This is a genomic window from Enterobacter sp. KB-221C9, from assembly GCF_041320715.1.
In the GTDB taxonomy this organism is placed as follows: Bacteria; Pseudomonadota; Gammaproteobacteria; order Enterobacterales; family Enterobacteriaceae; genus Enterobacter; species Enterobacter asburiae_D.
Genome location: NZ_JBGIWG010000002.1, coordinates 1 through 57,671 on the forward strand (window position 1 = coordinate 1; position 57,671 = coordinate 57,671).

At 57.6% G+C, this 57,671-nt stretch carries 49 protein-coding genes and 1 pseudogene (1 of these 50 running past the window's edge); 40 read left to right on the forward strand and 10 right to left on the reverse strand.

The genetic code is table 11. The features are described from left to right. Nucleotides 1-432: 432 nt before the first annotated feature. Together gap and AB8846_RS02115 are read right to left on the reverse strand one after the other, a co-directional pair. The gene (gap, locus tag AB8846_RS02110) at nt 433-1,443 is read right to left on the reverse strand and encodes a type I glyceraldehyde-3-phosphate dehydrogenase (RefSeq protein ID WP_063143848.1); all 1,011 of its coding nucleotides are present in this window, start codon (nt 1,441-1,443) and stop codon (nt 433-435) included. Between the two features lie 78 nt (nt 1,444-1,521). After that, nucleotides 1,522-2,502 carry a GlxA family transcriptional regulator gene (locus AB8846_RS02115; protein ID WP_370731907.1) on the reverse strand — a complete coding sequence of 327 codons (981 nt, stop codon included), beginning with the start codon at nt 2,500-2,502 and terminating at the stop codon, nt 1,522-1,524. Nucleotides 2,503-2,651: 149 nt separating this feature from the next. Between AB8846_RS02115 and AB8846_RS02120 the strand changes: the two genes are divergently transcribed. Together AB8846_RS02120 and AB8846_RS02125 are read left to right on the forward strand one after the other, a co-directional pair. Continuing rightward, on the forward strand, nt 2,652-3,623 hold the full coding sequence (locus AB8846_RS02120; protein ID WP_370731908.1) for a fatty acid desaturase: 972 nt from the start codon (nt 2,652-2,654) through the stop codon (nt 3,621-3,623). Beyond that, a complete protein-coding gene (locus AB8846_RS02125; RefSeq protein ID WP_370731909.1) occupies nt 3,616-4,374 on the forward strand; it encodes a phosphate/phosphite/phosphonate ABC transporter substrate-binding protein in 759 nt (252 codons plus the stop codon). Before AB8846_RS02120 ends, AB8846_RS02125 begins: the two co-directional genes overlap by 8 nt. Here the strand turns inward: AB8846_RS02125 and AB8846_RS02130 are convergent. Together AB8846_RS02130 and AB8846_RS02135 are read right to left on the reverse strand one after the other, a co-directional pair. Then, nucleotides 4,353-5,249 carry a LysR family transcriptional regulator gene (locus tag AB8846_RS02130; protein WP_370731910.1) on the reverse strand — a complete coding sequence of 299 codons (897 nt, stop codon included), beginning with the start codon at nt 5,247-5,249 and terminating at the stop codon, nt 4,353-4,355. The two genes, AB8846_RS02125 and AB8846_RS02130, sit on opposite strands and share 22 nt — an antisense overlap. Before the next feature lie 22 nt (nt 5,250-5,271). Next, nucleotides 5,272-7,560 (reverse strand): FdhF/YdeP family oxidoreductase, encoded by a 2,289-nt coding sequence (locus AB8846_RS02135; RefSeq protein ID WP_370731911.1) that lies wholly within the window; start codon nt 7,558-7,560, stop codon nt 5,272-5,274. A 1,002-nt stretch (nt 7,561-8,562) separates the two neighbouring features. Here AB8846_RS02135 and AB8846_RS02140 point away from each other — a divergent pair. The 30 genes from AB8846_RS02140 to AB8846_RS02285 all read left to right on the forward strand — a co-directional run bounded on the left by AB8846_RS02140 (nt 8,563) and on the right by AB8846_RS02285 (nt 45,037). Beyond that, a complete protein-coding gene (locus AB8846_RS02140) occupies nt 8,563-9,057 on the forward strand; it encodes a hypothetical protein (RefSeq protein WP_063143853.1) in 495 nt (164 codons plus the stop codon). Nucleotides 9,058-9,080: 23 nt separating this feature from the next. Then, complete coding sequence (gene tssJ / locus AB8846_RS02145; RefSeq protein ID WP_047652274.1) at nt 9,081-9,584, forward strand: type VI secretion system lipoprotein TssJ; 504 nt, start codon at nt 9,081-9,083, stop codon at nt 9,582-9,584. Nucleotides 9,585-9,612: 28 nt separating this feature from the next. Further along, complete coding sequence (gene tssK, locus AB8846_RS02150) at nt 9,613-10,956, forward strand: type VI secretion system baseplate subunit TssK (protein WP_370731912.1); 1,344 nt, start codon at nt 9,613-9,615, stop codon at nt 10,954-10,956. Nucleotides 10,957-10,973: 17 nt separating this feature from the next. Continuing rightward, nucleotides 10,974-12,212 (forward strand): DotU family type VI secretion system protein, encoded by a 1,239-nt coding sequence (locus AB8846_RS02155; RefSeq protein WP_063143855.1) that lies wholly within the window; start codon nt 10,974-10,976, stop codon nt 12,210-12,212. Nucleotides 12,213-12,214: 2 nt separating this feature from the next. Continuing rightward, nucleotides 12,215-15,835, forward strand: coding sequence for a type VI secretion system membrane subunit TssM (tssM, locus tag AB8846_RS02160; RefSeq protein WP_370731913.1), 3,621 nt, complete (start codon nt 12,215-12,217; stop codon nt 15,833-15,835). Between the two features lie 16 nt (nt 15,836-15,851). Further along, a complete protein-coding gene (tagF, locus tag AB8846_RS02165; RefSeq protein ID WP_370731914.1) occupies nt 15,852-16,568 on the forward strand; it encodes a type VI secretion system-associated protein TagF in 717 nt (238 codons plus the stop codon). 11 nt (nt 16,569-16,579) lie between these two features. Next, nucleotides 16,580-17,596, forward strand: a complete 1,017-nt coding sequence (gene tssA / locus AB8846_RS02170; protein ID WP_063143857.1) for a type VI secretion system protein TssA — start codon at nt 16,580-16,582, stop codon at nt 17,594-17,596. A gap of 75 nt (nt 17,597-17,671) precedes the next feature. After that, nucleotides 17,672-18,196 carry a type VI secretion system contractile sheath small subunit gene (tssB, locus tag AB8846_RS02175; protein WP_008502644.1) on the forward strand — a complete coding sequence of 175 codons (525 nt, stop codon included), beginning with the start codon at nt 17,672-17,674 and terminating at the stop codon, nt 18,194-18,196. A gap of 3 nt (nt 18,197-18,199) precedes the next feature. Next, nucleotides 18,200-19,699, forward strand: a complete 1,500-nt coding sequence (gene tssC, locus AB8846_RS02180) for a type VI secretion system contractile sheath large subunit (RefSeq protein ID WP_023336028.1) — start codon at nt 18,200-18,202, stop codon at nt 19,697-19,699. Nucleotides 19,700-20,065: 366 nt separating this feature from the next. Beyond that, on the forward strand, nt 20,066-20,548 hold the full coding sequence (locus AB8846_RS02185; RefSeq protein ID WP_063143858.1) for a type VI secretion system tube protein Hcp: 483 nt from the start codon (nt 20,066-20,068) through the stop codon (nt 20,546-20,548). Between the two features lie 58 nt (nt 20,549-20,606). After that, nucleotides 20,607-21,098, forward strand: coding sequence for a type VI secretion system amidase effector protein Tae4 (locus AB8846_RS02190; RefSeq protein WP_063143859.1), 492 nt, complete (start codon nt 20,607-20,609; stop codon nt 21,096-21,098). Further along, complete coding sequence (locus AB8846_RS02195) at nt 21,095-21,448, forward strand: T6SS amidase immunity protein Tai4 family protein (RefSeq protein ID WP_063143860.1); 354 nt, start codon at nt 21,095-21,097, stop codon at nt 21,446-21,448. Before AB8846_RS02190 ends, AB8846_RS02195 begins: the two co-directional genes overlap by 4 nt. Before the next feature lie 86 nt (nt 21,449-21,534). After that, nucleotides 21,535-23,298 carry a type VI secretion system-associated FHA domain protein TagH gene (gene tagH / locus AB8846_RS02200; protein WP_370731915.1) on the forward strand — a complete coding sequence of 588 codons (1,764 nt, stop codon included), beginning with the start codon at nt 21,535-21,537 and terminating at the stop codon, nt 23,296-23,298. Beyond that, nucleotides 23,295-24,092: a PP2C family serine/threonine-protein phosphatase gene (locus AB8846_RS02205; RefSeq protein ID WP_014884226.1), complete on the forward strand. Its 798-nt coding sequence runs from the start codon at nt 23,295-23,297 to the stop codon at nt 24,090-24,092. Before tagH ends, AB8846_RS02205 begins: the two co-directional genes overlap by 4 nt. A 16-nt stretch (nt 24,093-24,108) precedes the next feature. Continuing rightward, nucleotides 24,109-25,107 (forward strand): hypothetical protein, encoded by a 999-nt coding sequence (locus AB8846_RS02210; protein ID WP_370731916.1) that lies wholly within the window; start codon nt 24,109-24,111, stop codon nt 25,105-25,107. A 9-nt stretch (nt 25,108-25,116) separates the two neighbouring features. After that, nucleotides 25,117-25,929 carry a type VI secretion system accessory protein TagJ gene (locus AB8846_RS02215; protein ID WP_370731917.1) on the forward strand — a complete coding sequence of 271 codons (813 nt, stop codon included), beginning with the start codon at nt 25,117-25,119 and terminating at the stop codon, nt 25,927-25,929. Then, a complete protein-coding gene (gene tssE, locus AB8846_RS02220) occupies nt 25,922-26,485 on the forward strand; it encodes a type VI secretion system baseplate subunit TssE (RefSeq protein ID WP_063143864.1) in 564 nt (187 codons plus the stop codon). The genes AB8846_RS02215 and tssE overlap by 8 nt, the downstream gene beginning before the upstream one ends. Before the next feature lie 2 nt (nt 26,486-26,487). Further along, nucleotides 26,488-28,359, forward strand: coding sequence for a type VI secretion system baseplate subunit TssF (gene tssF / locus AB8846_RS02225; protein WP_370731919.1), 1,872 nt, complete (start codon nt 26,488-26,490; stop codon nt 28,357-28,359). Further along, on the forward strand, nt 28,356-29,399 hold the full coding sequence (tssG, locus tag AB8846_RS02230; protein WP_370731920.1) for a type VI secretion system baseplate subunit TssG: 1,044 nt from the start codon (nt 28,356-28,358) through the stop codon (nt 29,397-29,399). The genes tssF and tssG overlap by 4 nt, the downstream gene beginning before the upstream one ends. A gap of 38 nt (nt 29,400-29,437) precedes the next feature. Then, entirely contained in the window at nt 29,438-32,053 is a 2,616-nt protein-coding gene (tssH, locus tag AB8846_RS02235) for a type VI secretion system ATPase TssH (RefSeq protein WP_370731921.1), read from the forward strand. Nucleotides 32,054-32,077: 24 nt separating this feature from the next. Beyond that, nucleotides 32,078-33,496 (forward strand): serine/threonine protein kinase, encoded by a 1,419-nt coding sequence (locus AB8846_RS02240; protein WP_370731922.1) that lies wholly within the window; start codon nt 32,078-32,080, stop codon nt 33,494-33,496. Between the two features lie 20 nt (nt 33,497-33,516). After that, nucleotides 33,517-34,320 (forward strand): hypothetical protein, encoded by an 804-nt coding sequence (locus AB8846_RS02245; protein ID WP_370731923.1) that lies wholly within the window; start codon nt 33,517-33,519, stop codon nt 34,318-34,320. Beyond that, nucleotides 34,304-34,756 (forward strand): hypothetical protein, encoded by a 453-nt coding sequence (locus AB8846_RS02250; protein ID WP_370731924.1) that lies wholly within the window; start codon nt 34,304-34,306, stop codon nt 34,754-34,756. Before AB8846_RS02245 ends, AB8846_RS02250 begins: the two co-directional genes overlap by 17 nt. 71 nt (nt 34,757-34,827) lie before the next feature. Beyond that, nucleotides 34,828-37,413, forward strand: a complete 2,586-nt coding sequence (locus AB8846_RS02255; RefSeq protein WP_370731926.1) for a type VI secretion system Vgr family protein — start codon at nt 34,828-34,830, stop codon at nt 37,411-37,413. A gap of 70 nt (nt 37,414-37,483) precedes the next feature. After that, the gene (locus AB8846_RS02260) at nt 37,484-37,921 is read left to right on the forward strand and encodes a hypothetical protein (RefSeq protein WP_370731927.1); all 438 of its coding nucleotides are present in this window, start codon (nt 37,484-37,486) and stop codon (nt 37,919-37,921) included. Nucleotides 37,922-38,015: 94 nt separating this feature from the next. Then, the gene (locus AB8846_RS02265) at nt 38,016-38,570 is read left to right on the forward strand and encodes a hypothetical protein (protein ID WP_370731928.1); all 555 of its coding nucleotides are present in this window, start codon (nt 38,016-38,018) and stop codon (nt 38,568-38,570) included. Between the two features lie 3 nt (nt 38,571-38,573). Continuing rightward, nucleotides 38,574-39,650: a hypothetical protein gene (locus tag AB8846_RS02270; protein ID WP_370731929.1), complete on the forward strand. Its 1,077-nt coding sequence runs from the start codon at nt 38,574-38,576 to the stop codon at nt 39,648-39,650. Between the two features lie 75 nt (nt 39,651-39,725). Beyond that, nucleotides 39,726-40,166, forward strand: a complete 441-nt coding sequence (locus AB8846_RS02275; RefSeq protein WP_370731930.1) for a DcrB-related protein — start codon at nt 39,726-39,728, stop codon at nt 40,164-40,166. Nucleotides 40,167-40,169: 3 nt separating this feature from the next. Further along, entirely contained in the window at nt 40,170-44,585 is a 4,416-nt protein-coding gene (locus tag AB8846_RS02280) for an RHS repeat-associated core domain-containing protein (RefSeq protein WP_370731931.1), read from the forward strand. An 8-nt stretch (nt 44,586-44,593) separates the two neighbouring features. Then, the gene (locus AB8846_RS02285) at nt 44,594-45,037 is read left to right on the forward strand and encodes a DUF6386 family protein (RefSeq protein WP_370731932.1); all 444 of its coding nucleotides are present in this window, start codon (nt 44,594-44,596) and stop codon (nt 45,035-45,037) included. Between the two features lie 45 nt (nt 45,038-45,082). On the opposite strand, the gene ychF is transcribed toward AB8846_RS02285, so the two are convergent. Beyond that, on the reverse strand, nt 45,083-46,177 hold the full coding sequence (gene ychF, locus AB8846_RS02290) for a redox-regulated ATPase YchF (protein WP_010432886.1): 1,095 nt from the start codon (nt 46,175-46,177) through the stop codon (nt 45,083-45,085). 126 nt (nt 46,178-46,303) lie between these two features. Further along, nucleotides 46,304-46,888 carry an aminoacyl-tRNA hydrolase gene (gene pth, locus AB8846_RS02295; RefSeq protein ID WP_023336005.1) on the reverse strand — a complete coding sequence of 195 codons (585 nt, stop codon included), beginning with the start codon at nt 46,886-46,888 and terminating at the stop codon, nt 46,304-46,306. A gap of 274 nt (nt 46,889-47,162) precedes the next feature. Between pth and ychH the strand changes: the two genes are divergently transcribed. Continuing rightward, nucleotides 47,163-47,438 (forward strand): stress-induced protein YchH, encoded by a 276-nt coding sequence (gene ychH / locus AB8846_RS02300; RefSeq protein WP_032656663.1) that lies wholly within the window; start codon nt 47,163-47,165, stop codon nt 47,436-47,438. Between the two features lie 121 nt (nt 47,439-47,559). Next, nucleotides 47,560-48,618, forward strand: coding sequence for a MerR family transcriptional regulator (locus AB8846_RS02305; protein ID WP_370731933.1), 1,059 nt, complete (start codon nt 47,560-47,562; stop codon nt 48,616-48,618). On the opposite strand, the gene dauA is transcribed toward AB8846_RS02305, so the two are convergent. The 4 genes from dauA to lolB form a co-directional block, all read right to left on the reverse strand. After that, nucleotides 48,604-50,283, reverse strand: coding sequence for a C4-dicarboxylic acid transporter DauA (gene dauA / locus AB8846_RS02310; protein ID WP_331412104.1), 1,680 nt, complete (start codon nt 50,281-50,283; stop codon nt 48,604-48,606). The two genes, AB8846_RS02305 and dauA, sit on opposite strands and share 15 nt — an antisense overlap. Before the next feature lie 124 nt (nt 50,284-50,407). Continuing rightward, nucleotides 50,408-51,355, reverse strand: a complete 948-nt coding sequence (prs, locus tag AB8846_RS02315) for a ribose-phosphate diphosphokinase (RefSeq protein ID WP_003856663.1) — start codon at nt 51,353-51,355, stop codon at nt 50,408-50,410. Nucleotides 51,356-51,480: 125 nt separating this feature from the next. Further along, entirely contained in the window at nt 51,481-52,350 is an 870-nt protein-coding gene (ispE, locus tag AB8846_RS02320) for a 4-(cytidine 5'-diphospho)-2-C-methyl-D-erythritol kinase (RefSeq protein ID WP_219322994.1), read from the reverse strand. After that, nucleotides 52,347-52,958, reverse strand: a complete 612-nt coding sequence (gene lolB, locus AB8846_RS02325; RefSeq protein ID WP_023336000.1) for a lipoprotein insertase outer membrane protein LolB — start codon at nt 52,956-52,958, stop codon at nt 52,347-52,349. Before lolB ends, ispE begins: the two co-directional genes overlap by 4 nt. 326 nt (nt 52,959-53,284) lie before the next feature. Here lolB and hemA point away from each other — a divergent pair, with 326 nt between their 5' ends. From hemA to kdsA, 6 genes and pseudogenes are all read left to right on the forward strand, one after another. Next, nucleotides 53,285-54,541: a glutamyl-tRNA reductase gene (gene hemA, locus AB8846_RS02330; RefSeq protein WP_023335999.1), complete on the forward strand. Its 1,257-nt coding sequence runs from the start codon at nt 53,285-53,287 to the stop codon at nt 54,539-54,541. Between the two features lie 41 nt (nt 54,542-54,582). Beyond that, nucleotides 54,583-55,665, forward strand: coding sequence for a peptide chain release factor 1 (gene prfA / locus AB8846_RS02335; RefSeq protein ID WP_023335998.1), 1,083 nt, complete (start codon nt 54,583-54,585; stop codon nt 55,663-55,665). Beyond that, complete coding sequence (prmC, locus tag AB8846_RS02340) at nt 55,665-56,495, forward strand: peptide chain release factor N(5)-glutamine methyltransferase (protein ID WP_331412106.1); 831 nt, start codon at nt 55,665-55,667, stop codon at nt 56,493-56,495. The genes prfA and prmC overlap by 1 nt, the downstream gene beginning before the upstream one ends. Nucleotides 56,496-56,503: 8 nt before the next feature. Further along, a pseudogene (locus tag AB8846_RS02345) lies at nt 56,504-56,587 on the forward strand (siroheme synthase); the annotation flags it as partial. 41 nt (nt 56,588-56,628) lie between these two features. Then, nucleotides 56,629-57,438 (forward strand): invasion regulator SirB1, encoded by an 810-nt coding sequence (gene sirB1 / locus AB8846_RS02350; RefSeq protein ID WP_023312124.1) that lies wholly within the window; start codon nt 56,629-56,631, stop codon nt 57,436-57,438. A gap of 37 nt (nt 57,439-57,475) precedes the next feature. Beyond that, nucleotides 57,476-57,671: the 5' portion of a 3-deoxy-8-phosphooctulonate synthase gene (kdsA, locus tag AB8846_RS02355; protein WP_029741601.1), read on the forward strand. It continues 659 nt past the right edge of the window; the window shows 196 of its 855 coding nt (coding positions 1-196); the start codon lies at nt 57,476-57,478; its stop codon lies beyond the right edge, outside the window.

The window sequence follows — 57,671 nt, forward strand, 5'->3', positions numbered from 1 at the left end:
ATGTATAATAAAGCAAGCGCGTGGTAGCATCACCAAGATTGTTTAAATATTCTCTGGCACCATCCTTTACCCCCGCGACGGCGCGATCGAGCCTTACTGCGAGATCTTTATCGGATCCAATTCTTTCTATAATTTCCTTACTGTAATACATAATAAGTCCCTGTTGTGTACAGGGTTTATCATGGTCTACGTTATCGTCTAAGGACAGTGATCTCACTCGCATTTTTATAAGTAAAATAAAGAATAACCACTAACCGATTATCTAAGTTAATCGGTGCTTTTTTATAATTGATACGATGAATTGGAAAGTGTTGAATAAACGTAAGATTATTTTGAATTATATATTCTGCGAGGAGTGGGGAGATATTACTGAATGATGACATAATTTGTAGGCCGGGTAAGCGCAAGCGCCACCCGGCATCAAGGTAAGGCTTATAGCCCTTTCTTATCCATCAGCACCGCCAAATCTACCAGGCGGTTAGAGAAGCCCCACTCGTTGTCGTACCACGCCAGGATCTTCACCATGTTCCCGCCAATTACCAGCGTGGAAAGCCCGTCGATAATTGAGGAGCGTGGGTCGCCCTGGTAATCGCTGGAGACCAGCGGTTCATCGCTATAGCCCAGAATGCCTTTCAGGGGCCCGCTGGCGGCAGCATTGCGGAACGCGTTATTTACCTCGTCGGCGGTCACGTTCCGGCTCAGCGTTACCGTCAAATCCACAATCGACACCACCGGCACCGGCACGCGCAGGGAGTACCCGGTCAGTTTGCCGTCAAGAGAGGGGATCACTTTCCCCAGCGCTTTCGCCGCGCCGCTGGAGTAAGGCACAATCGACAGCGCCGCCGCGCGCGCGCCGCGCAGATCTTTCTCCGGCTGGTCGTGCAGCGCCTGGCTATTGGTGTAGGCATGGGTGGTATTCATCAGGCCATGCTCAATCCCGAACTGCTGATGCAGCACCTGAGCGGCGGGTGCCAGACCGTTGGTAGTGCAACTCCCGTTACTCACCACAGCGTGTCGGGCGGGATCGTACTGCTCATGATTAACCCCCATCACAATCGTCAGGTCGTCGTTCTTCCCGGGAGCGGAAATGATGACGCGCTTAGCGCCGCCGTGGGTAATATGCACCGCCGCTTTTTCCCGCTCGGTAAAGAAGCCGGTGGCCTCAATCACCACGTCAGCGCCGACATCACGCCACGGGATATTCGCCGGATCGCGTTCGCTAAATACGGCGATCCGCTGCCCGTCTACCTGCAGCGCGCCGTCTGCCGCTTCAACGGGCGCGGGCAGTTTGCCCAGAAGGGAATCATGCTTCAGCAGGTGGGCGAGGGTTTTACTGTCCGTCAGATCGTTAATGGCCACAATCTGCAGATCCGGGTTACCCAGCGCCGCGCGCAGGAAATTACGTCCGATACGGCCGAAACCGTTAATACCGACCTTAACCATGGTGCACTCCTTATCTCTGTTGTCTGGAGTCACTGTAGGCGTCGGTCCGATTGGCGTAAACGACAAAAAAGGATCAAATTACGCCATCTTGCGGCAGTGGAATCGCTGGCGGTACTCGCCGGGCGTGAGGTGAAGCTGTTTCTCAAACACGCGGCGCAAATTAAGGCTGGTGCCAAACCCGCTTTGCTCGGCTATGCGCTCAAGGGAATCGCTGGTCTGCTCAAGCAGCTGGCGAGCGGCGGCCAGACGCGCCTCTGTCACGTAGCGGGCCGGAGAGACGCCCGCGTCGCGGGTAAACACGCGGGTGAAGTTACGCGGGCTCATCGCCGCTTTCTCGGCGAGATTTTCCACGCACAGGTCGGCGGTGAGGTTCTGCAGGATCCAGGTTTGCAGTTCGCTTATCGGGCCCGATGTGCCGGGCTGCTGCAGGCTGTAACGGCTGAACTGCAGCTGGCCGCCGGGACGGCGCAGATACATCACCATGTCCTGCGCCACGTCGCGGGCGAGGGTGAATCCGTAGTCGTCTTCCACCAGCGCCAGGGTCAGATCGAACCCGGAACTCACGCCACCGGAGGTCCAGATGGGGCCATCCTGAATATACAGCGGACCGGCTTCGACGTGGATAGCCGGATACTGGGTTTGCATCGTCTCCAGCAGCCGCCAGTGGGTGGTCGCGCGCCGACCGTCCAGCAAGCCGGTCTGGGCCAGCAGCATCGCGCCGCCGCAGATAGAGGCGACCCGGCGGGCATGCGGCGCAGCGAGGTGAAGCCAGTCCACCACCGCCGTGCTCTCCTGCTCGTTCATGCCGCGTCCGGTAATGATAATGGTATCCAGCGGTTCACGCGGATCCAGCTCCGGCAGACGATAGTCCGCCAGCAGATTCAGGCCGGACTGGCCGTGGATCACCTGGTGAGGCTGCGTGGTGGCGATGATAATCCGGTAGCGGGGGTGGGAAAGCCCTTCCGGATGCAGCCGGTTGGCCTGCATCAGAATGTCGGCGATACCGGCGGCTTCAAACAGCATGCCGCCGTCGGGAACGATAATCAGGATCTTCTTCATGTCCTGAAAAGTACCTTTATCACGGAATAAGTCAAGCGACGCGTGCGCCAAACGTTTCTGGCAAAGCAAAGCGATTTAAGTTCTTTGTTATTTCAGGCGTTATCCCCGATCGTCAGGGCACTGTCTCTGGCGAAACGGCGTCTGAAGGAATGAGTCAACGAAGCTCCCTCTATTTACATCCGCAACAACGCGAACAAATCCGCCATCTTGCATCGGGTTTTTTATGGCGAAGCGAACTGCCCACGTGGCTGTTGATCGTCACTATTTATGCCGGCTGGTTTGCCACGCTGACGTTCTGGCAAACGCTCGGCCTGCTGCCCGCCACGCTGCTGCTGATTGTGTTTACCGCCTGGTACATGTCCCTGCAGCATGAGCTGATCCACGGACACCCCACGCGTTTTGCCTGGCTTAACCAGCTGTTTGGCACGCTCCCGCTGGCGGTCTGGTATCCGTATGGCCTGTATCGGGACTCCCATCTTGCCCATCATCGGTACCATAGCCTGACCCATCCGGTGGATGACCCGGAGTCGTACTATTTCACCGACGAGAGCTGGGCGCGCTTTTCGCCGTGGCAGAAACGCGCGATCCGCGCCCGGAATACCTTTGCCGGGCGGCTGATGCTGGCACCTCTGCTGGATATCCTTCAGACGCTGGGCAGCGCCGCGGCGGCGTTTCGTCACCTTCAGCTGCGGGCAATGACGATGTGGCTGGTTCACGTTTTGCTGCTGGTGGCGCTCTTCGCCTGGATGACGCATACCGGTTTTTCACCCGTCTGGTTCGTGCTGGCGGTCAGCTATCCGGCGCTGGCGCTGACCAAGATCCGTTCGTTTCTCGAACATCGCGCGGCGGACGACCCGCTCGCGCGCTCCGTTATTAACGAGGCCGGGCTGTTCTGGCGGGTGCTGTTTTTGAATCTGAACTACCATTCAGTCCATCACGATCTGCCGGGCGTTCCCTGGTACGGGCTGAAGGCGATCTACCAGCAAAACCGGGAGGCGTACCAGCAGCGAAACCACGGTTTTCTCGTCAGAGGCTATGGTGAATGGCTGCGTCAGTTCTGGGCCAGGCCCGTCGACGTCACCGTTCATCCAGGAAAACAACAGGGGGAAGGGTATGAGTAACCTGCTGGCGTTTCCCATGTACGCGGTGGATCGCGCCGACACCCGCGCGCTCTGGCTGGCGGTAAAGAAGCTGCTGGCTGCGCGCGGTGTGTCCGTCGATCGAGACCCCGGCTGGCCGGAGTCCGATCTGCTGACCCACTGGCAACAGCCTGCGCTTATCCTCAGCCAGGCCTGCGGTTATCCGCTGGTCACGCAGCTCCCGGACGTGCAGGTGGTCGGCTGTTTTCACTACGCGGCACCGGGCTGCGAAGGGATCCAGTACCGCAGCTTTCTGGCGGTGCGCGAGGAGGATCGGCACCTGACGCTGGCGGATTTTCGCGGACGTCGTGCGGTCTGTAATTCCCCGGACTCGCAGTCCGGCTACAATGCGCTGCGAAAAAAAGTGGCTCCCCTGCTGAGCGGCGGTCCGTTTTTCGCGCAAACGTCCTTTAGCGGCAGCCATCGCCAGTCGCTAATTGATGTGAAGCGCGGAGCAGGGGATATCGCGGCCATCGACTGCGTGACCTGGGCACTGCTGCAGCGCCATGAGCCGGAACGGCTTGCGGGGCTGGCGGTCATTGACCGTACCCCGCTGACGCCGGGACTGCCGCTGATTACCTCGCATAACACCTCACCTGATACGCTTAACGCCATTCGCGATGCGCTCCACGCGCTGGTCAGTTCACCGGAACATCGGGAGATTTGCGACGCGGTGCTAATCGGCGGTTTTAGCGTGGTGACGCGCGAGGCCTACGCCTCATTGTCTGCGTGATAAATCTCCTGCGCGTCGGTAAAACAGCGCAGCGCCAGCGAGGAGACGGGCTTCTGCCTGCGCATAATCAGGCCGACAGGCGCCTCAATGTTCGCATCGGCGATGGGGACAATCCTGAAGTTGCTGTTCAGTGCCTCCAGCCCGTTGTTCAGCGGCATGACGGCGCAGCACACGCCGCTCTGAACCGCCTGAATGATCTGGAACGTCGAGTCGCTCTCGAAAACGGACGTCGGTTCGATGCCGGCAGATTTAAAGCTGGCCTCCATATGCGCCCGGTAGTGCATCCCTTTGGTCAGGAACCCCAGCGGAAAATTCGTCAGATCGTGCCAGGTCAGCGTTGCCTGGCCGAGCTGGAAATGGCGGACGTCGTGCAGCAGGCCCATCTTCGTTGTTGGCAGCTGAATAATGTCAAACAGGCTGGTGTCGATGCTGTTGAGGTAGCAAATTCCCAGCTCAAGCTGGTTGCGGCTGACGCCATCGGCAATCTGCGCTGAGGACATGGAATAGAGGCTATAGGTCAGCTCCGGGTATTTTTGCGTCAGTTGACGAATAAAAATCATCGGATCCACGCTCGCCAGCGGCACCATCCCCAGACGTAATTCGCCCACCACCAGGCCTTTGCACAGCGCGGCTTCCGCCTGTAGCCCGTCGTGCGCGGCCAGCAGGGCGCGGGCCCACGCGAGGATGCGTTCACCCTCCGGCGTAAACCCTTCAAAGCGCTGTCCGCGCACAATCAGCACCAGCCCCAGCTCCTCTTCCAGGCCGCGGATGCGCATGGAGAGGGTCGGCTGGGTGACGTTGCACTGCGAGGCCGCTTTACCAAAGTGCCGGGTCTCGTCGAGTGCGATTAAATATTTTAACTGTTTAATATCCATTATTTTCTCTGCGCGAGCAGCCTTACAGCATGCGGATCTCTTTTGAGCGCAGGGTGATGCGAACCGGAACGGATTTATAAGACGGCGTACCGCTGTCCTTATCCAGATAATCAAGCGGCACCAGCACGTTGGCCTCCGGGTAATAGGCGCCGACGGTGCCCGGCGCGATGCTGTACGCCACCACGGTAATGTCTTTCAGACGCTGAACGCTGCCGGGGAGGGCGGTTTCGATATCCACGCGGTCGCCGTGTTCCAGACCTGACTGCGCCATATCGTCTTCGTTCATAAACAGCACGTCGCGGCGGCCAAATACGCCGCGGTAGCGGTCGTCCAGGGCGTAAATGGTAGTGTTGTACTGATCGTGGCTGCGCAGGGTGATCAGCCGCAGAACGTGCTCACCTTCACCGCTGGCGTTCTCGTGAACGCCGTCGAACACCGAGAACATCGCTTTTCCCGTCGCCGTTGGCCAGATGCGCTGCGTCGGCGGCAGCGGCATACGGAAGCCGCCGGGAACGCGGATCCGCGCGTTGTAGTCCTCAAAGCCCGGAATGGTCTGCTCGATCAGATCGCGGATCCGGTCGTAATCCTCAACCAGCGTCAGCCAGTCCACGCGGGTTGCCTGCAGGGTGGCTTTCGCCATGCCCGCGACGATAGCGGGTTCTGACCGAAGCAGCGGTGAGGCGGGCTTCAGCTTGCCGGATGAGGCATGCACCATCGACATGGAGTCTTCGACGGTGATGGACTGACGACCGGTGGCCTGGATATCCAGTTCGGTACGGCCGAGACACGGAAAGATGAAGGTCTCTTTGCCCACCAGCAGATGGGTGCGGTTGAGCTTGGTGCCGACGTGCACGCTCAAATCCAGGTTACCCATCGCCGGAAAGCCCCGTTCGTGATCGGGCATCGCGACGGCAAAATTACCGCCGAGGCAGATGAGCGCTTTCGCACGACCGTCGATCATCGCCTGCGTGGCCTGCACCGCATCGTGTCCGTGGTGAGACGGCGGCTCAAAGCCGAAAACGTCCTTCAGACGGTTCAGGAAGGCCGGCGTGGGCTTCTCGCTGATCCCGACGGTACGGTTCCCCTGAACGTTTGAATGGCCGCGCAGGGGGCAGATACCCGCGCCGGGCTTGCCGATATTCCCGCGCAGAAGCAGCAGGTCAGCGATCAGGCGGACGTTCGCCGTACCTTTATTGTGCTGGGTAATGCCCATCCCGTAGGTAATGATGGTGGCATTTGATTTCGCATAGGCGTCGGCCACCTTCTTGAGCGCCGCCCGGTTCAGGCCAGACTCGCGCTCGATCTCGTCCCAGCGGGTTTGCGCGATATCGGCGGCGAAGTCCTCTATGCCCTGGGTGTGTTCGGCAATAAATGCGCGATCCAGCACGTCACCGCGTTCGGCCTCCATTTCGAGAAGGTGTTTGGCAATGCCCTTCAGCGCGGCGGCATCGCCCCCGGCCTTCACCTGGAAATAGGTCGAGGCGATATCCGTAGAGCCGTAGGTCGCCATTTCAATCACGCTTTGCGGGTCGGCGAAACGCTCCAGAGCACGTTCGCGCAGCGGGTTAAAGACGATAATCGGCACGTTGCGACGGGCCAGCTCGTGAAGGGTACCCATCATTCGCGGATGGTTGGTGCCGGGGTTGTGGCCGATGGAGATCACCAGCTCGGTCTTGTCGAAGTCGTCCAGCGAGACGGTGCCTTTCCCGATGCCAATCGAGCGCGGTAAACCGACGCTGGTGGCCTCATGACACATATTCGAGCAGTCGGGGAAGTTATTGGTGCCGTATTCGCGAGCGAACAGCTGGAACAGATACGCCGCTTCGTTGGAGGCGCGTCCGGAGGTATAGAACTCGACCTGGTCCGGTTCGAGCCCGCGCAATACTTCGCCGATGCGTTCAAACGCCTCGTCCCAGTCGACGGGCCGGAAGGTATCGCTTGCCCGGTCATAGCGCAGGGGATGCGTGAGTCGACCGTAGCCTTCCAGTTCAAAGTCCGATTTTGCCAGCAGCGAGGCGACGCTGTTTTCGGCCAGAAACGCGGGGGTAACGCGTTTGCTGGTTGCTTCCCAGGTCACCGCTTTGGCGCCGTTCTCGCAGAACTGGAACGTCGATTTGTGTTCTTTATCGGGCCACGCGCAGCCCGGGCAGTCAAAACCGTCAGGCTGGTTGGTGCGCAGCAGCGTCGCGGGGGCATCAAGGGTATCCATTTGGGTACGTACCGCGATGGCCGTCGCTTTTAATGCTCCCCAGCCTCCGGCAGGACCGTCATAGTGTCGGATACCGGGCACTGAGCGTCTTTTATTGTTCATACCAACTCCTGGTTCGTTCGGTCTTTCGGCGACTGAGCCAATAATTTACTGAAGAAGACAATAAGCGACAGCAATGACGGCCGGGCGTCTGTGCGCATACGGTGCGTCAAAATACCTTATCTTAAATTCTATTTATTACAGTGATTTAAAAGCTATGCCGCATAAATATTTAAAGAAATTATAACGAATTTTTAGCATTTTAATAATAAATCTTATCTATCGCACGGTAGGCGAGATAGATGGCGGTGAGCAAGGAGGGATGTAGCAACGATAAAACTTCGAATGAAGCCTGCGATCGGTAAAAACAGACAATACTCGCGGCTGGCGGGCAATCCCGTGCATTTTTCGGTTGCGAGAATGACGGAAAGGTTAACTCTGGCTTAATGATTAAGGGACATAATTTATGTCCTGGCAGGTAATTATCACAACGTGAAATATAAAGTTATTTTGAGGCGTGAAATTAACGCCATGCTGCGTAAGTGAAATAATCCCATGTTGACCATTCATCACGGTGAATATTAAAGATACCCTTTTAGTGCAACAAATAATTCATCGTTGATATATTCTGCTGACATCACCAATACGCGAATTCTACTAATTATGGTAGTGGCGATAATAGCGTTATTGCGTTAATGAAAGCGATTCTCTTTTGTGTTTTTTGTTTATAAAACATTTGGTTACTGCATTACATGGCTGGAAAATAAGAAGGTGTAGGTCATGTCGGGTTTTTTCATAGGATTAATCCTATAATTTTCCGACTGCTTCAATTACCAACAGTTACGTAACGGTAAATATTGAATTGATGCAAAGCTCATGTAAACTTGTTTACCGTTTGTCAAAATATGTCAGGAAGACGCTGGGCCTTATTCTGAAGGGCTCGTGCGGTAGCTATGCCCTTAAAATAGTAACGCCCCGAAAATATCCTGGCTATTTTAACAATAGCACTTAAGTCAAACTTCACTCCCTTATCTTCATCATCGAAATATCGCTACGGAAAAGCATATGAAAATGCGCGTACTGTTTTCACTTCTGTTTGTAATGGCGGTGGCGGGCTGTAAAGCGCCGCAGAAACCTGTGATCAACGACGATACGATCGAGACCAGCCAGGTCAACGGCGTAACCTTAACCCACCGTCACGCCGTTACGCCGCCGGCGGAGTTCACGCCGGTCAACGAGCCGTATCGTGCCATGTATCCAGCCTCCCTGATGAGCCGTCCTGACTTCGGCGGCAAAGTTATCCGCAATCTCGAGACCGGAAAAACGTACGTGGTGCTGGGGCAGGTTGAACACTACTGGATGGCGCTTGCCGATGAAGGTAACGATCAGCTGATTGGTTACGTCCCGATGCGCGCCGTGATCAAGGCCGACCAGTACGATGCCGCCGTGCGTAAGCAGGCCATTCGTCCGAAGGCGCGTAAAAAAGCGACCTGTGTCGATGTCGATGGCAACAGCAAAGCCTGCAAAGACAGCGCTAACGGCACCTGGATCCTGAACTAAACGGCTTTCATGAGCGCATTTTTATGAATAATAAAAATTTTCATAAGCTGTGGTTATTCTTTTACGCGGTGATTTTCGCCCTGGTCAGTGGTTGTACGTCGTCTTCACACAGCGACCCCTCCCGCTACAATCTGCAGTTTCAGGCTCATCCACAAATCAATGAATCTGCGCCGCTTAAGGTCCGGGTGCTGCTGCTGAAATCCGATGCGGATTTCATGTCCAGCGACTTCTACTCTCTGCAGAACAACGCGTCAGCCACGCTTGGCGCGAATCTGCTGAACAGCGACGTGTTCTTCCTGATGCCGGGACAGCTGTCCAAAACCCTCAGCGGGCAAAGCTCTCCGGAGGCCCGCTACATCGGCGTGATGGCGGAGTATCAGGTGCTGGATGGCAAAAAATGGCGCGTTTCACTCCCTCTGCCCGTGCCTGGCGAAAATCATATCTACCAGTTCTGGAAATGGTCCGCGGATGAACTTCAGGCCAACGTTTTTCTCGACGTGAACGGCATTCGGGTCATCAGCCAGTAACGCGCTTCAAAACAGGAAACACATCATCATGACGAAAGCAGAAAAGGTCGTCTGGACCGAAGGCATGTTCCTGCGTCCACACCATTTTCAGCGGACTGAAAGTTATCTGCTCAACCATGTTCGTGAATGGGCCGCGCTACAGCGGTCGTATCTCTGGGGCTTTCTTGACGTTGAACTGGATGAAGCGATGCTTCGTCAGGGATGCATTGCCCTGAGCTACTGCAGCGGCCTGCTGCCGGACGGTACCTTTTTCCAGGTGCGTAACGGGCGCAACGGCCCTGCACCGCTGAAAATTCCTGACAATCTCACCAACGAAAAGGTGGTGCTCGCGCTTCCGGTCCGTCGTGGCGAGAGAGAAGAGGTGATTTTTAGCGAAGAGCCGGCCTCGCTGGCGCGCTTTATCGCTTTCGAGCAAGAGGTGGAAGACGACAACGCCATGTCGGTGGGGGATGCCACCGTCCAGTTTGGCCGTCTGCGTCTGACCCTGATGCTGGAAAAAGACCTCACGGCAGAATGGACCGCCATCGGCGTGGCGTTTGTGACGGAGAAACGTAACGACAACCACGTGCGGCTCGACAACAGCTACATCCCGCCGATGCTCAACGCCAACAACAGCCCGCAGATCTACAGCATGATCAACGATCTGCACGGTCTGCTGGTGCAGCGCAGCCAGCAGATTGGCGGCCGGTTGCGCCAGCCCGGCCGCTTTAATACCTCCGAACTGATTGAGTTCACGCTGCTGTCGCTGGTTAACCGTCATCTGGGCGAGGTTTCTCATTTAAAAACCCTCCCGCTGCTGCATCCGGAAACGCTCTGGCGCAGCTGGCTGCCGTTTGCGACCGAGCTCGCCACCTGGACGTCGCAGCGTACCGCCGAAAGCGTGCTGCCGATTTACGATCATGACGATCTGGCAAACTGCTTCAGCAAGCTGATGCTGATGCTGCGTCAGGGGCTGTCGCTGGTGATGGAAGACCACGCGATTCAGCTGCCGCTTAACGAACGCTCTCACGGCCTGAACATCGCCACGGTGCCTGAAACCAGCATGGTGCGTGAGTTCGGCTTCGTGCTGGCGGTAAAAGCCAATGTGCCAGGCGAACACCTGCAAACCCATTTCCCGGCGCAGATGAAGGTCGCGCCGGTCTCGAAAATCCGCGATCTGGTTCAGCTTCAGCTGCCGGGCATTATGCTGCGCGCCATGCCGGTCGCGCCGCCGCAGATCCCGTGGCATGCCGGCTACAGCTACTTTGAACTGGAGAAGGGCAGCGAGCTGTGGCATGAGATGGATAAGTCCGGTGCATTCGCCCTGCATCTTGCAGGGGAATTCCCGGGGCTGGATATGGAGTTTTGGGCCATCCGTAGCCCGACAGAATAATAAAGCGAGCGCTTAATATGCAGGAACGACAGGACACCGGCAGTGATGCCGCGTTTACCGGAGCCAGTAGCAACAATCAGCTGGTGGCGGCCGCCAATCCGCTGCTCAACGCGATTCCGCAGATCCGTCACTCGGTCTCCCATGACGATCAGGTGGCGTTACGCCAGCGTCTGATCGACGAGATTCGCCGTTTCGAAGTCCGCTGCCAGCAGGCGGGGCTGCCTTATGAAGTGATCGTCGGGGCACGTTACTGCCTGTGTACGGCGCTCGATGAGGCCGCCGCGCTCACCCCCTGGGGCAGCAGCGGCGTCTGGTCAAGCAACGGTCTGCTGGTGACGTTCCATAACGAAACCTGGGGCGGCGAGAAGTTCTTCCAGCTGCTGGCGCGCCTGTCGCAGAACCCGCGCGAGCATATTCTGCTGCTGGAGATGATCAACTACTGCCTGCTGCTGGGCTTCGAAGGACGCTATCGGGTGCTGGACAATGGCCGCACCCAGCTTGAAACCATCAAGCAGCGGCTGTGGCAGATGATCCGCGGCGTGCGCGGCAGCTATCCGGCGCCGCTTTCTCCCCATCCGGAAGATCGTCCGGTGCTGCGCAAGCTCTGGCGGCCGATGGTTCCCCTGTGGGCCTGCGTGGCGCTGGCCGGGTTTATCGCCTGCCTGTTTTATATCGTGCTTAACTGGCGGCTTGGCGATAACACCAGCCCGGTGCTGGCGAAGATTTATCAGTCCCAGCTGCCGGAAACCACTATTCAGCAACCGGCCCGTCAGCTACCGGCGGTGCTGAACCTGCGCGGCTTCCTGAAGCCTGAAATCGAGGCTGGCCTGGTCGCGGTGAAAGACGAAGCGGATCGCAGCGTCGTTATCCTCAAAGGCGACGGGCTGTTTGCCTCTGCCTCTACCGTCGTGCGTGACCGCTATGAGCCGGTCATCAACCGCATTGCGCAGGCGATGAATAACGTCAGCGGCAAAATTCTGGTGGTGGGCTACAGCGACAACGTGCCGATCCGCAGCGCGCGCTTTGCCTCTAACTATGAACTCTCTCTGGAACGCGCCCGCTCGGTGCAGAAAATGCTGCAGGGAAGCCTCTCTCAGCCTGGCCGCGTGAAGGCGGAAGGGCGGGGCGAGATTAACCCGGTGGCGCCGAACACGACGCCTGAAAATCGCGCCCGTAACCGCCGTGTGGAAATTACTCTGCTGGTGTCGCCTGAAAACACTCAGGCTGAGCTGAACGGATTGCCGCAAGGAAACTAAGGATGCTGACTACACTTCTTTCCATTTTGACCAACCGCATTCTGTGGAGCTTCCTCGGCGTAACGGCGCTTGCGGCGGTGATCTGGATGATTGGTCCCCTGTTGTCCATCGTGGACACCCGACCGCTTGAGTCTGAACAGAACCGTATTATCAGCATTGCCGTGGTCTATCTGCTCTGGGCACAGGGCCACATTCTGCCGCGCCTGTACAATGCCTGGCTGAACCGCAAGCTGATGGACAAGCTCAAGGAGAATACCGCCAGCCCGGAAGCCGCGGATCCGCAGAAGCGGCTGAACAGCGAGGAGCAGATCCTCGCCAGCCGTTTTGATGAAGCCGCGCAGATGCTTAAAAAAGCGCACTTCAGCAAAGCGGGCCAGAGCGCCCAGTGGACGCAGCGCTTCAGCACGCAATATCTCTATCAGCTGCCGTGGTACGTCATTATCGGCGCGCCGGGCTCCGGTAAAACGACGGCGCTGGTCAATTCCGGGCTGCAGTTCCCGCTGGCCGATCGCTTCGGTAAGACCGCGCTGCGGGGCATTGGCGGCACGCGTAACTGCGACTGGTGGTTCACCAACGAGGCGGTGCTGCTGGACACGGCGGGCCGCTATACCACCCAGGAAAGCGAGCAGGTGCAGGACGCCGGCGAATGGCTGGAGTTCATGGGGTTACTGCGTAAGTATCGCCGCCGCCAGCCGATCAACGGCGTCATCATCACCATCAGCATTTCTGACCTGCTCACCCAGTCCGCCGAGGCGTCCCGCCAGCAGGCGGTGAACCTGCGTCAGCGTCTGTCCGAGCTGCATGAACAGCTGGGTATCCGCTTCCCGGTGTACGTGATGGTGACCAAGGCCGACCTGCTTAAAGGCTTCCGCGCCTGGTTTGCCGACTACGACAAAGCGCAGCGCGACCAGATCTGGGGCTTTACGCTGCCTTGGGAGCAAACCAAACACGCCGATTACGACCTGATGGGCAACTTCCAGCAGGAGTTTTCTCTGCTACAGCAGCGCCTCGATGCCGGGCTGCCGGAAACCATGCTGAAAGAGCATGACGCGAAAACCCGCGCGGAAGCGTATCTCTTCCCGCAGGAGTTCGCCGCGCTGCGTCCGCTGCTGGCGGACTACCTGAGCACGGTCTTCGCCCGCTCCAACTTCGAAACCGAGTTCTCTCCGCGCGGGATCTACTTCGCCAGCGGGACTCAGGAAGGCATGCCGTTCGACCGCGTGATGGGCGAACTGAACCGCGCGCTGTCGCTGCCGGAAGGGGGCGAGGCGGATAACTGGGATTCGGTCAGCAAAGAAGCGCCTATCCCGGGTGCTAAAGGTCAGAGTTTCTTCATTAAGAACCTGCTGCAAAACGTCATCTTCCAGGAAGCCGGGATCGCGGGCGAAAACCGCTGGTGGGAACTGCGCAACCGGGCGGTGATCTGGTCCGGCTACGCGGCGCTGCTGGCCCTGCTGGCGATCCTCGGCGGTCTGTGGCTGACCAGCTACGCCAAAAACAAAACCTATCTGGCAGAGGTGGATGCGAAAGTGCCGCTGCTGGACCAGCAGAGCAAGGCGCTACAGAACCAGCCGCAGCGTGACCTGTTCGATCTGCTGCCGCTGCTGAATGGTCTGGTCGACCTGCCGAAAAGCGACGCGTTTGATGTCAACGACCCGCCCGTATCCCGCCGTATGGGGCTCTATCGCGGGGATGACGTCAGGGATGCCGCGCAGTCTCTGTACCAGAAAGCGCTGGATCAGATGCTGTTGCCTGCCGTCGCCATGCACATCACCACCTGGCTTCGCAACGACAACGGCAGCGATGTGGAATACAGCTATGAAGCGCTGAAAGCTTATCAGATGCTGTATCAGCCGAAGCACTATGACGGCAAATTCCTGCATTCGTGGGTGATGCTCAATCTGCAGCGAAATCTGCCGCAGAACGTCACGAAGGCGCAGCTGCAGCAGCTTGAATGGCACCTGACGCAGCTGCTGGAACCGAAAATTCAGGCCTCGCCGTACGCGCAGGATGAATCTCTGGTTGCCCGCGAAAGAGCGATGATCAACCAGCAGCCGCTCTCCACGCGCGTATACGGCCGTCTCAAACGCCTGCTGGAGCATGATGACAACCTGAAGCCGGTCTCCCTTTCCGACCTGGGCGGACCGCAGAGCGAGCTGGTGTTTTCCCGCAAAAGCGGCAAGCCGGTGAGCGAAGGCGTACCGGGCCTGTATACGCCGGACGGCTACTGGAAAAGCTTTAACGGCCAGATTGACAGCGTAACCACCGCCCTGCACGAGGACGACGCCTGGGTGCTGGGGGCCGCCACGGCGCAGGAGGATAAACAGCAGATCGATAACGCCGTGCGCCAGCTCTACATGCGCGACTTTATCGCTAACTGGGATCGCTTTCTCGCTGACATTCAGCTCAACAACAGCGCCGATCTTTCCCAGCGCATCAACACCGCGCGCCTGCTCTCCGGCGCAAACTCGCCGCTGCGCCGCCTGGTGCAGAACCTGAGCCAGGTCCTGACGCTGTCGCGCAATGCGCCCGCGCCGGACGATGCGGGTAAAGCGCAGGCGCAGAGCAACCGCGCCACCCGCACGCTGGAAGCGCTGTTCAGCAACAGTGACGCTGCGCCGACCCAGGCCGCCGTGGTCACCCAGGCACCGGAGCAGCTGGTGACCGACCACTATGCGCCGATGATTGAGCTGGCGCAGCCGCTGGAGAAGGGCGGGAAGACCATCGTGTTTGATGATTTTCTCAAGCAGGTGGACGAGCTCTATCGCTACCTGACCGCCGTCCAGGACGCCGCCAACAGCGGTATGCCTGCACCGGGCGGCGAGGCGATCAGCCGTCTGCAGGCCAGCGCCGGTCGCCTGCCGGGCGGTCTGCAAACCATGTTCAGCAATATGGCGGTGGGGGCCAGCAGCGATACCCAGCGCCGTGACCTGGAAAACGTGCGTAAGCGAATTAACGTTGAAGTGGGCGGTTTCTGCCGTCAGGCGATTGCCGGTCGCTACCCGCTGGTGCGCAGCGCCAGCACCGAGGTCACCCCTGACGATCTCGCGCGCATGTTTGCGCCGGGAACCGGGCTGATGGACGCTTTCTTCCGCGACAATCTGACCAATAAAGTGGACACCACGCAGGCAAACTGGCGCTTTATGCCGGGCATCGACGGTAAAACGCTGCCGGGAAGTGAAGGGCTGCTGAGGCCGTTCCAGCAGGCCCAGTCGATTCGCGACGCCTTCTTTGCTAACGGCGCAACGACGCCGTCCTTCAAGGTGACGGTTCGCACCGTGCGAATGGATAACACCATTCTGAACCTGACGCTGGACGTTGACGGCCAGCTGCTGCGCTACAGCCACGGGCCGCAGGCCGTGCAGATCATGAACTGGCCGGGGCCGGGCGGCACCAACCAGGTACGCATGCAGCTGGGGCTGGCTAACGGCAGCACGGCGACGCTGGTCACCAACGGCGCCTGGGCGCTCAACCGCTTCTTCGATAAAGCGAGCACCAGCCCGGGGGCGGGTAGCCTGAGCCGTCAGGCCACCTTCAGCGTCGACGGACATCAGGTCACGCTGGAGTTTGCGCCAAACAGCATTCGTAACCCGTTCCAGCTTCCCCGTTTCTCATGCCCATAACCGCAAGGACAGCCGTATGACGAATACCCCTGCGATGAACCGCTACAGCTGGTATGGCAAGTTACCCAGCGCCGGAGATTTTTTGCAGCGTCGCTTTCCTGACACTTTACAGCGCCAGTGGTCACACTGGTTCCAGGTCGGTCTGCTGGCCTGGCAGCAGGAAGAGCAGCGCAGCGGCGAGCGCCAGTTCCAGAAAGCGCCAGTCTGGAATTATGTGGTACCGCCGATGCTGGGCAGCCAGATGATCCAGATGGGCTGTCTGCTGCCCGGCCGCGACAGCGTTGGCCGACAGTACCCGGTTTGCCTTCAGCTGAGCTTCGCCCCGTCAGAGTGGTCGACCAGCCTGCTCAGCCAGGCCGAAAGCTGGTACCAGCAGATTGGGCGCCTGGGGCTGCACGCGGTGCGCAACAGTTTTTCCGCCTCGCAGCTGGATGAGATGCTGATGTCCATTCCGGCGCCGCAGCCCGTCGAGCCGCAAAAGCGTTCCGACATCCTTGATGTGATTGGCTATGACGAGGACGGTCAGAGCACGCTGGGCTGGCCTCAGGCGGCGGAGTGTTTTGATCCGCTGCGTCAGACCAGCTACTGGTGGACCAACCGCTGCGACGGTTACCCGCTATACACCCACGTGCACAGCGGTAACTTTACCGGGCAGCTTTTCACCCTGCTGTTCGACCCGGCAGGGGGCGCCCGCCCGGGCCGTCACGGTCTTTATCCGCCCATGTTTGAATAAGCAGGGATCTTATGAATATCGAAGAATTTCTCGCGCCAATAAGCCCCGAAAAACCCTGCGGCGAAAACCTGGAGTACGACGCCGACTTCCAGATCATGAATCAGGCCAGCCAGGGGAAAGCGGAACAGCAGTTTGGCGACACCATTATCCCGGCAGAGCCCGCTGACTGGAACACGGTAGAAAAATTCGCCACCAGCCTGCTGACCCGCACCAAAGATCTTCGCGTACTGCTGGCGTTAACCCATGCCTGGACGCGCCGCCGCGGGCTTGCGGGCTACGCGGACGGATTATTGCTGGTGCAGGAGGCGATCGCCCGTTACTGGGAGACGCTCTATCCGCTGCTGGAAGAGTATGGCGAAACCGATCCGTTCTATCGCATTAACGCCCTGGCGGGGCTGAGCGATAAATCCGACCTGACCGTCGCCGTGCGAAACGCCTCGCTTCTGCGTTCAAACGGCGATGAAATTTCGCTCCGGGATGCCCAGGCCCTGCTGGACGGCAGCAAGACGGAATGTCCGGACTATCCCGGTGGCCGTCCGCGGCTGATTGACGAACTGGCCCGCGGCGACCAGCCGGGCACCGCAGCGGTCATCGTCATTAACGAACGTCTGCTGGCGATCCGCGAGCTGCTCACCGGGCATCTCGGTGAAAGCGGCGTGCCCGAGATGGAGCAGCTGCTGAAAACCGTCGGACTGGTCGCCAGCGCGTGTCAGGTGACCGACATCAGCAAGCTGCTGCCGAACCGTGAGGCGCAGGCAGAACCACAGGCCGAGCAGCAGTCGGCGGCAGCGCAGCCCGCTCAGCCGGTCACCGACTGGCGAAGCGTGCAGGTTACCAGCCGCGCCGACGCGCAGCTGATGCTGGAAAAAGCGAAGCAGTATTTTGCGCAGTACGAACCGAGCCACCCCGCACCGCTGATGATTGAACGGGTGCAGCGGCTGTCAGAACTTAACTTTATGGACATTATTCGCGACCTGGCGCCAGACGGCGTTAACCAACTTGAAAACATCTTTGGGCGCCGCGAATAACGCGTCCAGGCATTATGACGACAGGCATGGAGCCTGCCGTTTCACCTTCACCGCGCATCTTTGATGGAGAACATCATGGCAATGAGTAACAGTGGGCAGAAATTCATCGCACGTAACCGTGCCCCCCGCGTGCAGATCGAGTACGACGTAGAGATCTACGGTGCAGAACGTAAGATTCAGCTGCCGTTTGTGATGGGCGTCATGGCCGATCTGGTCGGCAAACCGGTGGAAAATCTGCCGGCCGTCGACGAGCGTAAATTCCTCGAAATCGACATCGACAACTTTGACGAACGCATGAAGGCGCTGAAGCCGCGCGTGGCGTTCCAGGTGGATAACACCCTGACCGGCGAAGGCAAGCTCAACGTGGATCTGACCTTCGACAGCATGGACGACTTCCTGCCGGATGCGGTGGCACGCAAGGTTGAGCCGCTGAACAAGCTGCTGGAAGCGCGTACCCAGCTCTCCAACCTGCTGACCTATATGGACGGCAAAAACGGTGCGGAAGAGCTGATCGCTAAAATTCTGCAGGATCCGACGCTGCTCAAATCCCTGAGCCAGTTGCCGAAAAATGACGAAAGCGCGAAAGGTAGCGAGGAATAATCAATGAGCAACCAGACTCAACAACATGAGCAGCAGGCGGGTCAGGCGTTCAGCCAGGATGAGTTCAGCGCGCTGCTGAACAAAGAGTTCCGCCCGAAAACCGATCAGGCCCGTTCAGCCGTAGAGAGCGCGGTCAAAACCCTGGCGCAGCAGGCGCTGGAAAATACCGTCACCTTCTCCAACGATACCTACCGTACCATTCAGAACCTGATTGCCGGTATCGACGAGCAGCTGTCGCAGCAGGTGAACCAGATTATTCACCACGACGAGTTTCAAAAGCTGGAGAGCGCCTGGCGCGGTCTGAGCTACCTGGTGAACAACACTGAAACTGACGAGATGCTGAAGATCCGCTTTATGAGCATCTCCAAGCAGGAGCTGGGCCGCACCCTGAAGCGCTTCAAGGGCGTGGGCTGGGACCAGAGCCCGATCTTCAAGAAAATCTACGAGCAGGAGTACGGTCAGTTCGGCGGCGAGCCGTTTGGCTGCATCGTGGGCGACTACTACTTTGACCACAGCCCGCAGGACGTTGAGCTGCTGGGCGAAATGGCGCGCATCGGCTCTGCGGCGCACTGTCCGTTTATCACCGGTACCGCACCGGGCGTGATGCAGATGGAGTCCTGGCAGGAGCTGGCTAACCCGCGCGACCTGACCAAGATCTTCCAGAACACCGAATACGCCGCCTGGCGTTCTCTGCGTGAATCCGAAGATGCCCGCTATCTGGGGCTGGTGATGCCGCGCTTCCTGTCGCGCCTGCCGTACGGCATTCGCACCAACCCGGTCGACAGCTTTGATTTCGAAGAACAGACCGACGGCGCTAACCACAACAGCTACTCCTGGGCGAACGCCGCCTATGCAATGGCTGCCAACATCAACCGCTCCTTCAAAGAGTACGGCTGGTGCACCTCGATTCGCGGCGTGGAGTCCGGCGGGGCGGTGGAAAACCTGCCGTGCCACACTTTCCCGAGCGATGACGGCGGCGTGGACATGAAGTGCCCAACCGAGATCGCCATCAGCGATCGTCGTGAAGCCGAGCTGGCGAAAAACGGCTTTATGCCGCTGGTTCACCGCAAAAACTCCGACTTTGCCGCCTTCATCGGCGCACAGTCTCTGCAAAAACCGGCGGAGTACCATGACCCGGATGCCACCGCTAACGCGCGTCTGGCCTCTCGCCTGCCGTACCTGTTCGCCTGCTGCCGCTTTGCCCACTACCTGAAGTGCATCGTGCGCGACAAAATCGGCTCCTTCCGCGAGCGCGAAGAGATGGAGCGCTGGCTGAACGACTGGGTCATGAACTACGTGGACGGTGACCCGGCGAACTCCTCTCAGGAGACCAAGTCCCGCAAACCGCTGGCGGCTGCGGAAGTGCAGGTGCAGGAGATTGAAGACAACCCGGGCTACTACGCCGCGAAGTTCTTCCTGCGTCCACACTACCAGCTGGAAGGTCTGACCGTTTCCCTGCGTCTGGTATCTAAACTGCCGTCGCTGAAGACGAAAGACGCGTAAGACTGCTGACAACGTGCGTTTAGTGAGTTTCGCCCGGCGGCGCTACGCTTGCACGGGCCTACAATGAAACGTGCAATCTATTGATATCGTTGTTCAATATAGGCCGGGTAAGCACAGCGCCACCCGGCAGGAAAGACGGCTAAATTGTTAATGCTGTCCTTAACAGGTTCCAGAATAACGCACGGTAATAATGACTTCACACTCCTTCCGTTATTTCGAAGGAATGTAAGACTGTCAAATGACACGGGTCGTTTGATATGAGGCAGAGGTAAAATATGGACGGTTTTATTCAGCCCCATGCTTTCCTGTTTGCCATATAAGGGCTTTTTCGAAAGCAATATTGTTCATCCACGAAGAGTAGATATTATGGCTATTGATATGTTTCTGAAGGTCGAGGGTGTTACGGGCGAATCTAAAGATTCTAACCACACCGGCTGGACTGATATTACCTCCTTCTCCTGGGGCGCTTCCCAGCCGGGTAATATGAGCGTTGGCGGTGGCGGCGGTGCCGGTAAAGTTAACTTTAACGACCTGCACGTAAACGCGCTGATCGACAAATCCACCACCGCTGTACTGAAACACTGCGCCAGCGGTAAACACCTGACTAAAGTTGAACTGTCCGTCTGTAAAGCCGGCGGCCAGCAGGTGGAATACTCCCGCATCACGCTGGAAGATGTGCTGGTCACTTCTGTTCAGTACACCGGTGCAGACAACGGCGATACCGTTGGTGTGACCTATGCATTCCAGGCTGCGAAAGTGAAACAGCAGTACTGGGAGCAGACCACGTCTGGTGGTAAAGGTGCTGAAAGCAGTGCTGGCTGGAACATCAAAGAAAACAAAGAAGCATAATAATAGTGGGCCCGAAAGGGCTCACTTTATCCTGAGCTTCTTATCAAGGAGAAATGAGATGTCTCAAATGCGTCCTGCTTTTGGCGCCGCCTGGAACCGATTCAGAGAAGTGAACGTAAACGTAGAACAGGTTGGCAAGTTATTGGGTGGAAAAGTTCAGCATAATATCGACGCCGGTATTTTTAAAAATGCCTGCCCAATACGTATGAGCTACGTCTTGAATTATTGTGGTATTCCGATTCCTTCTAATAGCAAATATGCGACAGTGACCGGAAATGACAAAAAGCGCTATATGTTCCGCGTTAAAGATATGATTGCATTTCTACCCACGGTACTGGGCAATGCAGATATGTCAGTCTCTTCCCCAACGCCTGCCCAATTTGCTGGCAAGCAAGGTATTATCATCTTTACCGGTCACGGCTGGAGCGATGCAACCGGGCATGTAACTCTCTGGAATGGAAATATTTGCTCTGATGACTGTCATTTCCTTGGTTCTCCAGGAAATGGTTCGTTTATTCCTGCCAACGCAACATTCTGGAGCCTGAAATGAAACGTTTACTGCTGCTCGTGTTGGCATTAAATGCCTCTGTGGTTTATGCCCAAACGCTGCCTGATATCAGCGCTTTTTCTCAGCAACAAATTTTTGAAAACTGGGTGCAAAACCGGTGTATCGGTAAGATTGCGGACAGCAAAGCCCTGAAATCTGATGCAGAGGCCAGCGCCGCCGCCTGGCTCGAAGCAAGCAATCTCCCTGCTGAGAATTTTGAAAAAGCCGACAAGGTGATTGTTTCTTTACTGAAAGAGAAAGTCGGCGGTACTGAACCGGGTCATTATCAGGTTTTGAAGTGCAGCTTAATCGCCAATAGCGACGCGATTCGTCCGCTCAAAACAGCAGAATAGAAAAGATGGAATCGGCCCCAAACGCCGCCGTTCTCGCCCCGAGAGCGGCAGCGTTTGAGCGCTAATCATACCAGCAGGAATACGCCATGCGATTCACGATTATTTCTACGAAACCCGGTCATCAGCCGCCGCAAAGCAGCTGTGATTTTTACGCCCCGGGCGGCACCATTGGGCGCGGTACGGATAACAATCTGGTATTGCCGGATAATGACCGCACCATTTCTCGTCTGCAGGCCATTGTTCACGTTGACGCCCAGGGCGAATGCCGCGTGACCAACCGTGGCAGCGTCACCCGCGTGGTATTAAATGACATTCCGCTGGAGCGAGGGCGTCAGGTTGAACTGCAGGATGGCGACATTCTCGGTATTGATGACTACCGTATCGAAGTCACCGAGCTGATCCACGATACCCAGCCCGTGAGCCGAATGGCGGCCAGCATGCATCAGCAGGCGCGTCCGACAGCCGCACCCGCGACCGCTCCACAGCCGAAACCGGCGAGTGCCGCACCGCGCGGGAAGGCCGAGCCGACCGCCGTGCCAACGGAAATCTGGGATAGCCTGATGCAGGAGTTCTCCATCTCCGACAGCATCTCCAGTAACCGTACAAAACCGCAGCCTGCTGCATCGCACGATCCGTTCTCCCAGCCTGCGGCCCCGGAGCGTAACGCCGAAGATCCGCTGGCGATGTTCAACGACAGCGATCCAAAGCTCGAGCGTAAGAATGTCGACCCGGACACGCTGTTCAGCGACGAAGCGTTGTTCAAAAAAGAGAGTATTTTTGACGACGTCACCCCGTCAACGCTGGTGCCGCCGGGCGAGAATAGCCCCGTTAAGCCAGAAGAAGAGGCGACGGATGAACTCGATCCGCTGGCCCTGTTTGGCGGTAAGGCCAGCGCGCCAGCCGCGCGTAATGACGACCCGCTCGGGCTGATGGGCGGTGCGCCATTGACCCATCCGGATGACATTATTGCCGAGAAGCCTGCGCCAGTGCCGGAGCCTGAACAGGAAGAGGACGTGCTGGCCGATTCTCCGCTGTTCGCCCCCGAGCCGCAGGAAGAACCGCGTGCTGAAGAAGAGCCCGCGCGACCGGATTACGCAGGCTTCACCATGCCAACGCCACAGGCCGTTGCGCGCAGCAGCGCTCAGGCCCCGAAAGGCCGCCTGCGCATCGACCCGGTCAATAACGCCGCCGCCCCAACCGCCACGACGAACAGCGGTGAGAAGGGCGACGTGTTGCAGGGCGAGCTGCTGGAGGCGCTACTGGAAGGCATGGGCCTGAGCGAAATGCAGCCCGTTCCGCAGTTTGACCGTGAAAATATGCGTCAGCTGGGGCAGATCCTCGGCATGTTCTCTCAGGGAACCGTGGCGCTGCTTTCCTCGCGCTCCATCCTCAAGCGCGGCGTGAAAGCCGATATGACCATGGTGCTGGACGATGCCAACAACCCGTTCAAGCTGTTGCCGACCGGCAAAACCGTGCTGATCCAGATGTTCGGCACCCCGATGCCGGGCTTTATGCCGCCGACAAAATCCGTGCGCGACGCGCTGATCGATCTGCAGGCGCACCAGCTGGGCATGATCTCCGGTATCCGCGCCATTATTGCCGCGATGCTGCAGTCCTTTAATCCGGAACAGCTGGAGGAGCAGGCGAAGCAGAACGGGATGACCTCCCGTCTGGCGCTGCCGGGCAGCCGCAAAGCCGCCCTGTGGGACTATTTTGTGCGCAGCTATGGCGAGACGGCTGGCGAGATTGAGGATGACTTCCACACCCTCTTCGGCGAGGCCTTCCTTCATGCGTATGACATGGAGGTGAATCAGTACAAAGACTCACAGAGCGGATCGGAAGACAAATGAATATCGCAACGGCTTCTCTCTCCCGCCAGGGGACGCGCGCCAGCAACCAGGATCAGACGGGAGAAACCATAGGGGAACGTTCGGCCTGCTTTGTCGTCTGCGACGGCATCGCGGGCCTGCCGGGCGGTGAGGTGGCTGCAGAGCTGGCCCGCAACAGCATCATCTCCCGCTTCGATGGCGACAAGCATCTTAACGCGCAGCACATCCGCGACTACGTGCAGACGGCGAACCGCACTATCCTCAGCGAACAGCAGGCCGTGCAGGACTATCGCCGGATGGGCACGACGCTGGTCAGCCTGTTCATTGACCGTGATTACGGGCTGGCCTACTGGGCGCATGCCGGAGACAGCCGCCTGTATCTGTTTCGCCGGGGATGGCTGTGGCATGTGACCACCGACCACAGCCTGGTGCAGCAGATGAAGGATGCCGGTCACCAGACCGACAACCTGAACAGCAATTTGCTCTATCTGGCGCTCGGGATTGAAAACGGCGGGCCGGAAGCGAGCTACAGCGACGTGGTGCAGGTTGAAGACGGCGATGCCTTTTTACTGTGCACCGACGGGTTCTGGCACGGCGTCAGCGAAGAGCAAATGAAGCAGTCGCTGCATATGGTCAATACGCCGCAGGAGTGGCTGACCTTAATGAACCAAATCATTCAAAAGAATGGCGAACAGGAGGGGAATGCTCAGGATAACTATACTGCCCTGGCGGTATGGATGGGCAACCCTCAGGACACCACTTTGCTGCACACCCTCTCTGACGCAGCACAATTTCTTCCCTGCGGAACTGATTAGACACACAAGGAACGATATGAAACTTTGGCTATCGGGTTTGGCACTTCTGGCGGTCACCTCCACCGCGCAGGCTGAGAATTTCCGCATCGTGCAGTCTCCTGCGCAGAAGCTGGATATCTGGATCGACAACATTAAAGACAATACGCCGCAGAGCTGGTGTAAGCCTGAGGTGGCGCTGCGTATCGTGGCGAACGGCAAGAAAGACGTCTCCGTGCTGGAGAACTTTGTGCCGCGTCTTGGCTCCCTGCTGGAACACCAGTGCAGCAAAGTGAATAAACTTAGCTGGACGCTCAACGACCCGGCGGGTACCACGCTGGCGCAGGGCACGGCAGGCAAAGCGCAGGACTGGGCGCTGGTGGTGAAACAGGAGCAGGCCGCGCCCGCTGCGACCGTCACTGAAACCCCAGCCAGCGGCGCGTTACTGCCGCCAGACCAGAACGTGGCGTCCCGCACCGTCGCCGCTGACCGCACGCCGTGGCAGGAATTTACCCTGCAGGACGGCTGCCACCTTCGCACCTTCTGGGAAGGGGGCGCTTCCGCTCCGGCGCTCTTTATTCCGGATTCTGACACCACCCGCTGCGGTAACGGCAGCTGGCTGAGCGGACACACCGTTGTTTCTCAGTCCCGCAGCGGCGGACAGAAAGAGATGGCGGTGACCTACATCCATGGCTTCCCGGTGACCGGACTGAACCAAAGCGCCGATCCTGAAAACGCGCTGATCACCTCCGTCAACAAGGAGCGCATGGTATTCAGCACGCCAAACAGCGACCAGAGCTGGATGATCCTGCCTTACGATAGCGCCCTGAACAGCTGGAAAAGCAACGGCACCGTAGCGGTAGAGATTTCCCGTGAAATCGCCAGCGATGACGCAAAGCTGCAGGCGCGCATCGCGGCGGTGAAAAAGACCTGGAGCGCCTGGGTCGCACCCGGCACGCCGCTGAATATCGTTCTGATTGATACCCTGCGTCCTCAGCTTCGCGATCCGGCCGTCGGCGCGTGGCGCGCGGCGAATTAAGGAATGGCTATGAATACGCTCTATCAACGCCTGGCGGGCGAGTCGCTCAGCGATGCGCTGGCGCGCCTTGAGGCTGAAATCAAAGCCCGTCCGGCGGATGCCGACCTTCGCGCCGCGTTCGTGCAGTTTTTAACCCTCAGCGGCAACTGGGCGCGTGCGCTGACCCAGCTGAAAAGCTGGCTGGCACTCAAGCCTCAGGCGAAGCCCACCGTCACGCTGCTGGAGCAGTCCATTCAGGGCGAGCTGCAGCGCGCGCAGGTGATGGCGGGACAGGTGCGTCCGGCTATGCCTGAAGCCCAGTGGCCGTGGCTGACTGCTCTGGCCGCGGCGCTGAGCGAGGAGGGCGAGCGGGCCCGGGCGCTGCGTCTGGAGGCCCTCGATCGGGCTCAGGCCACCCCCGGCAACATTATCCTGGAAAACGAGGAGACGCAGGGCTTTGACTGGCTGATGGACGGCGACGCCCGTCTCGGCCCGGTCTGCGAAACCATCGTCAACGGCCGCTATTTCTGGCTGCCGTTTAGCGCTATCGCGGAGATCCGTTTCCAGGCGCCTGCCAGCGTGACCGATCTGGTCTGGCGTCACGCGCTGGTGCGCCTGACCGACGGTACGGAGCAGGTGTGTCAGATCCCGGCGCGTTATCCTTTTGCTGCCGATGCCCCTGATGCAGTCAAGCTGGGCCGCACCACCGAATGGCAGCCGCTCGACGAAGACGGCACCCTTTACGAAGGGATGGGCCAGAAAGCCTGGCTGAGCGAGCAAAGCGAAAGCTCGCTGCTGTCCTTAAGCCTCGTGACGTTTGCGACGGACGGAGCCGATGAGTAATCCCGCTGGCGAAGGCGATCTGCTGCGCAGCGGCTGGCAAGCCCGCAGCAGGCAGGAGAAGGTGGGGGCGCGCGACAAAATGCAGCCCTCGCTGCTGGATCGCCTCACCGATAACGACCCGGAAAAAAAACGCGAGTCGGCCAACAGTAATCTGATCACCCACGCCGCCCTGCGCCGCAATGTGCTGCGCGATCTGCAGTGGCTGTTTAATACCATTAACCACGATGCCTCCGGCGATTTGAGCGCCTTGCCGCACGTGAACCGCTCGGTGGTCAACTTCGGCGTCGCGCCGCTGGCCGGAAAGAGAATGTCGGATATCGAATGGCACGATATCCAGCGCAAGCTCACCGAGGCCATCATCAATTTTGAGCCGCGCATTTTGCCGCAGGGGCTGCAGGTCCGCTGCGTGTCGGATACCTCCTCGCTGGATCTGCACAACGTGCTCTCCATCGAGATTAAAGGGCGTCTGTGGTGCGTGCCGTACCCGCTGGAGTTTCTGTTTCGTACCGATGTCGATCTGGAAAACGGCCATTTTGAACTGAAAGATGCGGGGTAATCATGGAAAGTAAACTGCTCGAATACTACAACCGCGAGCTGGCCTACCTGCGCGAAATGGGGGCCGAGTTTGCCGAACGCTACCCTAAGGTCGCCGGACGGCTGGGCATGCGCGGCATCGAAGTGGCGGACCCGTATACCGAACGTCTGATGGAGGGCTTCGCCTTCCTGACCTCCCGCGTGCAGATGAAAATGGACGCGGAGTTTCCGCGCTTCTCCCAGCGTCTGCTGGAGATGATTGCGCCTAACTATCTCGCGCCCACGCCGTCGATGGCGATCGCGGAGATTGAGCCCGACAGCAGCCGGGGCGACCTGAGCAAGGGCTTTATCGTGCCGCGCGGCACCATGATGGACAGCCTGGCGCTGAAAAAAACCGGCGTGACCTGCAGCTATACCACGGCGCACGAGGTCAACCTGCTGCCGCTGAAAATCGACAAGGTCGAGCTGGGCGGCGTGCCCGCCGATCTGCCGCTCGCGCAGCTGGGGCTGAGCCAGCGTGGGATCGGCAGCGCCTTACGGATCCGCATCGCCTGCGACGGCCCGCAAAACCTCGGGCACCTGGATTTCGACCGTCTGGAATTTTTCCTCGGCGGTCCGGATATTGAAGCCCTGAAGCTGCTGGAGCTGGTGATGGAGCACCACGCCGGGATCGTCTGTCAAACGGTCAGCCCGCAGCCGCAGCGACGGCTGCTGGCGTCGGACGCGCTGCGCCAGGAGGGCTTTGAGCCTGACCAGGCGCTGCTGCCGGACGATCTGCGTAACTTTGACGGCTATCGCCTGCTGCAGGAGTATTTCGCCTTTCCGGCCCGTTTCCGCTTTATTAGCCTGAGCGGTCTGAGCACGCTCATCCAGCGCTGTGAAGGTGAAAAAGCCTTCGATATCTTCATTCTGCTGGATAAGTCGGATGAACAGCTTGAGCGCGTGGTCGATGCCAGCCATCTGGCGCTGCACTGTACGCCGGTCATCAACCTGTTCCCAAAGGTCGCGGCGCGGCAGAAGCTGAATGAAGGCCAGCATGAATACCATCTGGTGGTGGATAACATCCGTCCGCTGGATTATGAAATTTACGCGGTCAAAAAAATCTATGGCAGCGCGGACGGCCAGCGTGATGACCAGACGTTTCGTCCATTCTGGAGCTCCTGGAGCGGCGATGCGGGCAACTACGGGGCCTATTTTTCCCTGCGTCGCGAACAGCGCGTGCTGTCCGAGCACGCCCTGCGCTACGGTACCCGCACCGGCTATATCGGCTCGGAGGTCTTTGTCTCGCTGGTGGATGAACAGCACGCGCCCTGGCAGGAAAACCTGCGCTACATCTCTGCCGAGGTGCTCTGCACCAGCCGTGACCTGCCGCTGATGCTGCAGCAGGAGCTCGGGCAGTTCATTATGGCCGACTCCATGCCGGTGAAATCCCTCACCCTGCGCAAAGGCCCGACGCCGCCGCGTCCCGCGCTGGCAGAAGGGTTCAGCACCTGGCGGCTCATCAGCCAGCTGCAGATGAACTACCTCAGCCTGATGGACAGCGAAGACGAAGAGGGTGCGGCCGCGCTGCGCCAGCTGTTAGGGCTGTACGCCAACCTGGCTGAAACGCCCGTTGCGCGTCAGGTGGAGGGGGTACGCCACTGCGTGCTGGAGCCGGTTCACCGCCGCGTGCCTGAACCCGGCCCGGTCGTTTTCGCCCGCGGGATCGGCATTACCCTGACGGTAGATGAGCGCGCCTTTTCCGGCGCCAGCCCGTGGCTTTTCGGCAGCGTGATGGAGCGTCTCTTTGCCCGTCTGGTGTCCATCAACAGCTTTACGGAGTTCACCCTGAAGAGTCAGCAGCGCGGCGAGATTGGCTACTGGGCGCCGCGCATGGGTAAAAGGGCGCTGATATGAGTGACGCTGCCGCTGCACCGCTGCGCGTGCATCGCCTGACCCGTCTGCCGGATGCGTTCTGGAGCGGGGTTCGCGAGACGCCCTGGCGCTACGATCTGTTTCAGCTGTTAAGGCGCATTGATGCCCAGGGCGGCGAGCGCTACCCGCTGGGACGCGCGCCGCTGCCGAAATTTGAGCCACTGCGCATCGGCCAGCAGCCGTCGATGAGTTTTGCACCGTCGACGCTGGCCCAGGTGCGTCAGCGGGAGGAAAGCGGGCTTCATGAGGTCTCTATCCTCAGCTTCGGCCTGTTTGGCCCGAACGGCCCGCTACCGGTCCACATGACCGAATACGCCCGCGAGCGTATTTATCATCATCAGGACACCAGCCTCAGCGCGTTTGCCGATCTGTTCCATCACCGCCTTGCGCTGCTGTTTTACCGCGCCTGGGCGGATGCGCAGCCGACCGTCTCTCTGGATCGCGCCGATAACAGGCGCTTTGAGGGCTACCTGGCGTCGCTGATTGGCATGGGCCAGCCGGGTCAGATGAACAAAGGCAACCTGAGCTCGCACGCCCGCTTTACCCACGCCGGACACCTGACCCGTCACGGGCGGGACCCGGAGGGGCTGGAGAAGATCCTGCGCAACTATTTTAAAGCGCCGGTTAAGCTGGTGAGCAACGTGCCGCAGTGGATGCCGCTTTCCACGCGCGAGCAGGCGCAGCTTGGCGCAGGACGCCGCATGCCGCGCATGGGTGAGTCCGCTTTTCTCGGCGTCGCCGTCCGCGACGTGCAGCATAAGTTTCGCATCGACATTGGCCCGCTGAGCGCGGAGGAGTACAACCGTTTTCTGCCGGGGGAAGCGTGGGTCACCGAGCTGCGCGACTGGGTGCGTCAGTACGTCGGGGTGGAGTTTGAATGGGAAACGCGGGTGATCCTGCGCGAAGACGCGGTGCAGGGCACCACGCTCGGGAGCCCCGGGCGATTAGGCTATAACACCTGGCTGGGCCTTCAGCCGCAGCCTGTCCCGCGTGGCGATCTGGTGTATCGCGCAGAGCGGTAATCCTTCCGTATACCGAATTATTGTTAATGGAAACTAACATGTCAGAAATTAGCCGTGCCGTGCTTTTCGGCAAACTGGATACGCTGTTATTTACCTCTCTGGAAAGCGCCACTGCGTTCTGCAAGCTGCGCGGCAACCCCTACGTTGAGCTGGTGCACTGGCTGCATCAGTTGATGCAGCAGCAGGATGGCGATCTGCAGCAGGTCATCCGCCACTTTGCCCTCGACGAGCAGCAGCTGACACGCGATATTGTTGCGGCGCTGGATGTCCTTCCGCGTGGCGCCAGCTCAGTTTCCGATCTCTCCGAGCATATCGACAGCGCCGTGGAGCGCGCCTGGGTCTTCGGCTCGCTGAAGTTTGGCGTTAGCCGTATTCGCGGCGGCCACCTGCTGATCGGCATGCTTAAAACCTGGAACCTGGCCAACGTCCTGAAAAGCATCTCGTCGCAGTTTACCCGCCTGAACGTCGAGGTGCTGATTGAGCAGTTCGACGCTATCTGCGCCAACAGCAAAGAGACGCAGCAGGCCGCTGCCGCCGTCGATGCCCCGGCGGGTGCGGTACCGGCGGCTCAGGGGACGCTGGCCCAGTACGGTCAGGACCTGACCGCCCGCGCCCGCGACGGGAAGATTGACCCGGTTGTCGGGCGCGACGAGGAGATCCGCCAGATGGTGGATATCCTGATGCGCCGCCGCCAGAACAACCCGCTGCTGACCGGGGAAGCCGGGGTCGGCAAAACGGCCGTCGTTGAAGGGCTGGCGCTGCGTATCGCCGACGGCGACGTCCCGGAGCCGCTGCAAAATATTCAGCTGTGGCTGCTGGATATCGGCATGCTGCAGGCTGGCGCAGGCATGAAAGGCGAGTTTGAGGCCCGTCTGCAGGCGCTCATTAATGAAGTCCAGTCCAGCGCCACGCCAATCATTCTGTTTATCGATGAAATCCACACCCTGATTGGCGCAGGCGGCCAGCAGGGGACCGGCGATGCGGCGAACCTGCTGAAGCCTGCCCTGGCGCGCGGACAGCTGCGCACCATCGGGGCCACCACCTGGGCGGAATACAAAAAGTACATCGAGAAAGACCCGGCGCTGACCCGTCGTTTCCAGACGGTGCAGGTTCACGAGCCGGACGAAGCGAAAGCCATTCTGATGCTGCGCAGCACCGTGTCGCCGCTGGAGACGCACCACCAGGTGCTGCTGCTCGACGAAGCGGTCAGCGCGGCGGTGAAGCTGTCGCATCGCTACATTCCGGCGCGCCAGCTGCCGGACAAAGCCGTTGCGCTGCTCGACACCGCCTGCGCCCGCGTCGCGGTCAGCCAGAGCGCGCCCCCTGCGCAGCTCGAAGACTGCCTGCGCCACCTTGCCGCGCTGGACGTGGAGATTGAGATTGCTGAACGCGAAGCGCGCGTCGGTGCAGGTGACGCTGAGCGCGTAGCGACGTTACGCGTCGAACGCGACGCGTATGAAACAAAGCGCGAAGCCCTGGCCCAGCGCTGGGAAGAAGAGCGCAGCCTGGTGCAGGAGATTATTCGCCTGCGCGCGGCGCTGTTTGCGGCGGGCGATGAAGACAGCGCCGAGCTGCGCGGCCAGCTGGCGGAACAGCAGCAGGCGCTGAACGCCTTACAGGGTGATGAACCGCTGCTGTTTGCGGCTGTGGATGAAAACGTGGTTGCCGCGGTGGTCTCTGACTGGACCGGGATCCCGCTGGGCCGGATGGTGAAAAACGAGATCGACGCGGTGCTCAACCTCGCCGACATGCTGAACCAGCGCGTTATCGGCCAGCGTCACGGTCTGGATCTCATTGCCCGCCGCGTGAAAACCTCGCGGGCGAAGCTCGACGATCCGAACAAACCGGTGGGCGTTTTTATGCTGTGCGGCCCGTCCGGCGTCGGTAAAACCGAAACCGCGCTGGCGCTCGCGGAATCCCTGTACGGCGGCGAGCAGAACGTTATCACCATCAACATGAGCGAGTTCCAGGAAGCGCACACCGTTTCCACCTTAAAAGGTGCGCCTCCGGGGTACGTAGGGTATGGTGAAGGCGGCGTGTTAACCGAGGCCGTACGCCGCCGTCCGTACAGCGTGGTGCTGCTGGACGAAATTGAAAAAGCGCACCCGGACGTCCACGAGATCTTCTTCCAGGTCTTTGATAAAGGCTGGATGGAGGACGGCGAGGGGCGCCACATTGATTTCCGTAACACCATCATTATTTTGACCTCCAACGTTGGCACCGACCTGATTAGCGCCATGTGCGCCGATCCGGAGCTGATGCCGGAGCCTGAGGCGTTAAGCGGCGCCCTGCGCCAGCCGCTGCTGGAGGTATTCCCGCCGGCGCTGCTGGGCCGCCTGCTGGTGGTGCCGTACTACCCGCTCAGCGACGAGATGCTGGGGCAGATTGTTCGCCTGCAGCTCAAGCGCATTCAGCGTCGTCTGGAAGAGAATCACAGCATTATTTCTGAGTTTGACGACAGCGTGGTGGAACAGATTGTTCAGCGCTGTACCGAGGTGGAGTCCGGCGGCCGCATGGTGGACGCTATTCTGACTAACACCTTGCTGCCTCAGATGAGCCAGATATTACTTACCGCCAGCCGCAGCGACGAGCAGTACCGACGTCTGCGCGTCACCTGCGAGCAGGGCGAGTTTCACTGTCAGTTTGCCGCGTAATAATCATCAAGAGAACTGTAAAAGATGACGGATAATGATAACAATCGGACTGTCCCAAACGCGCTCCCGGTCGGGTACCGCTTCAACGAGTTTGAAATCAAAGAGGTGATCGGCGGCGGCGGTTTTGGCATCGTCTATCGCGCGTGGGATCACCAGCTCGAACGCACTATCGCTATCAAAGAATTTATGCCTTCCTCGCTCGCGGTGCGCGGCGACGACATGACCCTCGTGCTGCGCAGCGAGCGCTTTGGCAAAGCGTTTTCCGCAGGCCTGAACAGCTTTATTCAGGAAGCCCGTCTGCTGGCGCGCTTTAACCACCCGAACCTGCTGCACGTCCTGCGCTTCTGGGTGCAAAACGATACGGCCTACATGGGGACGCTGTTTTACAGCGGCACCACGCTTTCTCGCCTGCGCGAAGAAAAGCCGGAGCTGATTAACGAAGCCTGGATCCGCCGCACGCTGCCGATGCTGTTTGGTGCGATCAAGACCATCCACAACGAAGGCTACCTGCACCGCGACATCTCTCTGGATAACATTCAGATCCAGGATAACGGCCTGCCGGTGCTGCTCGATTTCGGCTCCGCGCGCCGCACCATCGGTAACCTTTCCGACGAAACGGAAACCATGCTGCGCCCGGGCTTTGCGCCGATTGAGCAGTACACCGACGACAACGAAAGCGAGCAGGGCCCGTGGACGGACATTTACGCCCTCGGCGCCGTGCTGCGTACCCTGATTGTGGGCTCTCCGCCGCCGGTCAGCGTGGTGCGCTCGATTCAGGATACCTGCAAACCGCTGGTCGAACTGATGCCGCAGGGCTATTCCATTCCGCTGCTGCAGGCCATCGACCGCGCGCTGGCGCTGCACATGGAGGACCGTCCGCAGTCAATCGACGAGTTCGCCGCGCTGATAGAGATGCCGGTCGCCGGGATCAACGACGTGCTGACGGCGAAAAAGCCCGGCACGATGCTGGTTCCGGTCGAAGACGAAAAACCGGCTTCGCTGCTCGACTGGCGCCGCTACAAGGTCCCGGGCATGGTTGCCGCGGGCCTTCTGGTGGGTGTTGTCGCCGGGGCGATGCTGTTCAGCGGCGGTAACGATGCGCCTGAGCAGGCTGCACAGGCACCGGCAGAGACGCGTCCGGCTGAAACCGCCGCGAACGCGCCGGACGTGAAGCCAGAAACGGCGAAGGCTAACCAGCAGGCGACGGCGCAAGAGACTCCACCGCCTGTCGAGAGCCCTGTTGCGTTGGTCTATATCCGCATCCTCGACGGCGAAACGCTGAAAGTGAACGGCGAGCCAAAAGCGCTGCGTCCGGCGGCCAACGGCTATGCATCGCTCAAGCTGCCAGCCGGTGAGGTGAAGATTGAACTGCAGGGCAACGGAAGAACGCGTGGCCAGACGCTGGATATCACCAAGCCGGGCACCTGGCTGGTGAATCCGTAGGAGTGTAAACAGGAGATATTATGGAAGTGTACGATCTTCGAAGCCAAAGGCTTCGTCCAAAGGAATTCGAAAAGATTGTCTCTCCTGTCTATGCACGGAGCGACGTAGGGCGTGAGTTTGTTGTGGTGCGAGGCGTTTCAAATCCATTTCACAGCATTGATGGTTTAACGTTACGACATCGCTTCGAATTTAATCCTAATGCCTTTTTTGATCCCCTCTATGCGCAAAATCTTAATAAAATAGAGCGGTTAATTGACTCAGGAGAGGTGGTCTTAATAGACCACCGTCAACGGACAAAAGCACTATATCCCTTTTTCATCTCTGAGTCAGGGGAGTTGTTTTGTGTTGATGAGACGATCTACAACTCAGCTTTTGTGAATTACGTCCTCGAACGTTACCGAAATAATGTCTCTCTATTTGGAAAACCAGCCCCAACGCGTGATTCATTCGTTCCCTCTACTAATCATTACGGGCCGGGTTACTGGAAAACTGTTGAAGATGATTATCATGGCACAAAAAATGTTGTGATTATGGCGATTAATCGACTGACGAGCATGGGGGATGAGGGACGGGTATTTGGATCGGACGGTAAAGATTACATGAATACGTCGCGCGATAAAATTCAGCGCTGGACAGCGCTACCCGGAGATCTGGACGGTGAATCGCGCGTGTTTATATCTGAAAAATCTGTCATCAGACGATACGGAGAACAACGATCCATTTATCAGAAATACCTTGAGAGCGATGATGCCTGGGCAGTAAGTGGTAAATCATGGCAATGGATACCTGGAGTCAGAGAAGAGGATTATGAATTTAAAAAGTAAATTATGGTATTTCTGGGGATGCATGGATGTACTGGCTCTTTTGCTTTATTCTGTAAACTCACTTCGCCAGGACAGGATCCCCTTCATTTCAGATTTAATCACGTTTACAGCAACCTCAGATGTAGTTTCAGGAGGCGGTTACAAATTTATCGTAACACTCTTTTTTATATTTGATTTTCTCTTGTTACTTTCACTTTTTGTTTCAGCTTGGCTATTTTTTAAGAGAAAAGACGTTGCGATTAAATTTGCCCTTGCTCAGGAATTTTTTCGTCTAATTTCGTTCAGATGTTCGGTTTCTTTTTTCCCACTTCTGATAAGTGTGCTTGGTATTTCAAGTGTCTGGGTAAATTTAGGATTGTTTGTTATCTCGGAACTGCTAAAAGTATATTCTCTTGTTTACTTAATGGGCAAAAGAAAAAGAACTCATTCACTTTGATATATAAATGACGCTGATGCGTAGATGAGAACCTCTTTTCTGCATCGCATAAGCTAGATGGAATAAAGATTATGCTCAACCGAATTACCGTTCAGCTCCCGGTGGAGGGGCTTCTGTTCTGGAAACTGACGGGCCGCGAGGCGATGTCCGAGTCGTTTGCGCTGACGCTGACCGTGCTCGGCACGGACGCGCGCATCGACCGCAGCAAGCTGCTGGGCCAGCCGGTCACGGTGACCATCCCGACGCAGAGCCTGCTGACCTCCCGCTATGTTAACGGCAAGATTACCCGCGTGGCGGTCAGCGCCGTTGAGCTGACGGGCACCTGCTATGCGGTGTACCAGCTGACGGTGGAGCCGGACCTGTGGCCGATGAAGCGCGACCGTAACCTGCGAATCTTCCAGGGCCAGACGGTGCCGCAGATTGTGAAAACCCTGCTGGGTGAGCATCAGGTTAACGTTGAGGATAAACTCACCGGCAGCTACCGGGTGTGGGACTACTGCGTGCAGTATCAGGAGTCGAGCCTGGACTTCATCAGCCGCCTGATGGAGCTGGAGGGGATTGCCTATCACTTCAGCCACGAGGCGGATAAACACACCCTGGTGCTCACCGACGCCGCCACGCAGCATCAGCCGTTCAGCGGCTATGAGGTCATTCCTTACCACCAGACGCCGTCAGGCGGCAGTACGGATGAAGAGGGCATCAGCCAGTGGGCGCTGGAGGACAGCGTGACGCCGGGGATTTACAGCCTCGACGACTATGACTTCCGCAAGCCGAACGCGTGGCTGTTCCAGGCCCAGCAGAACCCGGCCTCGCCGAAGCCGGGCAGCATCGACGTGTACGACTGGCCGGGACGCTTTGTGGATAAAGGGCACGGGGAGTTCTATGCCCGCATCCGTCAGGAGCGCTGGCAGGTTGAGCATCAGCAGATTCAGGCCACGGCCACGGCGGCGGGGATTGCGCCAGGGCACACCTTCACGTTAACCAACGCGCCGTTCTTCAGCGACAACGGTGAGTATCTGGTGACGGGGGCGGGTTACCACCTCGAAGAGAACCGTTACGCCAGCGGCGAGGGTGAAACTATTCACCGCACCGATTTCACGGTGATCCCGTCGGCGGTGGTGTACCGTCCGGCGCAGACCACGGCGTGGCCGCGCACCTACGGCCCGCAGACCGCGAAAGTGGTGGGGCCGAACGGCGAGAGTATCTGGACGGACAAATACGGTCGCGTGAAGGTGAAGTTCCACTGGGACCGCCTGGCGAAGGGCGATGACACCAGCTCCTGCTGGGTGCGCGTGTCGAGCGCGTGGGCGGGCCAGGGCTACGGCGGGGTGCAAATTCCGCGCGTGGGCGATGAGGTGGTGGTGGACTTTATCAACGGCGACCCGGACCGTCCGATTATTACCGGTCGCGTGTACAACGACGCAAGCATGCCGCCGTGGGCGCTGCCGGCGGCGGCAACGCAGATGGGCTTTATGAGCCGCTCTAAGGGGGGCTCCGTGGACAACGCCAACGCCCTGCGCTTTGAGGACAAGGCGGGCGCAGAGCAGGTGTGGATCCAGGCCGAACGCAACATGGACACCAGCGTTAAAAATGATGAAACGCACAGCGTCGGCGGGGCACGCAGCCATTACGTAAAGAAAAATGAACTGCATCGTGTGGAAGCTAATCAGATCCTGGCGGTGAAAGGCGGGACCGAGATCCTGACGGGGAAAGGCAAGCTGGATGCGGCGGTGGAGCAGTACGTTATCGCTTCCGGAACAAAGCTGCGGCTGGTCTCTGGTGAAAGCGCCATCGAGCTGAATGCTAACGGCAAGATTAACCTGATTGGCAAAGAGTTTAATTTCTTTGTGGAAGGGGATGGTCATATCACCACGGGCGGTAAGCTGCATCTGAATACCTCTGGCACCAAGCCGGGCACCACGGCTCCGGGGGCGGGGCATAAAGGGGATATTGATGCGGCGGTGCAGGCGAAATTTTCGCCACAAGAGAGCGCTAATCGTCCTGCCCCCGTTGCGGCTCCTGCAGCAGGCCAATCGAAACCGGCTCCTGCTTCAGCTTCAACAACAGCTCCCCCTTTGAAAGGTAATTATGTTTACAAAAATAGTCCGAATGGCTCAGATGTTATGCCTTTCAACGACGATGTTGTAAAAGAAATTAATAAGTCGCCTACCCTTCAAACTCAGTTAAAAGATTTGAAAGACAAGGGATGGGCGATTCAACCAGGTGCGACTGGTGGGGGGAGTTATACTGATTCGGATAATAAACTGATCGTTATGGATCCCGAACACATGGAAGACACAGCCAATACAGTACAAACACTGGCTCATGAAGCAGGGCATGCAACATATCCTGTTGCAGCGGACTATTCTAGTAAAGAAAACTTCGTTAACAGCCAGCTTATGGATGAAGGTGGTGCAACATTGAATAATATTAAAATACAGCGTGAAATCCTGGGAAATGGCGGTATTGATATTGATATAGCGGGAAGCCCTGAAAATCTCAAAGCTTACAATACTGCCTATGATAAAATGATAAGTGGTGAGCTGTCGCGCGTTGATGCAGCAAAAGCTATAGGTAAAGTATATGGTAAAGGCGAAATAGCTTCGGGTACCGATCTCAACTACAGCGATTATTACGGGAGTTTCTATGGTAAGTAGAATGACAAAAAACGCCATCCTTTTTTTGCTCCCACTCTTTTCAACATTTTCTTACGCAGGACAAACAAACATGAACCAAGATTCTTTATGGCATATTGTTAAAGAACTCAAAACAGTATGGGGAAAACAGGTCGAGGAAGTAAGTAAACTTCTCAATCAACCACTCATCAAAAAAAATCCGGAAATGAAAGACCGTTATACCTCGGTTCCATTCACATTATCTGATGGAACACGTATCAGCGATGTAGATGTTCGTTTATGGGGAAATGAAGACGATAGCGTTTCACTTGTCTCGTTTGTAATTGAACAGCCTTGCATTACGCTCGACCAGGTCAAAGCGCATTTTCCGGATGTTAAGTTATCGAATATTCCTCGCGGGAATACCGCAGGGCAAGCTGTGGGATATCGAACCGCCACTGATGAACGTGGGCTTGCATGGGCATTTAGTTTTCCTGTAATGAACCAGGAATGCCTAAATCGAGTCGTTATGTCACGTTACGATCGTTAATAAGTGTTGCGTTTTCCTGCCGGTACGGGTATGTCGCTGCCGGTTTGCAGCATCCGCGATAAGCGTAATTTACATCAAGTCAGTGACGATTAACGTGAAAAAACACACTCCGACCTTTCTTTGTTCTGCCCTGATATTTACCTGTCTGAGCAGCAATGTGGTTTTGGCTCAGGTTATGCCGCTCGTTCTGACAAAACAGGATTTTTCCGTGAAGGTCAAAGACCAGACTGTCACCCTGGGCGACAGATGGACTCCTTATATTGCCCGTAAAATTCAAATGCCGGTGGAAGGCAGTTTTACCGGTGAGGTACCTTTTGACGGAACCCAATATACATTCTTCCAGCATCAAAGGACTGGGTTAGAAATATTCAGTTCCAATCTCTGGTGGGATAAAGCGGAAAGAAGCGTTGATGATTACATCGTGTCTCAAATTACGCTGACTGCCGAAGACTTCGCAACGCCGCGTAGTGTCCATGTGGGCTCAACGAGAGAGGAAGTGAACAACGCATACGGTTCCGGTCATGTAGACAATGATTCGGGGGAGCAGTGGATTACCTATGAGTTGGGTAAAAAAGCGCTCTCGTTTGAGATGAAAAGCGGCAACGTTGTGAAAATAACAATGAATTACGATAATGGTTCTTCAGAGTAATTTATGACCAAAAAATTTCTGGCAGTCGTATTGTTCACCGCTTTATTGACAGGCGTCGTTGAAACGTCAACGGCGCTTGAATTATCGCAATACAATAAGCTCGAAACGGTAAGTCGCATCGTTAACGATAGCGAAGTGACAGACAATCTCCGGAAGACGCTGGGAAATCATTACCAGACCTTTATTGATAACTTTGATGTCTTTGGTGAACCACATACCACCCCAGGTGGCGGATTGTTTGTTGAGGGCTGGCTAAAGGATCTCTACCAGGAGAATGCGTCAGCGCTGGTCATCAATCCTGACGGCAAAATCTTTGCGGCCTGGGTGGTTCCGGAGTCGGACGTTATTCATTACCAGTCTTCAGATAATAGCCCGGTTATTCATGCCGATATTCAGCAATGGGCCGCCAGATTCAATGCGAGGCATTTTGCAACGAACAGCCAATCAGGCCTCGCGTTTGACGGAGAATGGGCTGGCGAATACGAGAACGACTCGACATTAACCCTGCGGTTAGCTGAATCAGGCAACCGTATCACCGGGTCTTATTGTTATATCTCCCAAAGAGGAAACCGCATAGATTGCCCGGAAGATGATGAGCGTAATCTTAGCGGTACGATCGCAGACAATCGTGCCAACGTTGAGTTCAACTCATCGTTTGGCGGCGTAGGCGGACGGGCTGTTCTGGAAATAAAGGGGAGTGAAATGGAATGGCGTTTAGTGACTCCTCCTCAAAAAGGACATTATTATGCTCCGCTGCGTTATACGTTACGTAAAGACGCTTCGGTTCATAGCGCTGAAACCAGAAAGCTCGACACCGAAAAGTTCTCTATTTCGCTGATAAACACGTGCGGTCATTTTGATAGCGAATGTGACCAGATGGTTTATCTCGGCGTGCGCAAAAGCGATAACAGTACGATCTCCTTAAGAGGAAAAACGTTGCACGACTCTGCAGGTAAAATAATCGGCTCAACGTACAAGAATGGCGAAACCGTTTACACCGTGACGTATGCACCCGCGAAATTGGTTGTCAGCAAAGGCAACCATGTTTTAGTCGAACAGTCAGGCCAGTGGCTTAAATAATAAAACAGCCAGCCAAAAGGCCAGCATGGATTGGCCTTCTTGTTTCTCTCAATATTAATCATCCCGAGTTCACTTATGAAATACACCCTCCAGGAAGGTTCGTTTTCCCTTTTTCCTGCTGCCTGGCAGGATAACAGCATGAACATTATTCGCGATGACGAAAGCGGGCTGTCCGTGGTGGTCAGTCGCGGCGTTATCCCGGATGGCAGCAGCTATGAACAAGAGTTCCACCGCCAGTGGGATGTGCTGCGTCCTCAGATGGGCGAAATTGCCCAGAGTGAATTCCGGAAAGTAAAGGCCGGGCCTGACGGAAAAATTAACGGGCTGGAAGTTGAGACGACGTTTGACCGTAGCGGGCAGCGCCTGTGGCAAAAACAGCTGGCCGTACAGACGCCGGGCAAACCGGTACTGATGATTTTCACCCTCTCGGCACTCAGAGCATTCACCGAAGAGGACGAGGTGCGCTGGAGCGCGCTTAAGCAGAGTCTGACGCTAAACGACAACCGGAATGTGTAAGGCATGAGCGATAACAACGCGGCCCGTAAGGGCGACGAGATTATTCACTCCAGCATTTTTGCTGACATCACCAGCATTGTGGCGGAAGGTGCCGCCTATGCGGTGATCGGTGCGGCAGTCGGCGCTGCAGCCACGGTTGCGGCGCCATTGCTGGGGGTGGGGGCAGCAGCAGCAGGCGTTGCGGCAATTGGATCCAGCTGTCTGTTAAGCGGCATCATTGGCGGCGTGCTGGCGAACGTCGCGGGGATCACCGACGATATCAGCAACGCCGCTGAGGGGTTAGGCAATGCGCTTTTCCCGCCGTCGCCTGCGGGTAAAATCACCACCGGTTCGAATAACGTTCTGACCAACGCAATCCCCGCCGCGCGCGCGGCAGGCACGCTGACGCCCGCCGATACACCGTCCCCTGAGCCGCAGTCGCCGGGCAGCTTTGCCGACTACGCGGGGATGCTGCTTTCCGCCGCCGGACAGTTTGGCAGCGAAATGTGGCAGCCGAGCGTGGCCTCTGCCGCCGCGGGAACCTCGCCGCTGGAAGAAGACAAGGTGGCGTGCGAAAAGCATTCCGGGCCGCAGTATCTGGCGGAAGGCTCTAAAAGCGTCTTTATCAACGGGCAGCCCGCGGTGCGTGCCAAAGATCGCACCACCTGCGAAGGCACCGTTTCCGACGACGTCTCCCCGAACGTGATCATCGGCGGGGACACGCTCACGGTCCGCGATATCAAAAGCGGTAAAACGCCGGGTCTGGCGCTGGGGATGATTGCGCTCTCCCTGCTGCGCGGGCGTCCGGGCAAAATCCTGAAAAACATGCCCTGTGCGCTGGCGGCGGCCGGCGGCGGGATGCTGGCCGATATGGCAGTGAATGCCGTGTTTGGCTCCTCGCACCCGGTTCACGCCGCCACCGGCGTGAAGGTGCTGAATGACGACGACGAGCTCGATTTCTCGCTGCCGGGGCGCTTTCCGCTTCGCTGGCAGCGCAGCTACAACAGCCTGACCACCCGCGAAGGGCTGTTTGGTCTGGGCTGGGCAACCACCTTTGACAGCTATCTGGCGCTGGAAGAAAACAACGCTACCTGGTTCGACGAAACCGGGCGCGAGCTGAGCTTCGGGCTGCCGCCCGTCGACCACGCGTTTTACAGCATCAGCGAAGGCATCATTATCCGCCGTAATGAGAGCGGCGACGTGGCGATTGCCGACGATGACGGTGCGGTGTGGCGTCTGTATAAACCGACCCGGGCGAATCCATCCATCCTGCGTCTGGCCTCCCTCAGCGACGAATACGGCAACGCGCTGCTGACGGAGTGGGACGAGCAGGGCAGGCTGGTTGGTCTTCACGACGAGCCGCGGGCGATAGACGTCACCCTGCGCTATGAAGATGAGCGTTTCCCGCATCGCGCTACCGCTGCCAGCCATTTCGACGGCAGCCAGACATGGCCGCTGATGCAGTGGGGCTACGACGCGCGCGGCCAGCTGGCGAGCGCGACGGATGCCTCCGGCGTAGTGACGCGTGAATACCGTTATAACGAGCACGGGCTGATGGTCTGGCACCGGATGCCGGGCGGCCTGGAGAGCGAATACCGCTGGAAAAAACTCGATCACTGGCGCGTGGTGGAAAACCGCACCAGCACCGGCGACGGGTGCCGCTTTAGCTACGATTTAGCCGCCGGGCTGACGACCGTTGAGCACTACGACGGTCAGACGCGCCGCCACTACTGGAACGCGCAAAATCTGATTGTCCGCTACGTTGACGAGCGCGGTGAAAACTGGCGCTACGAGTGGGATGACAACGAACTTCTGACGCGTCGCATCGATCCGCTCGGAAACGCCGTCACCTTCGTCTACGACGAAATGGGCAACCGGGTTCAGGAGACCGATGCCGACGGCAATACCCGCACCACCGCCTGGCTGGAGCACCGCGCGCTTCCCGCAGCAATTATCGAGGCCGACGGCAGCGCCACCCGGTTCTGGTACGACGAACATCATGGGCTAAAGCGCGTGGTGGATCCGATGGGGCAGACCACGCAGCTGCGCCGGGACGAGTTCGGCCAGGTTGTTGAAGAGGTCGATGCCGCCGGAAACAGCCGCTACCAGGAGTACAACGAGGCAGGGCAGATCGTTCGTGCGACGGACTGTTCCGGGCGTATTACCCGCTATCGCTATCACCCGCTGGGCTGGCTGGTCGCCGAGATGAGCGCCGACGGTGAAGAGACGTGCTACCGCTACGACGCCGCAGGGCGTCCGGTGCAGCTCGACCGCCCGGAAGGCTGGACGGAATCGCTCAAATGGAACGAACGTGGCCTGCCGGTGAAGCATGCGGGCGCCGACGGTAAAGAAAGTGAGTTCAGATACGATGAGGCAGGGCGCTTAACCGCAACCCGCAATACCCAGGGCGAAGAGGTGCGCCGCCGCTGGGACAGCCGCGGGCGTCTGATTGCTCTTGAAAACGAAAACGGCGAAGCGTATCAGTTCCGCTGGGGCGCGGACTCGCTGCTGCTGGAAGAGGTAGGGCTCGATGGCGTGGCCTCGCAGTATCGCTACGACGCCTGCGGGCGCACGATAGCCCGCACGTTCGCCGCCGGTCATCCGGAGGCCATTACCCATGCCTTCGCCTGGAGCGCGAGCGGCCAGCTGGTCGCCCGCACCACGCCGGAAGGCCAGACCCGCTACCACTATACCCCGTCCGGGCTTTTGAGCCGGATTGGGCTGCATCCAGCGCTTGCAGCCGACGCGTGGACCACCGAGGCAGAGCAGGAGCTCGCCTTTGACTATGACGCGCTTGGTCGCGTGACGCGCGAAGCGGGCGAGCACGGCGAGCTGGCGTGGGAGTATGACGCGCTGGGCAACCGCACCTCCGTCACGCTTCCCGACGGCCGCGAGCTTAAGCAGTTTTACTACGGCAGCGGGCATCTGCTCAGCATTGCTCTCGATAAGCTATCGGTTTCTGATTTTACACGCGACGAACTCCACCGGGAGACCAGCCGCACGCAGGGGCTGCTGACCACCCGCAGCGAATACGACCGCCTTGGGCGACTGCATCGCCGGGACGTTTTTACCGGCAATGCCCAGCGCCCGTCGCCGCGCCGCTGGTCCCGCCGCTGGGATTACGACTACCGCAATAACCTGGTGCGGGAAGAGCGGGACGATAACCCGTTCAGCTGGTATCGCTGGCAGTACGACAGCGCCGGGCGCCTGCTCGTTCAGGACGGCACGCTGCCCGGCCAGGAGCAGTGGCGCTGGGACGCTGCCGGTAACCCGCTCGAAGGATCTGCTGAGCAGGTCACGCACAACCGCCTGACGCAGCTGAACGGCATTCGCTGGCACTATGACATCCACGGCCGAACCGTGGAGAAAGATAACGGCCAGACCCGCTGGCACTACCGCTACGACGGTGAACACCGCCTGACGGAGGTTATCAGCCAGCCGCGGGACCGCAACAAGCCGCAGACGCAGGTCAGCTTCCGCTACGATCCGCTTGGTCGCCGCATCAGCAAAACGCGATGCCAGATGCTGGGCGGACAGCTAACCGGCAAGCCGGTTACCACCCGGTTTGTCTGGGAAGGGTTCCGCCTGCTGCAGGAGGTGCACGGGGATGTGCCGCTCACCTACGTCTACAGCGATCAGGACAGCTACGAGCCGCTGGCGCGTATTGACGGCGTTGATGCCCCGGAGATTTTCTGGTTCCACTGCCAGCCCAACGGCACGCCGGAGCGGATGACGGATATCGAAGGGCAGGTACGCTGGGAAGGGGTTAACAGCGCCTGGGGCAAGCTGCTGTGGGAAAGCGAGACGCAGGTATCAGGATATTCTCAGAACCTGCGGATGCAGGGGCAATACCTGGACCGTGAGACAGGGCTGCACTACAATCTGTTCCGGTATTATGACCCGGACTGCGGGCGGTTTACGCAGCAGGACCCGATAGGGCTGGCGGGGGGGATAAACCTTTACCAGTATGCGCCGAATGCGCTGGGGTGGGTGGATCCGTGGGGGTTGAGTAGGTGTTCTGGAGGTACCCGCTTAACTGTCAATAAACCGAAGATTTTAAGCAGCACAAAGCTGTCATCAACTGAGAGAAAATTCCTCGAAAGACAGTTTATGAAAAAAATGAATGCCTTAAACCGAGCGGCTCAACGTGGAGAATTAGTTTGGTCTCCTGGCACCCATGAGGTTAGGATTTCATCTTTGCAAAGCTCTTACAGGCAGGCTGTTTCTGCACGCTTTGAAAAAATGTTTGGCTCAGCACCTGATCTAAGTAAGTTAAACGCTGATCACCCTGTTGATTTAATTGTTGGAGGTTCGCCTACACAAAGATTACAAATGCTGAATGAAACTATTAATAAAAGTGTCGGTAGTTCTTTGAAAAATGCAGGCAGAAAGGCGGGGCTTCAGCCCGGAGATGCCATCAGTGAAATAATATTTCAATAGGAGGTAAAATGAATAAATCCATTAATATACAGACGGATACTGCCACATTAGTAATTTATGATTTGATGTCATTAAAGCATAGGATTAATGATGATGCAGATTGGTGGAGTCTTCCAGAAGATGAAGTTGAAGAAATAAATAAAGGGAATGTGTTATTTCTCAATCTTGGAGATGATGGTACCTATAAAGTTGATATTAAAAATGACATTGGTGAATATACCGGATCGTTATTTTTAAACGTACCTACTGGAAAGGTTTTCATAGGGGCGGGAGAGGATGTCACTGGCGGAGATCTGGAGCCAGATGATTCAGATGCTATTTCAGGCGAGTTTATTACTTTAGAACCTGGTAGTTACGAGGTTAAATATAAAAAACAAGGTTCAGAAGTTCTAATTTCCTTTACAAAAGCAGTGTTTACTGAAAATTCATTAGAAGAGGGAGTTTATCTCTGAAAAAAAATCCACGCCTAAGCGTGGATTTTTTTCATTCAAAACAAATCAAACGTTAAACAAGAAGTTCATCACATCACCATCTTTAACGATGTAATCTTTCCCTTCCGCACGCATCTTGCCTGCTTCTTTCGCGCCTTGCTCACCCTTGTAGGTGATAAAGTCTTCAAACGCGATGGTCTGCGCACGAATAAAGCCTTTCTCGAAGTCGGTGTGGATTTTACCGGCCGCCTGAGGCGCAGTCGCACCCACAGGAATCGTCCACGCACGCACTTCTTTCACGCCAGCGGTGAAGTAGGTCTGCAGGTTCAGCAGCTCATAGCCTGCACGAATTACGCGGTTCAGGCCCGGCTCTTCCAGACCCAGCTCGGCCATGAACTCTTCACGGTCGGCGTCGTCCAGCTCGGCGATATCGGATTCAACGGCTGCGCAAACCGCCACAACCACAGAACCTTCAGCCGCTGCGATTTCGCGCACTTTGTCCAGGTACGGGTTGTTCTCGAAACCGTCTTCGTTAACGTTGGCGATGTACATGGTTGGCTTCAGGGTCAGGAAGCTCAGGTATTTGATCGCCGCCTTGTCTTCTTCAGTCAGGTTTTTCAGCGCGCGCAGCATGCCCGCGTTTTCCAGCTGTGGCAGACATTTTTCCAGCGCAGCCAGTTCCGCTTTCGCGTCCTTGTCGCCGCCTTTGGCTTTCTTCTGCACGCGGTGAATAGCGCGTTCGCAGGTGTCGAGGTCAGAGAGCGCCAGCTCGGTGTTGATGACGTCGATGTCGTCAGCCGGATCCACTTTGTTGTTTACGTGGATGATATTGTCGTTTTCGAAGCAGCGCACAACGTGGCCGATCGCTTCGGTTTCACGAATGTTGGTCAGGAACTGGTTACCCAGGCCTTCACCTTTGGATGCGCCTTTTACCAGGCCCGCGATGTCCACGAATTCCATGGTGGTTGGCAGAATGCGCTGCGGCTTCACGATTTCCGCGAGCTGGTCCAGACGCGGGTCCGGCATTGGCACAACGCCGGTGTTAGGTTCGATGGTACAGAACGGGAAGTTCGCCGCTTCGATACCCGCTTTGGTAAGCGCGTTAAACAGGGTGGATTTGCCCACGTTTGGCAGACCGACGATACCGCATTTGAATCCCATTTCTAAATCACCTTAATATCTTGATAATCAATCCGTTAACGATAACCGACTGATGAAAAGTAAATAACTACGCCTATTATACACGTAACCCGCATGACGCGCGGTAAAAAAGCCGTATCGGGCGGATTATTGCGCTTTGAAAGCGTGCAAGCGGTTTGTCGCTTTGGTTAACCCGTCTTTCAGCCAGATTTCGGTGCAGCGCGCCGCTTCGTCTACCGCCTCGTCAATCAGTTTCTGCTCAGAAACCGGGGGTTTACCGAGCACGAAACCGACAACTTTGTTTTTATCGCCCGGATGGCCGATTCCTACGCGCAAACGGTGGAAATTCGGGTTATTGCCCAGCTTGCTGATGATGTCTTTAAGACCGTTATGGCCGCCATGTCCGCCGCCCAGTTTGAATTTTGCCACGCCGGGCGGGAGATCCAGCTCATCGTGAGCCACCAGAATTTCATCCGGATTAATTCGATAAAACGTTGCCATTGCCGCCACGGCTTTACCGCTCAGGTTCATAAAGGTGGTGGGCACCAGTAAGCGAACATCCGCGCCAGCAAGGTTGATACGTGAGGTATACCCAAAGAATTTAGGTTCTTCACGCAGGGGAGCACGTAACCGCTCGGCCAGCAGATCGACATACCATGCCCCGGCGTTGTGGCGGGTGGCCGCGTATTCTGCGCCCGGGTTGGCGAGGCCGACAATCAGTTTAATCGTCACGATTCAATTCCTAATGGGTTCCAGATCTGGCGCGTAGTTTACTGTCTGGCGCGCCGCTTGACAAAATTCTGCGATCTTCTCAGCGAAATACGAATAATTTCTGATTTGAACAATTAGAATTTCAAGCTGTTCAAAGTCTTATTTGTAAACTTTTGTTTGGGAGTTATCTGTAATTGTGATCATTCACGCAACTCATAAAAGGGGCGTTGTCTATACTTTACACACAAGGATTAGGGGCTTTTCCCCTGACAACCCAAAGTTCCGGAGGTGACACATGAAACGCAAAAACGCTTCGTTACTCGGTAACGTGCTGATGGGATTAGGGCTGTTCGTGATGGTAGCCGGCGTGGGTTATTCAATTTTAAACCAGTTACCGCAGCTTGACCTCCCGCAATACTTTGCGCATGGCGCGATATTGAGCATCTTCGTTGGTGCGGTATTGTGGCTGGCAGGGGCTCGCGTGAGCGGCCATGAGGAAGTGTGTGACAAATACTGGTGGGTGCGCCACTACGATAAACGCTGTCGTCGCGACCAGCATAAGCACAGCTAGTGCTACGATAAAGAACACCGAAACGGCTCCCGAGGGAGTCGTTTTTTTTTGCATCAAGGGTTGACCCTCACGTAACGTAAGGCTCCAGAGTGGCGCCACTGGCAAAGAAAAAGGAGCAGTTATGTTGATTCAGGTGGGTGAGCTGGCGAAACGTGTCGGGATCACCGTGCGAACATTGCACCACTATGAGCAAACAGGGCTGTTGCTGCCTTCTGCCAGAAGCGCGGCAGGTTATCGGCTTTACAACCTGGCGGATGTTCAGCGTCTGCACATGATCCAGGCGCTGGCAAAAGCGGGGCTGGAACTTGCTGAAATCAGGGATTTCCTGGAACAGGAGTCGCTGTCGTTAACCGAGTTACTCGATGCGCAAATCACGCTGCTGGATAAACAGCTGCGCAGCATACATACGCTGCGCGACCGTCTGGTGGAGCTGCGAACCGGGCTTATCGACGATGCGACGCCGGATCTGGAAACCTGGCTACAGACTCTGGAGTTAATGAATATGTACGATCGCTGGTTTAGCAAAGAAGAGTTACAGCAGCTGCCGTTTGCGGTGCAGAAGGACGCGCTGACGGCTATCTGGTCAGGGCTGGTTGCAGAGGCCAAAACGCTTCTGGAACAAGATATACCCGTTACGGACGCTCGGGCGATGGACCTGGCGACGCGATGGATGGAACGCCTGGAGCAGGACACGGCGGGCAAGCCGGAATTTCTCACCCGGCTGAACGAGATGCACAGCGTTGAACCGCAGATGCAGGTGCAGACCGGCATCACGCCGGAGATGACGGATTACATCACGCGCGCGTTTGCGGAATCTAAGCTCAGCATATGGGAGAAGTATCTCACTGCCGAAGAGATGGCCTTTACCCGGGCACACTACTTTGACCGCATGATGGAGTGGCCGCCGCTGGTGGCGAAACTGCATCAGGCGCAGCGAGAAAATAGTGATCCTGCCTCGGAGGAGGCGCAAAAGCTGGCTGAAAACTGGCTGGCGCTGTTCCAGTCGTACGCGGGCACGAACCCGGAGACCCAGCAAAAGTTTCGCACTGCCATGCAGCAGGAGGCGCACCTGATGAAAGGAACATGGATGACGCCTGCCGTGATTGCATGGCTCCAGCAGGCGATCGGGGTGATGATGCAGAGACGTTTCTCTGCATCAGGTCACTCACAGATCCGCTAACGCGGCTTCACGGTTAGGGTAGAAGGAGAGTCGGCCAGGGATAGGCTGCACGCCCGCGCGCGCCATGGTGCGCAGGGGCTGGAACTCCAGGTTACTCACCCGCAGCTCGCAGCCTTCCGGCAGACGTGCAACAAAGCGCTGGAAGGCATCCAGGCCGCCTGCATCCAGCACGGGTACGGCATCCCACTTCAGCACCACAACCCGTTTGCCCGCGATGCGGGACTCCAGATCGCTGAACAGACCTTCCGCCGCGGCGAAGAACAGCGGGCCTATCACGCGCAGCACCAGCACATCGTCAGGCACCTCCACGTTAACCGGGGAAAGGCGCGTCATCTGCGCAATACGGCGCATAAACAGCAGGGACGCCAGCACGATCCCGACGCTGATGGCGATAACCATATCGAACAGCACCGTCAGCGACATGCAGATCAGCATCACGATGATGTCATCTTTCGGCGCGCGACGCAGCAGGTGAACGACCTTATGCGCCTCGCTCATGTTCCAGGCCACCATCAGCAGCAGGGCGGCCATGGCGGAAAGCGGCAGCCAGGAGAGCAGCGGGGCGAGGATCAGCAGCGCCAGAATCACCAACAGGGAGTGGATAACCGCCGAAACGGGTGAGGTTGCCCCCGCGCGCACGTTTGCTGCAGAACGGGCAATCGCAGCCGTAGCCGTAATACCGCCGAAGAACGGCGCGACGAGGTTGCCCAATCCCTGACCGACCAGCTCGCTGTTGGCTTTGTGTTTGGTGCCGGTCATACCGTCCAGAACGACGGCACAGAGCAGGGATTCAATCGCCCCGAGCATCGCCATAGAGAACGCGGCGGGAAGCAAAGCACGCAGGGAATCCCAGCTGAGGGTGAAGCTGGAGCCGGGCATGTCCCACGGCAGCACCAGCTGCGGCAACAGTTGCGGAATGCCGCTGCCCTGAGAACCGTCAGCCAGAACATAGTGGAACTGCGAGCCGATGGTCGCGACATGACCACCGAACATATTGACGATGGCCATCACCGCGCAGCCCAGCAGCAGCGCGGGGAGGTGGCCTGGCAGACGGATCCCCAGACGAGGCCAGACGATCAGCGTGCCCAGCGTCACAATTCCAATGGCGGCGTCGCCCAGGTTGGCCGTCGGCAGCGCCATAAACAGCGCCCCTACTTTTTGCAGGTAGTGCTCCGGTACGTGGGGCATCTGCAGGCCGAGGAAGTCCTTGATCTGCATGGTTCCGATGGTGATACCAATCCCCGAGGTGAATCCCAGCGTCACGGAAAGGGGGATGTACTCGATCAGCCGCCCAAAGCGGGCCAGGCCGAACAGAATCAAAAAGACGCCGGACATCAGGGTGGCGACCAGCAGGCCTGCCAGACCAAACTGCTGTGAAACCGGGTAGAGGATCACCACGAAGGCGGCGGTCGGACCGGAGACGCTGAAGCGCGAGCCGCCCGTCAGGGCAATGACTATCCCGGCAACGGCCGAGGTGTACAGACCGTACTGCGGCGCAACGCCGCTGCCAATCGCCAGCGCCATCGCCAGCGGGATGGCGATAATGCCGACGGTGATCCCGGCAATCAGGTCACGTATAAATCGTGACGAGGTGTACTTCTCTTTCCAGCAGGCGTCGATGAGGGCGCGAAAGGGCAGAACATGTGAGGAGGTTACGTTTTTCACAATTATCTTTCATCCGTATGCGCATCATCTGTCATGTGAATGGCAGGTGAAGGAGGCATTGATCATACAAATAAAACCCAGAGACAAAAAAACCCGCCGCAGCGGGTTTTTCGGCCGTGTTCGATTAGTGTTCGAACATTGCTGAGATAGATTCTTCGTTGCTGATACGACGAATCGCTTCGGCCAGCATCCCGGACAGGGTCAACGTACGCACGTTTGGCAGCGCTTTGATCTCGTCGCTCAGTGGGATGGTATCGCATACCACCACTTCGTCAATGACGGAGTTGCGCAGGTTGTTTACCGCGTTACCGGAGAAGATCGGGTGAGTCGCGTAAGCAAACACGCGCTTGGCACCACGCTCTTTCAGCGCTTCAGCTGCTTTACACAGCGTACCGCCGGTATCGATCATGTCGTCAACCAGCACGCAGTCACGGCCAGCAACGTCACCGATGATGTGCATCACCTGAGAAACGTTAGCGCGCGGACGGCGTTTGTCGATGATCGCCATGTCGGTATCGTTCAGCAGCTTAGCGATAGCACGGGCACGTACCACGCCGCCGATGTCCGGAGAAACCACGATTGGGTTATCCAGGTTCAGCTGCAGCATGTCTTCCAGCAGAATTGGGCTGCCGAATACGTTATCAACCGGGACGTCGAAGAAGCCCTGGATCTGCTCTGCGTGCAGGTCAACGGTCAGTACGCGGTCAACGCCGACGCTGGACAGGAAGTCAGCGACAACTTTAGCGGTGATTGGCACACGTGCGGAACGGACGCGACGGTCCTGACGGGCATAGCCGAAGTAAGGGATTACAGCAGTGATACGGCCTGCGGAAGCGCGACGCAGGGCGTCGACCATAACAACCAGTTCCATCAGGTTGTCGTTCGTTGGAGCACAGGTGGACTGGATGATGAAAATATCACCACCGCGTACATTTTCGTTAATTTGTACGCTGACTTCGCCGTCGCTAAAGCGACCTACGGCGGCGTCGCCGAGGGAAGTGTACAGGCGGTTGGCAATACGTTGTGCTAGTTCCGGGGTGGCGTTACCAGCAAAAAGCTTCATATCAGGCACGAGAAGAACCTCAGGCATGCGTCCAGTGGTGGATAGCGTTCGCCGCAAACTGTGCGGGCCAGGCAAATGCTATCCAGGCGGTGTATTAAAGAGCGCGATGCAACGTCTGGAACAGGGTGACGTTGTCACCGAAACTCAGTCTGCGCCAGAATGGCCTGCTGTAGGGGGGAGGTGTTCATCCCACGTGCTACAAAACCATGCAGCCAAACCGGCGCTTGCTCAAGCACCTGACGAGCGGCGGATTCGGTGTCAAATTCAGCAAAGACACAGGCCCCTGTACCAGTCAGGCGCGACGGCGCGTATTCTAACAGCCAGGAAAGCACCGCATCAACCTCGCGAAAACGTTTTCTTGCGATATCCTCGCAATCGTTGCTGAATTCACAATTTAATAACGTTTCTATTGACCGAACCGGGGTATTCCTTTTGAGGTCAGGATCTTTAAAGATGACCGGGGTCGGAATGCTCACGCCAGGGTGGGCCACCAGATACCATTTCTCCGGCGGTTCAGCCGGGGAGAGGATCTCACCCACGCCCTCAGCAAAGGCCGCATGACCGCGAACAAACACCGGGACATCCGCTCCCAGCGTCAGGCCCAGGGCTGCCAGTTCGTCTTTCGACAGCCCGCAGCCCCAGAGATGGTTCAGCGCAACCAGCACGGTGGCGGCGTTGGATGAGCCACCGCCCAGGCCGCCGCCCATCGGCAGGCGCTTCTCGATACGGATATCCGCACCGCTTCCTGCGGGCAAACGGCCTGATTCCGCTGCGGCTTTCATCAGCAGGCGCGCGGCGCGCACGATCAGGTTGTCCTCATGCGCCACGCCGTCGACCGGCGTTAGCAGGCAAATCTGCCCGTCCTGGCGCAGTTCAATGGAGATCGTATCGCCATAGTCAATAAACTGAAACAGCGTCTGCAGGGTGTGATAACCGTCAGCACGCTGGCCGGTGATGTATAAAAACAGGTTCAGCTTTGCCGGAGAGGGCCAGTGGGTCATCATTTAACGATCCAGTTGTCCATTTTCAGCTTAATACGCTGGCTGCCCTGGGTCAGTTCCATATTCGATGGCAGCGACGGTTTACTCTTACTGTCATAGGCGCTGTACACCACTTTCCAGGTTTTACCGTTCTGGGTGTAGTTCACCTGGCTCAGACGGTACTGGTCGTCAAGGCTGTAGTCAGTTGCCTCACCCGGCAGGCCAAGGATCCACTGGCGCAGGCTGTTGAGCGGGATAGGCATCCCGGTCAGCTTGCCAATCATCTCTTCGGCATCGGTCGCGGTATAGTGCTGGCCTTTGTTATCGGTGATCTGCGCTTCACCCGGTTTCGCGATAAGCTCCAGCTCGGTGCTGCCCAGCGGGTTCAGCAGCAGCAGGCGATAGTTGTCCTGACCCGTCTGCTGCCAGAAGAAGCGGGCATAAACCTTTTGTTCGTCAGAGAGATAAGCGAAAGCGCCGCGGGTCTGGTACTGGTTCAAATTACGGACGTCCTGCTGGTGCTGACGCCACTGCGGTGAATCAGGGCTTTTGCCCGGGCCTTTTGGTTGGGTGACGGTACAGGCGGTCAGAACCAGTGCTGCCAGCGGCAGCAGGCGAATCAGTCGGGTCATAATGAGGACAAATCCTTGAGATACGTTGCAGTTATAGTTGTTAATGCTAGCGTCGAAGGGGGCTACCGTCTACGTTCAAATTATCTCAAAGCGTTGTATCTACCCTAAATAATTCAAGCTGCATGAAGGCGGCAAGAGAGTGAATCCCCAGGAGCATAGATAACTATGTGATTGGGGTGAACGAGCGCAGCCAACGCGCATGCAGCTTGAAGTATGACGGGTATAAGCTATTACTCCGAAAGGGGGCAGTCCCTTTTATTGATCTCGCGCATCCTGTATGATGCGTTCTGCTAACCTTATTAACGCTGGTACTACTCCCGCTCAACATGACCCTATTAGCACTCGGCATCAACCACAAAACGGCCCCGGTTTCGCTGCGAGAACGCGTGACGTTTTCGCCGGATACGCTTGACCTGGCGCTGGACAGCCTGCTTGCACAGCCGATGGTGCAGGGTGGCGTGGTGCTCTCGACGTGCAACCGTACCGAGCTGTATTTAAGCGTGGAAGAGCAGGATAACCTGCATGAAGCGCTGATCCGCTGGCTATGCGACTACCACAATCTCAACGAAGACGAGCTGCGCAACAGCCTGTACTGGCATCAGGACAACGATGCGGTCAGCCATCTGATGCGCGTCGCCAGCGGGCTGGATTCGCTGGTGCTGGGCGAGCCGCAGATCCTGGGTCAGGTGAAAAAAGCGTTTGCGGACTCACAAAAAGGGCATCTGAAGGCCAGCGAGCTGGAGCGCATGTTCCAGAAGTCGTTCTCCGTGGCGAAGCGTGTGCGAACCGAAACCGACATTGGTGCCAGTGCGGTTTCCGTTGCTTTCGCGGCCTGCACCCTTGCACGCCAAATCTTTGAATCCCTGTCTACCGTCACCGTAATGCTGGTGGGTGCGGGCGAAACCATCGAACTTGTGGCGCGCCATCTGCGCGAGCATAAAGTGAAAAAGATGATTATCGCTAACCGTACCCGCGAACGCGCGCAGGTGCTGGCGGATGAAGTGGGTGCAGAGGTGGTTGCCCTGAGCGACATCGATGAACGCCTGAAAGAGGCGGATATTATTATCAGCTCTACCGCCAGCCCGCTGCCGATTATCGGAAAAGGGATGGTGGAGCGTGCGCTGAAGTCCCGTCGCAATCAGCCGATGCTGCTGGTGGATATCGCCGTCCCGCGCGATGTTGAGCCGGAAGTGGGCAAGCTGCCTAACGCCTACCTCTACAGCGTGGATGACCTGCAAAGCATCATTTCGCACAACCTTGCCCAGCGTAAAGCGGCGGCGGTTCAGGCGGAAACCATTGTTGAGCAGGAAACCAGTGAGTTTATGGCCTGGCTGCGCGCGCAAAGCGTCAGCGAGACCATCCGCGAGTACCGCGGGCAGGCGGAGCAGGTGCGTGATGACCTGACTGCCAAAGCGTTAGCAGCCCTTGAACAGGGCGGTGACGCAAATGCGATTATGCAGGACCTGGCGTGGAAACTGACCAACCGCCTGATCCATGCACCAACCAAATCTCTTCAGCAGGCCGCCCGTGACGGGGATGATGAACGCCTGACTATTCTGCGCAACAGCCTCGGGCTGGAATAGCGCCCTATACCCATTTTCTAAGACAAGGTGCACTTACGCCTATGAAGCCTTCTATCGTCGCTAAACTGGAAGCTCTGCACGAGCGCCATGAAGAAGTACAGGCGCTGCTCGGCGATGCCGGGACCATTGCGGACCAGGAACGTTTTCGCGCGCTCTCACGTGAATACGCGCAGTTAAGTGATGTTTCTAAATGCTTTACCGACTGGCGACAGGTTCAGGAAGATATTGAAACCGCGCAGATGATGCTCGACGATCCTGAAATGCGCGAAATGGCGCAGGAAGAGTTGCAGGATGCGAAAGCGCGTTCTGAAGAGATGGAGCAGCAGCTCCAGGTGCTTCTGCTGCCGAAAGATCCGGACGATGAGCGTAACGCGTTTGTGGAAGTGCGCGCCGGTACCGGCGGTGATGAAGCGGCGCTGTTTGCCGGGGATCTGTTCCGCATGTACAGCCGCTACGCCGAATCGCGTCGCTGGCGCGTGGAGATCATGAGCGCCAACGAAGGCGAGCATGGTGGCTACAAAGAGGTTATCGCCAAGATCAGCGGCGACGGCGTGTACGGTCGTCTCAAGTTTGAATCGGGCGGTCACCGCGTGCAGCGCGTACCGGCCACCGAATCTCAGGGACGCATTCACACCTCAGCCTGTACGGTAGCGGTGATGCCGGAGCTGCCGGAAGCAGAGCTGCCGGACATCAATCCGGCGGACCTGCGTATTGATACTTTCCGCTCCTCTGGCGCGGGCGGTCAGCACGTCAACACCACCGACTCCGCCATCCGTATTACCCACCTGCCAACCGGCATCGTCGTCGAATGCCAGGACGAGCGCTCACAGCACAAAAACAAAGCCAAAGCGCTGTCCGTGCTGGGCGCGCGTATCCACGCAGCCGAAATGGCGAAACGCCAGCAGGCGGAAGCGTCTACGCGTCGTAACCTGCTGGGCAGCGGCGATCGCAGCGACCGTAACCGCACCTATAACTTCCCGCAGGGCCGCGTAACCGACCACCGCATCAACCTGACGCTCTACCGTCTGGACGAGGTGATGGAAGGGAAGCTGGATATGCTGATTGAGCCTATCGTGCAGGAATACCAGGCCGACCAGCTGGCGGCACTGTCCGAGCAGGACTAATGGATTTTCAGCGCTGGTTACGTGAGGCGGCCGGAGAGCTTTCCGAAAGCGAAAGCCCGAAACGCGATGCCGAAATTTTGCTTGAGCATGTGACGGGTAAAGCCCGCACGTATCTGCTGGCTTTTGGCGAAACCGAACTGACCGCGGAGCAGGAAGCGCAGCTCGCCGCGCTGCTTGCCCGTCGTAAAACCGGCGAGCCGGTGGCGCACCTTGTCGGTGAGCGCGAGTTCTGGTCGTTACCGCTGTACGTCTCGGCGGCGACGCTGATCCCGCGTCCGGACACCGAGTGTCTGGTTGAGCAGGCGCTTGCGCGTTTGCCGGCGGCGGCCTGCAGCGTTCTCGACCTCGGGACGGGGACTGGTGCTATCGCGCTGGCGCTTGCCACCGAGCGGCCCGACTGCGCGGTGACGGCGGTGGATGTAATGCCCGACGCGGTGGCGCTGGCGCAGCGTAACGTGGAACGCCTCGGGGTCCGCAACGTGACGGTGCTGCAAAGCAGCTGGTTTGCCGCGCTGGAGAATCGCTTATTTGCGATGATTGTCAGCAATCCTCCTTACATCGACGAACATGATCCGCACCTTGCGCAGGGAGATGTTCGCTTCGAACCGCTGACGGCGCTCGTGGCCGCCAACGCGGGATTAGCCGATCTTGATCACATTGTGACAACGTCACGGGAACATTTACTTCCCGGCGGCTGGCTGCTCGTGGAGCATGGCTGGACGCAGGGAGAAGCCGTGCGGGCACTGTTTACGCAAGCTGGTTACGCCGCAGTCGAAACCTGCCGCGACTACGGCGGCAACGAACGCCTGACGCTGGGGCAGTGGTCTTGAGTTCCGGGTATCTGCCATTTACTGATAAAGGCGTAAGGCTGACTGAAAGGCAGTTTGGCGTTATCATCTACATCGTTTTGAGTTTTATCGCGCCTGAGCGTCATTGTACGCTCAGGCGTTACTGGGGTAAGTCATGAGGTCCTTAGCCGATTTCGAATTTAATAAAGTGCCGCTTTGCGATGGCATGATCCTGATTTCTGAGATGATTCGCGACGATTTTACGTCGCAGTTTGTCTACGATGAGCTGGAGAATCTGGTCAGCCTGGCGCGTGAAGAGATTAATCAGGCTCGCCCGCAAGACTGGCAATTAGAGAAGCTGCTGGAGCTTTTCTACGGCGAATGGGGTTTCTGCGACACGCGGGGCGTATATCGTCTGTCTGACGCGTTATGGCTGGACCAGGTCTTAAAAAATCGTCAGGGCAGCGCCGTGGCGCTGGGCTCTATTTTGCTGTGGGTCGCGCACCGTCTGGATATTCCGCTGGTCCCGGTCATTTTCCCGACGCAGATGATCCTGCGTGCAGAGTGGCTGGACGGCGAAATGTGGCTCATTAATCCCTTCAACGGCGACACGCTGGATGAACATACGCTGGACGTGTGGCTGAAAGGCAATATCAGCCCGGTGGCTGAGCTCTTTAACGAAGATCTCGACGAGGCGGATAACGCAGAGGTCATTCGCAAGCTGCTGGATACGCTGAAGTCCGCGTTAATGGAAGAGCGTCAGATGGAGCTGGCGCTGCGCGCCAGTGAAGTGCTGCTGCAGTTCAACCCGGAAGACCCGTACGAAATTCGCGATCGCGGGCTGATCTATGCGCAGCTCGACTGTGAGCACGTGGCGCTGAATGATTTGAACTATTTCGTCGAGCAGTGTCCGGAAGACCCCATTAGCGAAATGATTCGTGCGCAGATCAACGCGATCTCGCACAAACAAATTACACTGCATTAAATCTTAATTCCGATTCACACCTGAATAAGGCGATCCTATGAAACAAAAAGTGGTTAGCATTGGTGATATCAAGGTAGCAAACGACCTGCCGTTCGTACTGTTTGGCGGCATGAACGTGCTGGAATCCCGCGACCTCGCCATGCGTATCTGCGAACACTACGTGACCGTGACCCAGAAGCTGGGCATCCCGTACGTGTTTAAGGCCTCTTTTGACAAAGCCAACCGCTCCTCCA

Excerpts from the sequence above, each read along its gene's own strand:
- AB8846_RS02245 (WP_370731923.1), top strand. The coding sequence starts at position 33,517 with ATGGAAGTGTACGATCTTCGAAGCCAAAGGCTTCGTCCAAAGGAATTC.
- gap (WP_063143848.1), bottom strand. The coding sequence starts at position 1,443 with ATGGTTAAGGTCGGTATTAACGGTTTCGGCCGTATCGGACGTAATTTC.
- tssM (WP_370731913.1), top strand. The coding sequence starts at position 12,215 with ATGCTGACTACACTTCTTTCCATTTTGACCAACCGCATTCTGTGGAGC.
- AB8846_RS02135 (WP_370731911.1), bottom strand. The coding sequence starts at position 7,560 with ATGAACAATAAAAGACGCTCAGTGCCCGGTATCCGACACTATGACGGT.
- tssK (WP_370731912.1), top strand. The coding sequence starts at position 9,613 with ATGACGAAAGCAGAAAAGGTCGTCTGGACCGAAGGCATGTTCCTGCGT.
- ychH (WP_032656663.1), top strand. The coding sequence starts at position 47,163 with ATGAAACGCAAAAACGCTTCGTTACTCGGTAACGTGCTGATGGGATTA.
- AB8846_RS02190 (WP_063143859.1), top strand. The coding sequence starts at position 20,607 with ATGTCTCAAATGCGTCCTGCTTTTGGCGCCGCCTGGAACCGATTCAGA.
- AB8846_RS02280 (WP_370731931.1), top strand. The coding sequence starts at position 40,170 with ATGAGCGATAACAACGCGGCCCGTAAGGGCGACGAGATTATTCACTCC.
- AB8846_RS02255 (WP_370731926.1), top strand. The coding sequence starts at position 34,828 with ATGCTCAACCGAATTACCGTTCAGCTCCCGGTGGAGGGGCTTCTGTTC.
- tssF (WP_370731919.1), top strand. The coding sequence starts at position 26,488 with ATGGAAAGTAAACTGCTCGAATACTACAACCGCGAGCTGGCCTACCTG.
- AB8846_RS02125 (WP_370731909.1), top strand. The coding sequence starts at position 3,616 with ATGAGTAACCTGCTGGCGTTTCCCATGTACGCGGTGGATCGCGCCGAC.
- AB8846_RS02205 (WP_014884226.1), top strand. The coding sequence starts at position 23,295 with ATGAATATCGCAACGGCTTCTCTCTCCCGCCAGGGGACGCGCGCCAGC.
- AB8846_RS02210 (WP_370731916.1), top strand. The coding sequence starts at position 24,109 with ATGAAACTTTGGCTATCGGGTTTGGCACTTCTGGCGGTCACCTCCACC.
- AB8846_RS02195 (WP_063143860.1), top strand. The coding sequence starts at position 21,095 with ATGAAACGTTTACTGCTGCTCGTGTTGGCATTAAATGCCTCTGTGGTT.
- AB8846_RS02120 (WP_370731908.1), top strand. The coding sequence starts at position 2,652 with ATGAGTCAACGAAGCTCCCTCTATTTACATCCGCAACAACGCGAACAA.
- AB8846_RS02130 (WP_370731910.1), bottom strand. The coding sequence starts at position 5,249 with ATGGATATTAAACAGTTAAAATATTTAATCGCACTCGACGAGACCCGG.
- tagF (WP_370731914.1), top strand. The coding sequence starts at position 15,852 with ATGACGAATACCCCTGCGATGAACCGCTACAGCTGGTATGGCAAGTTA.
- tssE (WP_063143864.1), top strand. The coding sequence starts at position 25,922 with ATGAGTAATCCCGCTGGCGAAGGCGATCTGCTGCGCAGCGGCTGGCAA.
- AB8846_RS02270 (WP_370731929.1), top strand. The coding sequence starts at position 38,574 with ATGACCAAAAAATTTCTGGCAGTCGTATTGTTCACCGCTTTATTGACA.
- AB8846_RS02260 (WP_370731927.1), top strand. The coding sequence starts at position 37,484 with ATGAACCAAGATTCTTTATGGCATATTGTTAAAGAACTCAAAACAGTA.
- lolB (WP_023336000.1), bottom strand. The coding sequence starts at position 52,958 with ATGACCCGACTGATTCGCCTGCTGCCGCTGGCAGCACTGGTTCTGACC.
- tssB (WP_008502644.1), top strand. The coding sequence starts at position 17,672 with ATGGCAATGAGTAACAGTGGGCAGAAATTCATCGCACGTAACCGTGCC.
- AB8846_RS02285 (WP_370731932.1), top strand. The coding sequence starts at position 44,594 with ATGAATAAATCCATTAATATACAGACGGATACTGCCACATTAGTAATT.
- AB8846_RS02155 (WP_063143855.1), top strand. The coding sequence starts at position 10,974 with ATGCAGGAACGACAGGACACCGGCAGTGATGCCGCGTTTACCGGAGCC.
- AB8846_RS02140 (WP_063143853.1), top strand. The coding sequence starts at position 8,563 with ATGAAAATGCGCGTACTGTTTTCACTTCTGTTTGTAATGGCGGTGGCG.
- AB8846_RS02215 (WP_370731917.1), top strand. The coding sequence starts at position 25,117 with ATGAATACGCTCTATCAACGCCTGGCGGGCGAGTCGCTCAGCGATGCG.
- sirB1 (WP_023312124.1), top strand. The coding sequence starts at position 56,629 with ATGAGGTCCTTAGCCGATTTCGAATTTAATAAAGTGCCGCTTTGCGAT.
- AB8846_RS02275 (WP_370731930.1), top strand. The coding sequence starts at position 39,726 with ATGAAATACACCCTCCAGGAAGGTTCGTTTTCCCTTTTTCCTGCTGCC.
- hemA (WP_023335999.1), top strand. The coding sequence starts at position 53,285 with ATGACCCTATTAGCACTCGGCATCAACCACAAAACGGCCCCGGTTTCG.
- AB8846_RS02185 (WP_063143858.1), top strand. The coding sequence starts at position 20,066 with ATGGCTATTGATATGTTTCTGAAGGTCGAGGGTGTTACGGGCGAATCT.
- AB8846_RS02305 (WP_370731933.1), top strand. The coding sequence starts at position 47,560 with ATGTTGATTCAGGTGGGTGAGCTGGCGAAACGTGTCGGGATCACCGTG.
- AB8846_RS02250 (WP_370731924.1), top strand. The coding sequence starts at position 34,304 with ATGAATTTAAAAAGTAAATTATGGTATTTCTGGGGATGCATGGATGTA.
- prmC (WP_331412106.1), top strand. The coding sequence starts at position 55,665 with ATGGATTTTCAGCGCTGGTTACGTGAGGCGGCCGGAGAGCTTTCCGAA.
- tssJ (WP_047652274.1), top strand. The coding sequence starts at position 9,081 with ATGAATAATAAAAATTTTCATAAGCTGTGGTTATTCTTTTACGCGGTG.
- prfA (WP_023335998.1), top strand. The coding sequence starts at position 54,583 with ATGAAGCCTTCTATCGTCGCTAAACTGGAAGCTCTGCACGAGCGCCAT.
- AB8846_RS02240 (WP_370731922.1), top strand. The coding sequence starts at position 32,078 with ATGACGGATAATGATAACAATCGGACTGTCCCAAACGCGCTCCCGGTC.
- tagH (WP_370731915.1), top strand. The coding sequence starts at position 21,535 with ATGCGATTCACGATTATTTCTACGAAACCCGGTCATCAGCCGCCGCAA.
- tssG (WP_370731920.1), top strand. The coding sequence starts at position 28,356 with ATGAGTGACGCTGCCGCTGCACCGCTGCGCGTGCATCGCCTGACCCGT.
- ychF (WP_010432886.1), bottom strand. The coding sequence starts at position 46,177 with ATGGGATTCAAATGCGGTATCGTCGGTCTGCCAAACGTGGGCAAATCC.
- tssA (WP_063143857.1), top strand. The coding sequence starts at position 16,580 with ATGAATATCGAAGAATTTCTCGCGCCAATAAGCCCCGAAAAACCCTGC.
- tssC (WP_023336028.1), top strand. The coding sequence starts at position 18,200 with ATGAGCAACCAGACTCAACAACATGAGCAGCAGGCGGGTCAGGCGTTC.
- tssH (WP_370731921.1), top strand. The coding sequence starts at position 29,438 with ATGTCAGAAATTAGCCGTGCCGTGCTTTTCGGCAAACTGGATACGCTG.
- ispE (WP_219322994.1), bottom strand. The coding sequence starts at position 52,350 with ATGATGACCCACTGGCCCTCTCCGGCAAAGCTGAACCTGTTTTTATAC.
- AB8846_RS02115 (WP_370731907.1), bottom strand. The coding sequence starts at position 2,502 with ATGAAGAAGATCCTGATTATCGTTCCCGACGGCGGCATGCTGTTTGAA.